The following is a 57671-nucleotide window of genomic DNA, read 5'->3' as shown; positions in this document are numbered from 1 at the left end:
CAGATGGACCGCGGCTCGAGCACCATCGACATCACCTCGGTGATCAGCGGTGGCGAAATCGGTGGTCTGCTGACCTATCGCAAGGAAGTCCTCGACCCGTCGCTCAACGAGCTGGGCCGAGTGGCCCTGGTGGTCGCCGATCAGATCAACCGCCAGCAAGCCCAGGGCATCGACAAGAACGGTGACTTCGGCGCGGCGATTTTCAACAACATCAACAGTGCCGCACTGATCAGTCAGCGCAGCATTGCCAAAGATGGCAACAGCGCCGGTTCCGGCAACCTCGATGTGACGATCAAGGACACCGGCAAGCTGACCACCAGCGATTACCAGGTCACGTTCACCAGTGCCACTGACTACACCGTCAAGCGTTCCGACGGCACCGACATGGGCGCGTTCAGCACCACGACCAACCCACCGCCAGTGATCGACGGTTTCACCCTCGCGCTCAACGGCGGTGCGTTGAGCGCCGGTGACTCGTTCAAGGTCACGCCGACCCGCAACGCGGCCGCGAGCATTCAGACGGTGCTGACCGATCCGAAGAAAATCGCTGCGGCCGGTCCGCTGACCGGCGTGGCCAGCGCCAACGGCCTGGGCACTTACACCCAGCCGACGCTCAGCGACAAGATCGACATTTACAACCCGACCGCCCAGGCCGACATGCAGGCGGCGCTGAAGAATTCGACGCCGGTCAAACTGGTATTCGGCGCGACCAGCGGCGGCAGCCAGTCGTACAACCTGGTGGACGCCAAAGGCGCGACCATCGGCACCGGCACCATCGTTCCGGGCCAGTCGAACACCCTGAATCTGAAAGTCGGCATCGTCGACGCCAGCGGCAACCCGGTGATGGATACGACCGTCACGCCGAACGTGCAGAAAACCTTCACCGTGCAGACCACCGTGGGCGGCACGCCGAAATCCGGCGAGACCTTCACCATGAACCTGACCGGTGCGGCGTCTTCGGACAACCGTAACGCGCAAGCGCTGGTCGGTCTGCAAACCGCACAAAGCGTCGACACCGGTTCGGCGAGCAAGGGCATCAGCCTGACTGACGCCTACAACAAATTGGTGACCAACGTCGGTACCAAGACCGCCCAGGGCAAGTCCGACAGCGCTGCGACCAGCGCGATTCTGGACAACGCCAAGGGCGCGCGCGATTCGTTGTCCGGGGTCAACCTGGATGAAGAAACCGGCAACCTGGTCAAATACCAGCAGTACTACACAGCGTCTTCGCAGATCATCAAAGCTGCGCAGGAAACTTTCGCCACGCTGATCAACAGCCTTTAAGGAGTCGTAATTCATGCGCATTTCCACCGCTCAGTATTACGGAACGCAAGCTTCGGACTATCAGCGTAACTTCAACAAGGCCGTTGCCACCGCCAGCGAGGCGAGCAGCCTGCAGCGCATCAACACCGCGGCGGATGATCCGATCGGCGCCGGGCGCTTGCTGCAACTGGGCCAGCAGGCCGCGATGCTTGATCAGTACAAGACCAACGTCAACACCACCAAAAGTGCCTTGACCGTGCAGGAGTCGACTCTGGAGTCGATCACCACGGCGCTGTCGCGTGCGAAAGAGCTGGCGCTGGCCGCCAATAACGGCACGATCACCGACAAGGATCGCCAGGCGTACGCCTCGGAACTGGGCGAGATCCAGCAACAAGTGCTCGGCCTGATGAATGCCAAGGATGCCGACGGCAACTACCTGTTCTCTGGTTCGAAGACCGACACCGCACCGTATTCGCAAAATACTGACGGCACCTATACGTATAACGGTGACCAGACCACCATTAATCTGGGCATCGGCGATGGCCTGACGGTAGGCACCAACACCACCGGTTGGGACGCCTTCCAGCAGACCATCAATACCGCCCGCACCGGCGTCAAGATGACCGCTCCGGCAGTGGATGACGGTCGCGTGGTACTGTCCAACGGCACGGTTGGGAGTGAAGCAAGCTACAACGCCAAGTTCACCAGTGGTCAGCCATACACCGTCAGTTTCATCAGCAGCACGCAGATGCAAATCACCGACGCTCTGGGTAACGACGTGACCGCTGAAGCCAGCAAGAACGGCGTGATCAGCAATACCAGCGGTTCCAACCAGAGCTTCAGCTTCCGTGGCGTAGACATGAAGCTGAACATCAACCTCAAAGAGGGTGACACCAATCCGGACGCAGTCATTGCCGGGCACAGCTTTCAGCTGGCGGTGAGCCCCGACACGTTTACCACCACGCGCAGCCCGGGCAACGCTTCTACTGCAGTGATTACCGGGTCGACCATTACCGATCAGGCGGCCTATACCGCTGCGTTCCCGCAGGGTGGGGCAGTTCTCAAGTTCACCAGTGCCACTGATTTCGATCTGTACGCAGCGCCGGTAACGGCCGACAGCAAACCCGTGTCTTCCGGCACAGTGGTTGGCGGTAACGCGACAGCCGCCGGCGTAACGTTTGCGTTGGGTAACACACCGGCTACCGGTGATCAGTTTTCGATTCAGCCGAATAATCACCAGACCCAGAATATTCTCGACACCCTTGGGCAGATGATCGGCGCGCTGAAAACGCCGATAGACGGCGACCCGGTGGCCAAGCAGAAGCTGCAGGGCGCCATGGAGGCGGGCCTCGGCAACATCGACGCCGCTACCAACCAGATCGGTACGGCGGTCACTCTGATCGGTGCGCGGGGACAGGCGCTGGATATGCAAAGCGTCACCAATGACAGCCTGAGTACTGCCAACACCACGACGCAAGGCTCGATCCGCGATTCCGATCCGGCTGAAGTCATGACCCGCCTGACCTTGCAACAGACCATGCTGCAAGCCGCGCAACTGGCGTTCAGCAAAATCAGTCAGTTGGGCCTGTTTAACAAGATCTGACAGTGACCGGGTGTGTAAGCACCCGGTACTTCGGCTCTTGAGTGTCTTATTTGTCTTTTTTCGCGGTTGAGAACTCGCTGTTCCGGTCGGGTTCGCGCCGCCTGCGAGTCCGCCGTGAATTCTCTTCCCCTTGTCAGTCTTGCCATTCCTGCTTTCAATCCACGCTTTTTTGAGCGGGCACTGCGCAGCGCCGTCAGTCAGGGTTATGGCAATCTTGAAATCATCGTCTGCGATGACAGTCGTGGCGATGAAATCGAGGCGATCGTTGCGTCGCTAACCGAGCAGAGCGGCGTTCCAGTGCGTTACGTGCGCAATCCGCACACGTTGGGGATGGTCGGCAATCTTCACGCCTGTCTGGATCAGGCGCAGGGCGAGTTCATCAAGTTTCTGTGTGACGACGATCAGCTGTTTACCAGCTGCATCGAGCGCCAGGCCGACGTGCTCGCGCATCGTGACGAAGTCAATCTGGTGCTGGCCCAGCGGCTGTTCTGGGACGCCGATGACATGGTCCTGCCATCCCGACTGGAGAACACGCCGCTGTCGCCGATCAGTGGGCTGTTCAAGGGTGACGACCTGTTGGCACTCTTCGAGTCGTTTCCGGCCAACATTCTTGGTGGCTTCAGTAATGCCCTGTTTCGCCGCGCTGATGTGGCCGAGCTATTGCCAGCGCTGACGCAGCCAGGCCACTGCTTTGTGGCGAGTCTCGATTTTGCCCTGTTCGCTTGCTTGCTGCGGCGCGGCAACGCAGTGGTCTCCAATCATGTCTTGAGCGTCGAGCGCCTGTACCCCGATCGTCTCAGTGCCCAGCAAGCCATGAAAGACGCGCTGGAGATCGAACGGCAATGGCTTTTGCAAATGCTCAAGGCGCGCAGCGGCGAATCCGCGCCTGCGCCGGGATGGGTGCGTTACGTTCCCATGCCCAAAGCCGATGATTCACCGCGAGTCTGGGAAGAGTTGCCGTTGAGCCGAACGCTCGGCACCAAGCAGAGCGCTCAGAAATGGAAAGTAGGGGGTGACAGCCAGAGTTTTGCCGAGCTTTATGCGCAATGGCTGGAGTGCCGCACGCTGAGTGACGTGCAGCGCCGATTGCTGCCCGACACCTTGGCCGAGTGGCCTTCCACACCGCGTTTTGTGCCCGTTGTGATTGATGAGCAAGGCAGTCCGGCGGCTCTGGAGCGAACCCTGGGAAGTCTTGCTACGCAGATCTATGCACCGGAGCTGACGCTGGTGCTGTCGTGCGATTGCACTGAACCGGTCTTGAATGAGCGAGTGTTCCATTTGCCGTTGCAGGAAGATTATCTGCAACAGATCAATCAGCTGCTGCCACAGTTGCAAGGTGCCGACTGGTTCTACCTGCTGCGTGCCGGTGATCGTCTGGTTGCCCCGGCCCTGCTGATGATGGCCGAGCGCATCGCCTTCAATAAAGACTTCAACTGTTTCTACACCGATGAAGGCAGCATACGTGCAGGTGAGTCAGCGGAGCCGGCGTTCAAACCCGACTTTAACCTCGACCTGATGCGTACCTTTCCTTATGTCGGCCGCGCGCTGGCGTTTCGTCGCGACGCTTTTCTTGCACTGGGTGGTTTCGACTCAACCTTCACTGAACTGGCGCCTCACGACATGCTTTGGCGGATGGTCGAGGACCAGGGCACTCAGGTGGTGGGCCATTTGGCCGAGATCGCCGTCGAGTCGTCATTTGATCTGAGCCAGTGGCTGTCGCTCCCTGCGGTGAGGCAACACAACGCGCGATTGCTCTCGGCGCATCTTGATCGCCTGGGGATTGACCATGACCTGCGTCGCGGCAGTGTTGAGTTGCTCAATCGGGTTGATTACCGTCATGAGCATCGGCCGTTGGTCTCGATCGTTATTTCTACGCGCGACCAGATCGCTGCCCTGCAACGGTGTGTCGAAAGCCTGTTGGAAAAAACCGCGTACAGCGAGTACGAACTGTTGTTAGTCGACAACGCCAGCGAGACTGCTGAGGCGCGCGCCTGGCTGGACGGTATGGCGCAACTGGGCAGCGAGCGGGTGCGGGTGCTGTCGTATCCGCAGATGGGTAACCTCGCCGCATTGCGCAACTTTGCCGTTGGCCAGGCAAAGGGCGACTACGTGCTGTTGCTCAACCCTTACACCGTGATCACTCAGGGTGACTGGCTGGACGAGTTGCTCAATCACGCCCAGCGTCCGGAAGTCGGTATCGTCGGGGCGAAACTCTTCAACCCCGACGGCTATGTCATGCACGCTGGGCTGGTGCTCGGTTTGCAAGGTGCGGCGGGCCTGCCGTTTTACGGGCAGGCCATGCAGTCATCTGGCTATATGTACCGCTTGCAGGCGGTACAGAATCTGAGCGCCGTCGGCAGCGATTGCCTGATGGTCCGCAAGTCGTTGTTCGATGCGGTCGACGGTCTGGATGAGCAGAGTCTGCCGCGTACGTTGCATGAGGTGGATCTGGCCCTGCGCATTGCCCGGCAGGGCTATCTCGTGGTCTGGACGCCTTACGCGGCGCTGGCGATAGGCGCACAGCCAGTCGAGACGGTCAATAACGAAGAAACCACTTCCCATAGCCAGCAGGAAGAATCGTTCTACAAGCGCTGGTTGCCGGTCATTGCGCGTGATCCTGCGTACAATTCCAATCTGGCGTTGTACAAGCATACGGGGTCCAGTTTCACTCTCGAGCCGGGCCTGCGCAGTGGCTGGAGTCCGTTCAGCCACAGCACCTTGCCAAAGATTCTTGGATTACCGATCAACGCATCGGCCATCGGTCACTATCGTGTCACGCAACCGCTGATCGAACTCGAAGCGGCGGGCAGAGTGCAGGGACAGATTCGCTACAGCGTGAATCTGCCGCCGATCGTCGAAATCGAGCGACTGGCGCCGGATGTGATCATCCTGCAGGGACGCTACACCGAAGCGCCGGTCAACGAAATTCCGCTGCTGCGCAACTATTTCAACGCCCGGCGCATTTATGAACTGGATGACTATGTCATCGATGTCCCTCATCGCAATGCGCATATCCGCAACATGCCGGACAAGCATGAGATGGAGCGGATCGTTCGCCGCGGCATCGGCATGTGCGACCGCGTCGTGGTGTCCACTCAGCCGTTGGCCAATGCATTGTCCAGCATGCATCACGACATCCGGGTAGTGCCCAACATGTTGGCGCAGGAGTTCTGGAGCAACCTGCGCAGCCAGCGCCGTACTTCGAAGAAACCGCGCGTTGGCTGGGGTGGCGGCACCAGCCACCATGGTGACCTGGCGGTGATTGCAGAGGTCGTGCGTGAGCTGGCTGACGAGGTTGACTGGGTGTTTTTCGGCATGTGCCCGGATGACCTGCGTCCGTACATGCACGAGTTCCATGGCGTGATCGCTCTTGACGCATACCCGGCAAAACTCGCCAGTCTCAATCTGGACCTGGCGTTGGCGCCGCTGGAATTCCACATTTTCAACGACTGCAAAAGCAATTTGCGTCTGCTGGAATATGGCGCCTGCGGTTACCCGGTGATCTGCACCGATACCGAAGCCTATCGCGGCTACCTGCCGTGCACTCGGGTCAAGACCAATACCACCGATGAGTGGCTGCAAGCGATCCGTATGCACCTCGCTGACCCGGACGCCAGTTATCGCATGGGGGATGAGCTGCGTGAGGTGGTGCTGCGCGATTACGTCCTGCGCGGCGATAACCTGCGGCATTGGGAATATGGCTGGTTGGCGGATTGATTTGAATGCAATCGTGACCACTCGAACAGGCGCCTTTGACAAAAGCCGCCTGTTTTTTTGTAGCTTGTTCTGTGCGCTCCTCTCGAACGAAATTTTTGGCCACGGCTAAAGCTGTAATCATTTGCTGTCGATATTGACCTGATCGTCTGTTTTCAACGTTCGCTGCGATGACCTGTGATCACCACACGAACCTGTACCGATTCACAACAAGGCAAGGAAGAAACAATGGCGGTCATAAACGGAACAAACAGCGCGGATACGCTGGTGGGTACGAGTGGTGATGATGAGATCAATGGCTTGGGCGGCAATGATCTGATAATGGGCGGAGCCGGTGCAGACAAGATCGATGGGGGGGCAAATATAGATACTGTTGATTACTCGGCGTCTGCCGCGGGAATCAACGTCGACATTCGTTACAACACCCCGGGTCGTGCAGGTATCGGCGGCGATTCCGAAGGCGATACGCTGATCAACATCGAGAAGGTGATCGGCTCTGCCTTCAACGACACCTTCAGCATCGATACCCTGACGGCGACCTTCGAAGGCGGTGCCGGGGACGACGTTTACATCATCAACGGCCTCGGCGGCACGGTCATCGAGCTGGCCGGTGGCGGCAATGATGAAGTGCGCACCAACTATTATTCGCAGTCGTTGGGTGCCAACGTCGAACGCCTGACTTACACCGGTACCACAGCGTTTACCGGCTACGGCAATGCGATCGACAACATCATCACCGGCGGCATCGGTAATGACACGCTGTTCGGTGGCGGCGGTGCCGACCAGTTCTTCGGCGGTGCGGGTGTCGATACGGTGGGCTATACCGACAGTACGGTCGGCGTCACCGTCAATCTGAAAACCGGCGTCCATACGGGGATTGCCACCGGTGACACCTTTACCGACATCGAAGGTATTCGTGGTTCCAACTTCAACGACACCTTCGTCGCCGATGGCCGTGCCATCGCTTTCGATGGCTCTGTCGGGAACATGGATACGGTGGATTACTCAACCTCAGCTGCCGGGATCAACGTCGACATTCGCTACAACACCCCGGGTCGTGCAGGCATCGGCGGCGACTCTGAAGGCGATACGCTGATCAACATCGAGAAGGTGATCGGCTCTGCCTTCAACGACACCTTCAGCATCGATACCCTGACGGCGACCTTCGAAGGCGGTGCCGGGGACGATGTTTACATCATCAACGGCCTCGGTGGCACGGTCATCGAGCAGGCCGGTGGCGGCAATGATGAAGTGCGCACCAACTATTATTCGCAGTCGTTGGGTGCCAACGTCGAACGCCTGACTTACACCGGTACCACAGCGTTTACCGGCTACGGCAATGCGATCGACAACATCATCACCGGCGGCATCGGTAATGATACGCTGTTCGGTGGCGGCGGTGCCGACCAGTTCTTCGGCGGTGCGGGCGTCGACACGGTGGGCTACACCGACAGCACGGTCGGCGTCACCGTCAATTTGAAAACCGGCGTCCACACGGGGATTGCCACCGGTGACACCTTTACCGACATCGAAGGTATTCGTGGTTCCAACTTCAACGACACCTTCGTCGCCGATGGCCGTGCCATTGCCTTCGATGGTTCTGTCGGGAACATGGATACGGTGGATTACTCAACCTCGGCTGCCGGGATCAACGTCGAGATTCGCTACAACACCCCAGGCCGCGCAGGCGTGGGTGGCGACTCCGAAGGCGATACGCTGATCAACATCGAGAAGGTCATCGGCTCCGCTTTCAATGACACGTTTACCATCGATCTGATGACTGCCACCTTCGAAGGTGGCGCGGGTGACGACGTGTACTTCCTCAATGGGGTTGGCGGCACGGTGGTCGAGCAGGCCGGAGGGGGCAATGACGAGGTGCGGACCACCTACGGTCAGCTCAGCCTGAACGCCAACGTCGAGCGCCTCACCTATACCGGCACCGGTGCGTTCATCGGATACGGCAATGCGATCGACAACGTCATCACCGGCGGCAACGGCAACGACACGCTGTTCGGTGGCGGCGGTGCCGACCAGTTCTTCGGCGGTGCGGGCGTCGATACGGTGGGCTACACCGACAGCACGGTCGCAGTGACTGTTAACCTGAAGACCGGCGTCCACACAGGCATCGCTACTGGTGACACCTTCAACGACATCGAGGGCATTCGCGGCTCCAACTACAACGACACCTTCGTCGCCGATGGCCGTGCCATCGCTTTCGATGGCTCTGTCGGGAACATGGATACGGTGGATTACTCCACCTCGGCCGCCGGGATCAACGTCGAGATTCGCTACAACACCCCAGGCCGCGCAGGCGTGGGTGGCGACTCCGAAGGCGATACCCTGATCAACATCGAGAAGGTCATCGGCTCCGCTTTCAATGATACGTTCACCATCGATCTGATGACTGCCACCTTCGAAGGCGGTGCGGGTGACGATGTGTACTTCCTAAATGGCGCCGGCGGCACGGTGGTCGAGCAGGCCGGCGGGGGCATTGACGAGGTGCGGACCACTTACGGTCAGATTGCACTGAGTGCCAACGTCGAACGTCTGACCTACGCCGGTACCGGTGCGTTCACCGGATACGGCAACGCCATCGACAACATCATCACGGGTGGGGCGGGTAATGACGTGTTTTTCGGCGGTGGTGGCGCCGATCAGTTTATCGGCGGCGCCGGGATCGACACCGTGGGCTATGCGGACAGCACGGTAGCGGTCAATATCAATCTCAAGACCGGCGTGCATTCGGGGATCGCGGCGGGGGACACCTACGTCAGCATCGAGGGCCTGCGTGGCACCGGATTCAACGATACTTTCATTGCATCCGGTGCGGCCATGGCGTTCGATGGCCTGCTGGGCCAGGACATGGTCAGCTACGAGCAGTCCGAAAGCGCTGTAACCATTGATCTGAAAACCAACGCCAACAGCGGTGACGCGACAGGGGATACCTTCACCGGTATCGAAATCTATCAAGGCAGCAGTTTTGACGACACCTTGTCCGGCTCCGCGAGCACCGATATTTTCATTGGTGGCAGTGGCGCTGACCGGATCGACGGGCGAGAAGGGTATGACAGTGCCTGGTACATCACCAGTGCCTCAGGGGTGAACATCAATCTGACGACCAACATCAATCTGGGTGGAGATGCTCAAGGTGATGTCTTGCTCAATATTGAGCGAGTAGTCGGCAGCCACTTCGATGACAGCATTACAGCCGGCGCCACCGGAAACCTTCTGGAGGGTGGACTGGGCAACGATGTGCTCTACGGCGGTAACGCCGGTGACACTTTGTACGGCGGGCTGGTTTCCCCGGTGGGTCCGTTCAGCCTGACCGGCATTTCCCCAGGCCCGCAAGCAGACGTGATGTATGGCGGCTATGGCGATGACTACATCTACAGTGCTGCGGACGACACCGGCACCCTCGCCTTTGGCGAGGCGGGCAGGGATACGATCACCGTTGCCTCAGGCAAGGCAGATGGTGGTGAAGGCAACGACACGCTCACGGGTACAGGCAATAATTTTGTACTGCTGGGTGGGGGGGGCGATGACTCACTGACACTTGGGATAAAGAATGCTTATCCTTGGCAAATGGGGTCTGGTGGCTTTGCCAATGGTGGCGCCGGTGACGATACCTACATCGTCAACACCACACTGGCAGTGACCATCCGTGATGATGGGCTAAGCCTCAATGACACGCTGATACTGAACAATGTTCGATCGGCCGAGACATTGCAGCTGGCGCGAGTCGGTGATGACCTTTACCTCAATGATGGTTATTTCGCGCCGTCCGATCCAACCGCCCAAGGTGTTCGCCTGCAAGACTGGTTCGCGGGTGGCAACACCATCGAGCACTTCAAAGCGGCCAACGGTGATGTGCTGCCGCTCAATGGCGATGGTTTTGCCATGTTTGGCTGACGAACCTGCCTTAAGTCACTCGAGCCATTTTGAGCGGTAACGAGGGAGCCTGATCAAATTGGATCAGGCTCCTTTTTTTATGGCGGGCCTTCGCTGCCGCGGCCAATGCTGGTTCGGCAGGCCAAGCGAGCTGGCGCGTTTCCTGCAAGTCCCCCTCAAATCGCCATAAAACGAGCGCATGCGGTCTTTTCGCCTGCGCCTGAAGTGGCAGAAGGTTTAGCCAGAAGGCCCGCAACGCTCAACAAAGCCATGCGCAGCCCGGTGAAGAACAAGAGGGGAGACGATGAAGGCAGTAATTTTGGCGGGTGGCCTCGGCACGCGCATCAGCGAAGAGTCGCACCTCAAGCCCAAGCCGATGATCGAGATTGGCGGCAAGCCAATTCTCTGGCACATCATGAAGCAGTATTCCGCCCATGGAATCCACGACTTCGTCATTTGCCTGGGCTACAAGGGCTACGCGATCAAGGACTTCTTCGCCAACTACTTCCTGCACACCTCCGACGTCACTTTCAACATGCGTGAAAACCGCATGGACGTACACCAGAACTACAGCGAGCCGTGGAGCGTCACCCTCATCGACACGGGTGAGGAGACCATGACCGGTGGCCGTCTGTTGCGCGCCGGCCGTTATCTGCAGGATGAAGAGGCGTTCTGCTTCACCTACGGCGATGGCGTTTCCGATTTGAACATCCGTGAACTGGTCGATTATCACAAGGCCCATGGTCGCCTGGCCACCGTTACTGCCGTGCAGCCGCCGGGGCGTTACGGCGCGCTGGAGCGCCACGGCGATCAGGTTCTGGGTTTCACCGAAAAACCTCGCGGGGATGGTGGCTGGATCAATGGCGGCTTCTTCGTACTGTCGCCACAAGTGCTGCCGTACATCGCAGGTGACGAAACCACCTGGGAGGCCGAACCGTTGGCGCGCCTGGCTCGAGACGAACAGCTGAAGGCCTTTGAGCACGATGGCTTCTGGCAGCCCATGGACACCCTGCGTGACAAGAATCATCTCGAAGCGCTGTGGCAGAGCGGGGAGGCCCCATGGAAGCAATGGGCCTGAGTGCGGATTTCTGGCGCGGCAAACGCGTTCTCGTCACCGGACACACCGGTTTCAAAGGCAGCTGGCTGACCCTGTGGCTGCAAAGCCTCGGCGCGCAAGTCAGCGGCTTTTCGCTGGACCCGTCGACCGAACCGAGCCTGTTCCAACTGGCGCGGGTCAGTGAGGGCATCAACGATCAGCGCGGTGACTTGCGCGATCTCGGCGCCTTGCTGGAAATCATTGCCGACACCGAGCCGGAAATCGTCCTGCATCTGGCCGCTCAGCCGTTGGTGCGCGAGGGCTATCGCGATCCACTCGGCACGTATTCCAGCAATGTCATGGGCACGCTGAACCTGCTCGAAGCGATTCGTCAGATCGGTGGCGTGCGCGCCTGCGTGCTGGTGACCACCGACAAGGTCTACGCCAATAAGGAATGGCTGTGGCCGTATCGCGAAGACGAAGCCCTCGGTGGTCACGACCCCTACAGCAGTAGCAAGGCCTGTTGCGAGCTGTTGGCGCAGTCCTATGCCGCGTCGTTTTTCCCGGCGGACAAGCATGCCGAGCACGGTCTGGCCTTGGCTACCGCACGCGCTGGCAACGTGCTGGGCGGCGGTGATTTTGCCCCGGAGCGCCTGATTCCCGACGTGCTCAAAGCCTGGAGCGCGGACGAGCCGGTGACCCTGCGTTACCCGCAAGCCGTGCGCCCATGGCAGCACGCCCTTGAACCGCTGGCGGGTTACCTGCAATTGGCCGCTGGCCTTTATGAGCAAGGTCCTGAGTACGCCGGTGCGTGGAATTTCGGCCCCGGTGAAGCGGACATGTGCAGCGTCGGCGAAGTCGTCGAATTGCTCGCCAGCCGCTGGCCGCAGGCACCTGGTTTGCGTATCGAAAAAAGCGAACTGCATGAAGCCGGCCTGCTGCGCCTGGACAGCAGCCGCGCCCGCCAGTTGCTTGGCTGGCAAGCGCGCTGGACCTTGCAGCAATGCCTGGCCCAGACCCTCGACTGGCATCTGGCATGGCAGAACGGCGATGACATGCGCGCCGTCACCCTGGGGCAACTGAACCTGTACCGAGGCGCGCTGTGAGCGAGTTCTCTCTGAAGGCGTTGCCACTGGCCGGGCTGTTCAGCGTCCAGCACAAACGTTTTGAAGACCAGCGCGGACATTTCGCCCGGTTGTTCTGCGAGGGCAGTCTGAGCGCGTTCGGCAGCGAATTTCATATCCGCCAGATCAACCATTCCTGTACGCGCGAAAAGGGCAGTGTGCGTGGGCTGCATTATCAGAATGCCAACGCCCCGGAAGCCAAACTGATCACTTGCCTGCGCGGTGAAGTCTGGGATGTCGCGGTGGATCTGCGTCCTGACTCGGAAACCTTTTTGCACTGGCACGCCGAGCACTTGAAGGCGGGCGATGGCCGCAGTCTGTTGATACCGGCGGGGTTCGCCCATGGTTTCCAGACCCTCAGCGAAGACGCCGAACTGCTTTACCTGCACAGCGCCGATTACGCGCCGGAGCATGAAGGCGGTCTGTCGGTAAACGATCCGCGGCTGGCGATTGCCTGGCCGTTGCCTGTCAATAATTTGTCAGCGCGAGATTCCAGCCATCCCGCGCTCGATCAACACTTCGCTGGAGTGCGTCTATGAACTGCCGTGGGTGCGCTGCACCGCTGAGCCTGCCGCTGATCGACCTCGGCACCTCGCCACCGTCCAACGCCTATGTACATGCTGATCGGCTGGAGCAGGCCGAGCAATGGGTGCCGCTGAAGGTTGCCGTGTGTCAGCAATGCTGGCTCGTGCAGACCGAGGATTACACCCGCGCCGACAGTCTGTTCGACGCCGAATACGCCTATTTCAGTTCGTTCTCCAGCACCTGGCTGGCCCATGCCGAGCGCTATGTCGCCGAGATGGTCGAACGCTTCGGTCTCCATGCCGACAGCCGCGTAGTCGAAGTCGCCGCCAACGACGGCTACTTGCTGCAATACGTCGCCGCGCGCGGCATCGCTTGCCTGGGCGTCGAGCCAACCCGCAGCACCGCGCAGGCGGCACGCGAGAAGGGCCTGGAGACTCGTGAGCTGTTCTTCGGTCGCGAGACCGCCGCGCAGCTGCAAAGCGAAGGCTGGGGCGCCGACCTGATGGCGGCCAACAACGTGCTTGCGCATGTGCCGGATATCAACGATTTCCTTGGCGGTTTTGCCACGCTGCTCAAGCCGAGCGGCGTCGCCACGTTCGAATTTCCGCAACTGCTGACGCTGATGGCCGGCGCGCAGTTCGACACGCTGTATCACGAACACTATTCCTACCTGTCGCTGACCGCCGTGCAGACCTTGTGCGAGCGCAATGGCCTGGAAGTATTCGACGTCAGCCAGTTGAGCACCCACGGCGGCTCGCTGCGGGTGTTCGTGCAGCGCAAGGACGGCGAACGCCGAGCGGTGCAACCGGCCGTTGAGCAACAGTTGCAAGCCGAACTCGATGCCGGGGTGAAGACCGCCGAGTACTACGCAACCCTCGCGCCCGCCGCTGAACGCATCAAACATGCACTGCTGCGCTTTCTGTTGCAGGCCAAGGCCGAGGGCAAACGGGTGGTCGGTTACGGCGCGGCGGCCAAGGGTAATACCTTGCTCAACTACGCCGGGGTCAAGCCGGACTTGCTGGAGTGGGTGGCCGATGCCAATCCTCACAAACAGGGCAAATTTTTGCCGGGCAGCCGCATCCCGATCGTGGCGCCGGCGCAGATCGATATCGACAAGCCGGACTACGTGCTGGTGCTGCCGTGGAACCTGCTGCACGAAGTCAGTCAGCAACTGGCGCAAGTGCGTCAGTGGGACGGACGCTTTGTAATCGCCGTGCCTGAGTTGAAAGTGCTGTGAAGGTTTTGGTCACGGGCGCCACGGGGTTCGTCGGTCGGCATCTGGTTTCCGCGTTGCTGGCACGCGGCTGCGAAGTGCGCGCGGTGGCGCGCAATGCGCAAACCGCGCAAGGCATGCCGTGGATCAACGACGTCGAGTTCATTGCCGCGGATATTCATGCTGCTGACCTCGATGTCCGCGCGTTGACCGCTGGCATTGATGCCCTGGCGCATCTGGCCTGGCCGGGTTTGCCGAACTATCGGGCGCTGTTCCATTTCGAGCACAACCTGATGGCCGATTATCGCTTTATCAAAAGCGCGGTCGAGGCCGGCGTAAAGCAGGTGCTGGTCACCGGCACCTGCTTCGAGTACGGCATGCAGAGCGGCCCGCTCAGTGAAACAACCGAGCCACGCCCGAGTAATCCGTACGGTCTGGCGAAACATACGCTGCACCTGTTTCTGCAGAGTCTGCAGCAGGAACGGCCGTTCACCCTGCAATGGGCGCGGTTGTTCTATCTGCACGGCGAAGGGCAGAACCCCAACAGCCTGCTCGCGGCACTGGACCGGGCGATCGATGCCGGTGATGCGTCGTTCAACATGTCGGCCGGTGAGCAGTTGCGCGATTTTCTGCCAATTGAAAACGCGGCGGAATACCTCGCCACGATACTGCAGGTACGCGATTTCAACGGCGTTATCAACTGCGCCAGTGGCCAGCCAGTGTCGGTGCGTGTGCTGGTCGAACAGCGCTTGCGCGAGCGTGGCGCAACTCTGGATCTGAACCTCGGCCATTACCCTTATCCAACCCATGAACCCATGGCGTTCTGGGCTGTGGTCGAGCGCTTACAACAATTACTCGAGGCGCAGCGCAGCAACTGATGCGCCTGCCGCGAAGGCCTTTTGGCCACGTGCAAACCCAATGAATTTTCAGTGAGACGAACAATGAGCGATAACCTGATCCAAGCCTTCGAAGCAGAGTGCCAGGCTGAAGTGGTTGCCCAGGGCCAGAACCACGAACTCAAGGCGCTGGCCCAGCAGTTCTATAACGAGTCGGCCAAGCACAAGTACACCTATCACTTTTCGTGGATGGGTCGCCCGATCATTCAATTGCCGCAAGACATGATGGCGATGCAGGAACTGATCTGGCGGATCAAGCCGGACCTGGTGATCGAGTGCGGTATCGCCCACGGTGGTTCGATCATTTACTACGCCTCGCTGCTGGAACTGCAGGGCCATGGCGAAGTACTCGGTATCGATCGCGATATCCGTGCGCACAACCGTGAAGCCATCGAAAGCCATCCGATGATCAAGCGCATCAGCATGATCGAAGGTTCCAGTCTCGACCCGGCGGTGGTCGAGCAGGTCCGTCTGGCGGCGGCTGGCAAGAAAGTCATCGTCGTGCTCGACTCCAATCACACCCACGAACACGTCCTGCAAGAGCTGCGTCTCTACTCACCACTGGTGTCGGTGGACAGCTATTGCGTGGTCATGGACACCGTCGTTGAGGACATGCCGGCCGATGCCTTCCCGGATCGTCCATGGGGCCCGGGTGACAATCCGAAAACTGCGGTGTGGGCCTTCCTCAAGGAAAACGCTGATTTCGAAATCGATCAGCAGATGCAGGACAAGTTGCTGATCACCGTTGCTTCTGACGGTTATCTGCGTCGGGTTCGTTGACAGTTTTTTATCACAGCGTTTTCGCAAGGTTTGATCGCTGCAGGAGAAGTTATGCAAGGCAATTACGGTTCTGAAAACACGCTGCCATTGAGCGAGTTGCTGACGGTGGTATTGATCACCCACAACCGCCCGGCTTTTTTGCGCCGAGCGCTGCAGTACTACAGCAGCCTGCCTTGCAAAGTGCTGGTGCTGGATTCTTCCCCCGAGCGCCCGGAAGGCGATTTTTCGGCAGTCGATTATCAGCACCTGCCGCAGTTTGCCTATTGGGGCATGCAAGCCAAACTGACCTATGGCGTTGCACAATTGACTACGCCGTACATGGTCTTTGCCGCCGACGATGATTTCATCCTGCATGAATCGCTGGCCGAATCGGTGAATTTCCTTGAAGCGAACCGCGACTACGGACTGTGCCACGGCTACTGTCTGATGTACCTGGCGCTGGCGGGCAGCGTCAGCTATTACCGTCGCGACAAGAAAATAAGCGAAGACTACGCATCGGAGCGTGCCGAGGACCGCGTCCTGGATTTCATGCACCAGTACGTACCGCCGTTTTATGGTGTTTGCCGCACTTCGATCATTCAAGACTGGTACCGCGCGTTGCCAGCGGGCACCAGCTTCGAATGGCAGGAAATCGGCCACACCTATTATCTGCTGGCGAATGCCAAGGCGCGGATTCTGCCGATCCCTTATGTCGTGCGCGAAATCAATATCGGCTTCTCCGACCACAATACCGAGGTCTACCACGCGCTTTCGTACACCGACGCCAAGTCAGTGGCCGAGCGGGAAGCATTCGCCGAATTCCTCGCCTCCTTGCCGACCGCTATCACCGATCTTGATCAGGCGCAGCGCAAGGCGTTCGCGCTGGAAAGCTTCGCGGCGATGACCGACAGCCTGGTTTCCGGGAGAGCGTTGACGACCGAACTGATTTTCGAGTCGACCTGGAATAACCTGACCAAGTCGCCAGAGCGTAAATTCGGTCCACGGCAATACGTCGAAATGCCGTTTTACAACCAGCGGTTCTTCGATCTGCTGACGCAGTTCGAGTTTCTTCTCCACGCTATGCCGGCCGGTCGTATCCAGTTGGAAAAACTTGAAGGGGTGTGGACCCGGCAGGAATATCTGCTGCAGTCGCGCAATAACGACACCCCGGAAAGTGTCACCGACCGACTGTGGCAAGCCCACGACCGCAACGCGTTCAACCGTCGCGTAGTCAAACGTCTGGCCGAGCAACTGCAAGACGTTGGCGAAGATACTCCAGCGCAGGAAATGCTTGAGTGGAGCGCGCGGCTTGACGCTGTGTCGAAGGTCGATCATTACCCGATTTTCCGCAAGATGCGCTCTGGCCGTTTGCTCGACTGGCTGGCGGCGCGCAAGCCGGACGCTGAACAAGCAGGGTCGATTGCCGCGCATCTGGCGGCAAACAACGGCGGGCCGCAGTTCGGGATTTTCCTGCTTGATCTGGATGACAGTGTCGAAAAACTGCAAATAACCCTCGACAGCCTCGTTGAAGGCCACAGCAAAGCATTCAAGATCGTGGTCTTCACCACTGGCGAGCCGCAGACCGCGACCACCGCGCAGAACACCTTGCACTTCGTTCGGGTGACGCCTGGCAATCTGGTCGACAAGCTCAACCAGAGCGCGGCGCAGTCACCTTGCGACTGGGTGCTGCTGGCGAGCGCGGGGGATGAATTCACATCGGCCGGCCTGGCGCGAGCGGGTCTGGAACTGATGTCGGCTACCGATATCCGCGCGGTGGCAACCGATGAAATCCAGCGTACGGCAGAGGGTGCGCTGGTCGACGTGTTCCGTCCCGGTTTCAATCTTGATCTGCTGCAAAGCGTGCCATCCCTGATGGCGCGCCACTGGTTGATCCGTCGTCAAGTGCTGCTCGACGCCGGCGGCTATCAGGCTGATTTCAGCAAGGCACTGGAATTCGATCTGTTACTGCGCATCATTGAGCAAGGAGGCCTCGACGGTCTCGCGCATCTCGACGAGCCACTGCTGATCACCGAGCAGGCGCCTCTGGAAGAAAACGCCCATGAACGCCTGGCATTGCTGCGCCATCTGGGCAATCGCGGCTACAAGGCCAAGGTCACTTCGGCAACACCGGGCACCTGGCAGATCGATTATCGCCACACCGAGCAGCCACTGGTTTCGATCATCGTACCGGTCATCGATGATTTGCCGGCGCTGCGTCGCTGCCTGGAAGGCGTGCTTTTGCGGACCCGTTACAGCCGCTATGAAGTGCTGCTGGCAGCCAACGCCAATCAGTCGGCAGCCGTCAATGACTGGCTGGGCACGCTGCGCCATGCCAAGGTCAACGTGTTGCGTGCCGATCAGCCGTTGAGCGAGATCGCGTTGTACAACGCCGCCAGCGAGCAGGCCCAGGGCGATTATCTGGTGTTGCTGGCCGCTGACAGTGAAGTGGTCAACCCGAACTGGATCGATTCGCTGCTCAATCACGCCCAGCGTCCGGAAGTCGGGGTCGTCGGTGCCAAGCTGGTCGACCGCGACGGCAAGGTCTCGCACGCCGGTTTGATTCTGGGTCTGAACGATGGTGTGGGCTCACCCTTCGTCGGCGAGAAACACAAGGCCGAGGGTTACATGCAGCGTCTGGTGGCCGAGCAAAATTATTCGGCTGTCTCCAGGGTCTGCATGATGGTGCGCAAAGAGCTCTATAGCGCCTTGGACGGGCTGGATGAAGCGACTTTTGCTGAAGGTTTCGCTGATGTCGACCTGTGCCTCAAGGCCGGTCAGGCGGGTTACCTCACCGTGTGGACGCCATCCGTGCAGGTGTTGCATACCGGCGAACAGCCAACAGCCGCCGAAGCGCTGCAAGCGTTGCGTGAAAAATGGCCCGAGGCATTCGCGCAGGATCCGGCCTACAACGCCAACCTGGCCCTGACCGGCAAAGGTTTTACCCTGGGCGAAAGTGCCCCGATCAACTGGGCACAGTTGCTCGCTTAACTTCGCCGGACAGGAACCACAACATGTTCAACGGTAAATCGATCTTCATTTCCGGCGGCACCGGCTCGTTCGGGCGCAACTTCATCCGTCGCTTGCTGGAGCAATACCAGCCCAAGCGCGTGGTGGTGTTTTCCCGTGACGAGCTGAAACAGTACGAGATGCAGCAGACCTTCAACGCGCCCTGCATGCGCTATTTCATCGGCGACGTGCGTGACGCTGATCGCTTGCGTCAGGCCATGCGCGGTATCGACTACGTGGTGCATGCCGCGGCGCTCAAACAAGTGCCGGCGGCGGAGTACAACCCGACCGAATGCATTCGCACCAACGTCAACGGCGCGGAAAACATCATCGCCGCCGCCATCGACAATGGCGTGAAGAAAGTCGTCGCGTTGTCCACCGACAAAGCAGCCAGCCCGATCAATCTGTACGGCGCGACCAAGTTGCTCTCGGACAAACTGTTCGTCGCCGCCAACAACATTGCCGGCGAGCAGCAAACCCGTTTTGCCGTGGTGCGTTACGGCAATGTCGCCGGCTCGCGCGGCTCGGTCGTGCCATTCTTCAGCAAGTTGATCGCCGATGGCGCGCAGGAGCTGCCGATCACCGACGAGCGCATGACCCGGTTCTGGATCACCCTCGACCACGGTGTGCAATTTGTTCTCGACAGCTTCGCGCGGATGCACGGCGGCGAAGTGTTCGTGCCGAAGATTCCTTCGATCCGCATTGTCGATCTGGCGCGCGGCATGGCCGAGCATCTGCCGCACAAGAACGTCGGCATCCGTCCCGGCGAAAAGCTGCATGAGCTGATGGTGCCGCTGGACGATGCGCGCATGACCCTGGAGTTCGAAGATCACTACACGATTCAGCCGTCGATTCGCTTCACCAGCGTCGATGTCGATTTTGCCGTCGACAAACTCGGCGAGCGCGGGCGCGCGGTGAGTGAGGATTTCGAATACCGCTCCGATACCAACCCGCAGTTCCTTTCGGTAGGGCAGATCGCCGATCTGCACGCGAAGCTCTCGGTATGATCCCCTACGGTCGGCAAAGCGTCGATCAGGCGGACATCGATGCGGTGCTCGAAGTGCTGCAATCGGACTGGCTGACCCAAGGGCCGACCATCGAACGCTTCGAACAGGCCATGGCTGAGCGCTGTCAGGCCGATTTCGCCGTGGCGGTGTGCAACGCCACCGCGGCGCTGCACATCGCTTGTCTGGCTGCGGGGCTGGGGCCGGGCGACCGTTTGTGGACGACGCCGAACACTTTTCTCGCCTCGGCCAACTGCGGGCGCTATTGCGGCGCCGAGGTCGATTTCGTCGATATCGATCCGCTGACCTGGAACCTCGACGCGGTGGTTCTTGCGACGAAGCTGGAACAGGCCGAGCGCGACGGCACGTTGCCGAAAGTGCTGGTTGCAGTGGCATTCTCCGGGCAGAGCTGTGACATGCGGCGCATCGCCGAACTGGCTGAGCGCTATAACTTCACCGTGATCGAGGATGCCTCGCACGCCGTCGGCGCCAGCTATGCCGGGCGCCCGGTCGGGTGCGGCGAATTCGCTGCGATGACGGTGTTCAGCTTCCATCCGGTGAAAATTATCACCAGCGCCGAAGGCGGCATGGTCCTGACCAATCGCCCGCACCTGGCCGAGCGCCTGCAACGCCTGCGCAGCCACGGCATGACCCGCGATGCGCAGCAGATGACCGAGCCCAGTCACGGGCCGTGGTACTACCAGCAGATCGAACTGGGCTTCAACTATCGGATCACTGACCTGCAAGCGGCGCTGGGCCTGTCACAGTTGGACAAACTGGACGGATTCATCGCCCGGCGCCGTGAGCTGGCGGCACGCTATGATCGCTTGCTGGCGTATTTGCCGGTGACGTTGCCGAGTGCTCAGCCGGAAGCTGAGTCGGCGTGGCACCTGTATGTGGTGCGCCTGCAAACCGAGCGCATCAGCCTCAGTCATCGTCAGGTCTTCGAAGGTTTGCGCGCCGCCGGTGTCGGGGTGAATCTGCACTACATTCCCGTGCACTTGCAGCCTTACTATCGCGACCTGGGTTTTGCCGAGGGTGATTTCCCCGAGGCTGAACGCTATTACGCTCAAGCCATCAGCTTGCCGCTGTATCCCTTGCTGACTGATGAGCAGCAGGATCATGTAGTCGAGCAACTGCGGCGACTGACCGAAGAATGACCGCTGCGGCGGTGGACGAGACTGTGCAATGCGCGATCTGAGCGAGCAGGAAAGATTCTGGCAGGGTGAGTTCGGCAACCAGTACGTTGAGCGCAACGTCGGCCAGGCGCTGGTGGCGGGCAATTTCGGCTTTTTCGCCAAAGCGCTGTGCCGTGCGGGGCGTGTCGACAGTCTGCTGGAGCTGGGCACCAACGCCGGCAACAATTTGCAGGCGCTGCATCAGTTATTGCCGCGCTGCGAACTGTTCGGGGTGGAGATCAACGAAACCGCGTGTGCACAGGCGCAGGCGCTGGACATTGCGCAGATCTGGCACGGTTCGTTGTTCGATTTTCCTGCCGAGCGTCGCTACGACCTGACTCTGAGCAAAGGCGTGCTGATCCATCTGGCCCCTGAGCTGTTGCCGCGCGCCTATGCGCAGTTGTACGAGCTGAGCCAGCGCTACATCCTGATCGCCGAGTATTACAATCCGGCGCCGGTGGAAATCACCTACCGCGGCAACAGCGGCAAGCTGTTCAAGCGTGATTTCGCCGGGGAAATGCTCGACCGCTATGCTGACCTGCAACTGGTCGACTATGGCTTCGTCTATCACCGCGATCCGCAGTTTCCGGCGGACGACATCACTTGGTTTCTGTTGGAAAAACGCCCTTGAGCAACGTCGCAATCATCCCCGCCCGAGGCGGGAGCAAGCGCATCCCGCGCAAGAATCTCTTGCCGTTCGATGGCGTGCCGATGATTGTCCGCTCGATCCGCACGGCGCTCGATTCAGGTTTGTTCGAGCAGGTCGTGGTCAGCACCGACGATGCCGAGATTGCCGACGTCGCGAGGGCGCACGGTGCGCAGGTACCGTTCATGCGCCCGGCCGATCTGGCCGATGATTTCACCGGCACGGCGGCGGTCATCGCGCATGCGCTGGAGCAGTTGCCGTCCTTCGATTACGCTTGTTGTATCTACGCCACCGCGCCGTTATTGCAGGCACGCTATCTGCGTCAGGGTTTCGAGCTGCTGGAGCAGCATCCTGATCGATCATTTGCCTTCTCCGTTTGCGATTTCGCTTTTCCGGTCCAGCGTGCGCTGACCGTAGACGGGGAGGGTGCCTTGACGGCGTTGTATCCCGAGTTTCGCAATACTCGCTCACAGGATCTGCCCGAGGCGTATCAGGATGCCGGTCAGTTCTACTGGGGGCGCAGCGCGGCGTGGTTGCGCGGTGATGTGCTGTATTCGCCAGCCAGCCTGCCGGTGATCCTGCCGCGCTACCTGGTTCAGGACATCGACACGCCCGAGGACTTCAAACGCGCCGAATACCTGTACGCGGCGCTCAAGGCCGGCGGAGAGCTGACATGAGAGTGCTGATTCGCGCCGACGCTTCGCCGACCATTGGCAGCGGCCACATCGCTCGCTGCCTGACTTTGGCGCGGGTACTGAAACAGCAGGGCAGTCACGTCGCGTTTGCCTGTCGGCGGTTGCCGGGGCATCGGCTGGATGCCCTGAGTGCCGAGGGGTTTGAGACCTTCGCGCTGCCCGAGCGTTATCGCGATGAAGACCCGCTGCAGGCCATCGAATCGATGTTGCCGTGGCAGTTCGACATCGACGCGCTGGGCCAATTGCTGGATGGGCAGGCGGAGTTCGACTGGATCATCGTCGACCATTACGGCCTTGACCATCACTGGCAAACCGCGGCGCGGCGCTGGGCGCATCGCATCGCGGCGGTGGACGATCTGGCGACCCGGCGCTACAGCGTCGATCTGTTACTCAATCAGAATCTCTCGGGTCTGAGCGAAAACTACGCGCCGCTGCTGCCGGCGGGATGCCGCACCTTGCTCGGCCCGCGCTATGCGATGTTGCGCGAGGAATTCGACTGCGCGGCGATCGAAATCAAGCCCACGGCGCGTCGGGTATTGGTCAACTTTGGCGGCTTCGATGCGGCGATGCAGACCCATCATGCGATGCTCGCTCTGGCCGATTTCAACGAACTGCAAGTGGACTTCGTTGCCGGCGCCGACAACCCTGCGTGGGCCCAGATGCAGGCGTTGGCCGAGACGCGGCCGAACTGGCGCTTGCACAGTTTTGTCAGCGATTTTTATCAGCGCATGACCGAAGCCGATCTGTTCATCGGCGCGGGCGGCGGTACCAGTTGGGAGCGTGCGGCGCTTGGGTTACCGACGATTTGTATCGCGGTGTCGAACAACCAGCAGGCCAACGGCGAAGTCATGGCCGCTGCGGGCGCGCATGTGTTTCTCGGCGCCCGTGAGCAAGTCAGCATTGAGCAATTGCGCGATGCGGTGGGGTTCGTCGCCAACAATTTCTATTTGCGCCAGAGCCTGGCCGAACGCTCGCGGCAACTGGTCGATGGCCGTGGCGCCGAGCGCGTTGCGGCAGCATTGGCCGGGGCGGTGCTGAAGCTGCGCCCGGCAACGCTCGACGACGCGCAGTTGCTGTTCGACGGGCGCAATGCCGAAGCGGTGCGGCGCGTGTCGCTGGACTCCAGCGTGATCGACTGGCCGCAGCATCTGGACTGGCTGTCGGCGAGTCTGCGCAATCCGCAGCGGCTGCTGTTGATTGCCGAGGCCGACGACGGTGCCGTCGGTATGGTGCGTTATGACCTGCGCGGGTGCGACGCGGAAGTGTCGCTGTATCTGCTTGAGGGGCGCATCGGTCTGGGCTGGGGCAGGGCGCTGCTGGCGCGCGGCGAAGCGTTCGTCACGATGCACTGGGCGCAACTGCAAGCCATCAACGCTCGGGTTTTGCCGGGCAACATCCCGTCGTTGAATCTGTTTCGTGACGCAGGCTTCAGCCAGGAGGCCTGCGCGTTCACCCGTGTTCTGAAGGAACCTTCGCATGACTAGCTTCAAGATTGGCAATCGCTCGATCGGTGCCGATGCGCCGCCGTTCATCATTGCCGAGATGAGCGGCAACCATAACCAGTCGCTGGAGGTCGCCCTGCAAATCGTCGAGGCTGCTGCCAGGGCCGGGGCGCATGCCTTGAAGCTGCAAACCTACACCGCCGAGACCATGACGCTGGATCTGTCCGAAGGCGAATTTTTCATCAAGGATCCGGGCAGTCTCTGGGCCGGTACCTCGCTGTACGAGCTGTACGAAAAAGCCCATACGCCGTGGGAATGGCACGCGCCGATTTTTGCTCGGGCCAAAGAATTGGGAATGCTCGCGTTCTCGACGCCGTTTGACGACAGCGCGGTGGATTTTCTCGAAAGCCTCGATGTGCCGGCTTACAAGATCGCCAGTTTTGAAAACACCGACCTGCCGCTGATTCGTAGGGTGGCGGCCACTGGCAAGCCGCTGATCATTTCCACTGGCATGGCCAGCATCGCCGAACTGGATGAAAGCGTGCGGGCCGCTCGCGAAGCCGGCTGCAAGGATCTGGTGCTGCTCAAGTGCACCAGCACCTATCCGGCGACCCCGCTCAACAGCAACGTGCGCACGATCCCGCATCTGCGGGAACTGTTCGGTTGTCAGGTCGGGCTGTCCGATCACTCGATGGGCGTCGGTGTTTCCGTGGCGGCGGTGGCGCTGGGCGCGACGGTGGTTGAAAAACATTTCACCCTCGACCGTTCAGCCGGTGGCGTCGACGCCAGTTTTTCCCTGGAGCCGGCAGAAATGGCCAGCCTGGTGGTGGAAACCGAGCGCGCCTGGCAAGCCATGGGCCAGGTGCATTACGGCGTCACCGAGGCCGAGCGCAAGTCGCTGGTGTATCGGCGTTCGCTGTATGTCACCGCCGACATGGCCGCCGGTGACACCTTCAGTCGCGACAATCTGCGCGCGATTCGCCCGGGTCTCGGTCTGCCGCCCAAGCACACCGACGCCGTCCTCGGCCGCCGCGCCCGCGCGCCGATCAAGCGTGGCACGCCGCTGGATTGGTCGCTGCTCGAATAAGCCGATCTGCACCGATTCGGCTAAATAGCGTGACCTGCGAGTCATAACGCGCATCTTCACTGTATTGTATTGATCGGGGAGATGGCGCCTGGCCCGTATTGCGGTTCCAGTGATAGCCCTTAGCGCTCCCCGTGGCTGCCCGTTGTGGCGGCCATTTGCTGTTTGTCGGCGCCCCTCGAAATCCTTGCGAGCGGTGGTCTTGGGCTGTTTTTTATTGGGAAGCCGTAATGATTGGCATAAAAAGCATTGCGAGCTACGTTCCTGTAGCCGGCGTGGACAATTACGCACAAGGTGCAAAATTCGAGAAGGATGAAGAATTCATCCTTGGCAAGATCGGCTCGGCGTTCCTGCCGCGCAAAGATGCTGAACAGGAAACCTCCGACCTGTGCGTGGAAGCGGCCAATGCGCTGTTTGCCAGCAACCCGGAACTGAAGCGCGAATCGATCGACGCGCTGATCGTCGTCACCCAGAACGGCGACGAAGAAGGCCTGCCGCACACCGCGGCGATCGTGCAGGACAAACTGGGCCTGCCAACCAACGTAGCCGCGTTCGATATTTCCCTGGGTTGCTCGGGTTATGTCTACGGCATCTACGCGATCAAGGGCTTCATGGAAGCCGCCGGCCTGAAAAACGGCCTGCTGATCACCGCCGACCCGTATTCGAAAATCGTCGACCCGGAAGATCGCAACACCACGATGCTGTTCGGCGATGCGGCCACCGCAACGTGGATGGGCGAAGACCCGACTTGGGCGCTGGGCAAGGCCAAGTTCGGCACGGACGGTTCCGGCGCACCGCACTTGAAGGTCACCGACGGCGTGTTCTTCATGAACGGCCGACAGGTGTTCAACTTTGCCCTGCTCAAGGTCCCGGCGCATCTGCACGAACTGCTCGATGATTCCGGCCTCAAGTCCGATGACATCGATGCGTTTTGCATTCACCAGGGCAGCGCGGCGATCGTCGATGCCGTGGCGCGCCGTTTCGAAGGCGAGCCGGAGAAGTTCATCAAGGACATGGTCGAGACCGGCAACACTGTTTCCTCGAGCATCCCGTTGCTGCTGGAAAAACACGCGCTCGATTCGCAATGGCAGCGGGTCGCGCTGAGCGGCTTCGGTGTCGGTCTGTCGTGGGGTTCGGCGATCATCTATCGTCCCTGATCGACACAAAAACAGCGGATACAAAAATAGCGTTCAAGGTTAACCTTGAACGCTATTTTTTTGCCTGATACGGAGCGCGAGGCGCCATGAGCGAGTTTTTCCAAGCCAATGCCCAGGTCTTGCAGCGGCGCTGGCCGGCGCTGTTCGCGCGCTTGCAGGCCGAGGACAGCGCAGGCGTTGCCGCTGAACTGGTACACGGGCTCGGCTCGACGCTGAGCGTCAATGGCGTGCAACTGACCAGTCGCCATGACCGCCTGCATGAGGCGGGGGTACAAGCGGCGAGCCTGCCGGAAAAGCCGCAACTGCATGTCTATGGCACCGGGTTGGGCGATTTGCCCGGTGTGCTGCTCGAGCGTGCCGATCTTGAGCGCTTGTACGTGCATATCCTCAATGGCGCACTGTTCGCACTGGTGCTGCAACTACTCGATCAGCGCCAATGGCTGGACGATCCGCGCGTCGAGTTGTTTTACGCCGATGGGCATGCTGACTTCTTCACGCCGTTTTTCGCCCTGCCTGCCGAGTTGCTGCTGGCCGATGACAGCAATGCGAAGATTCGCGATCGGCTGGTCAATGAAATTCACCTGACGTTCAACAACCGTGAGTTCGATCCGCAGTCAGCGCAGATTCAGCAGCGCTTGCAGGAGTGCTTGCCGGTGTTGCTCGGTGATGCTGATGTGGCGCAACTGTTCGGCGCCTGCGCCGGGCGGGAAATCTATGTGATTGCCACCGGGCCGAGTCTGGAGCAGCACTTCGCAAGTCTGGCGGCGATCCGCCAACGTGCCGAGCGGCCTCTGTTCATTTGTGTCGATACCGCTTATCGCCCGCTGCGCGAACACGGGATCGCGCCTGATCTGGTGGTGAGCATCGATCAGCGCATCGGCTTCCGCCATCTGCCTTTCGAGCAATCCGATGGCATCCCGCTGGTGTATTTGCCGATGAGCGATCCGACGGTATTGCAGGCATGGAAGGGCAAACGCTACGGCGGCTACTCCGCGAGCCCGATCTATGCGGACTTGCGTGAGCAATATCCGCGCGGTCAGTTGCACGTCGGCGGCAGCGTGATTCATCCGGCGGTGGATCTGGCGGTGAAGATGGGCGCTGCGACGATCACCCTGTTTGGCGCTGACTTCGCTTTCCCGATGAACAAGACTCACGCCGGCTGGGATGACGGCGATCTAGGGCCGCCGGTGAATCAGGCGCGGCATTGGGTGCGCGACGGCCACGGGCAGCGGGTCAGTACGCAGCTGAACTTTCGCGGATATCTGTGTGTGCTGGAGCGCTACATTGCTGCGCATCCACAGGTCGAGTTCCTCAACAGCAGTCGATCCGGTGCGCTGATCGCCGGAACCGCTTTCAATCAGGAGTTCGTGCAATGCATGCCCTGAGCCACTGCATGAAACAGTGCCGCGACACTGCAGCGCTGTTTCGCTTGGGCCGTGATGTCGAGGCCGCGCTGAGCATGGTCGATGTCTTCGAAAACGCTCAGCGGTGCCTGGCGTCTGCCTCTGTAGATACACAGCAACAGTGGGCGCAAGTGTTGACGCAGATGTTCGAATGTCAGGAGCGTCAGGACTGGCTGGCCCTGGCCGATTATATGGAGTACGAACTGGTCGAACTGCTGGAAAGTGCTGCGGCCTGAACAGGCCGATGGCGCTGGCCCGCCGCTTTGCGCGGCAGGCGGTTTTATGGCGTCAGTTTTTCGCGGTGGGACGACGGCTAAGTCTTTGTTTTCTCGGGGGTGGCGTGGTGATGGCAAATTTTTTTCAAAAAGCCCTCAAGCAACCTGCAATCCCGACGATAACTATTACGAAGGTTCTCTAGGCCATACCCGGCGGTTGCCAGGGCCGGAAGCCGCAGTACCCAACCAACGAGGAATTCGTCATGGCTTTAACAGTAAACACCAACACCACATCGTTGAACGTTCAGAAAAACCTGAACCGCGCTTCCGACGCTCTGTCGACTTCGATGCAACGCCTGTCTTCCGGCCTGAAAATCAACAGCGCTAAAGACGACGCTGCCGGCCTGCAGATCTCCACTCGTATGCAATCGCAGATCCGCGGTGGCAACCAGGCTATCCAGAACGCCAACGACGGTATCTCCGTTGCTCAGACCGCTGAAGGCGCTCTGCAAGCTACCACCGACATCTTGCAGCGTATGCGTGAACTGGCTGTTAAAGCACGTACCGGCACCAACGGCACTGCTGACCAGAAAGCAACCAACCTTGAATTCGCCGACATGTCCGACGAAATCAGCCGTATCGCAGCTTCGACCAACCTGAACGGCAAAAACCTGCTGGACGGTTCGGCTGGTACTGTGACTCTGCAAGTTGGCGCAAACACCGGTACTGCCAACCACATCGACCTGGTACTGAGCTCCAAGTTCGACGCCGTCAGCCTGTCCGTAGACAAAGCTACCCTGGCTCTGACCGGTACTGACGCTGCTACTGCTGGCACCAACATTGACGCTGCTATCACTGCAATCGACGCTGCTATCGCTGCGATCGGTGATACCCGTGCCAGCCTGGGTGCTTCGCAAAACCGTCTGACCAGCACCATCTCCAACCTGCAGAACATCGTTGAGAACACCACCGCTGCCCAGGGTCGTGTACAAGACACCGACTTCGCCGCTGAAACTGCTAACCTGACCAAGCAGCAAACTCTGCAGCAAGCTTCCACTTCGGTTCTGGCTCAAGCCAACCAACTGCCTTCCGCTGTACTGAAGCTGCTTCAGTAATTCGGAATGAGTTCAAGCGGGGGAGTGCGCTGGTCGTGCTCTCTCGCTTTTTTACGTTAGGAGGTGATGAGCATGGACATGAGCGTCAAGCTTAACCTGTCTTATCCGGCTCCCAAGCCAGTCACGCCGGTTGTTGAAAAACCATCGGAAACGCCCGAGGTGGCCAAGGCGCAAGCGCCGGTCGCTGCCAAGAGTCGGGATTCGGACGACACCAAGTTGAAATTGGCAGTGCAGGAGATCGAGAAGTTCGTTCAATCGATCAAACGCAATCTGGAATTCTCTATCGATGAGCATTCCGGCAAGGTCATCGTCAAGGTGATTGCAAGCGAGACGGGTGAGATCGTGCGACAGATTCCCTCCGCAGAAGCCCTCAAGCTGGCCGACAGCCTCGCCAATGCAAGCCACGTGCTGTTCGACGCCAAAGTCTGATAGCTGGCATGAATAGTGTTTGTTCGTTCTCAGGACGCCTGTAACGGTCAAAAGAATGGCAACAATCTGAAGGGAGATGCACATGGCAAGTCCAATTCTACCGGGTTCCGGACTGGGTTCCGGCCTGGACATCGGTGCGATCGTCACTGCCCTGGTCAATGCCGACAAGGCGCCGAAGCAGACGCAGATCGACACCGCGACCAAAGCCAACACGCTGAAGATTTCCGGTATCGGGTCGTTGAAAAGCGCACTGACCGCGTTCCAGACGGCGATGAGCAATCTGGGCAGCAAAACCAATCCGGCCTTCGCCGGTTTTACCGCTTCGGCGAACAATACGACCCTGACCGCGACCTCCGACAGCACTGCTGTTTCGGGCAGCTACAGCGTTGTTGTCAGTCAGTTGGCTACGGGTTCAAAAGTCGCCAGCGCTTCATTCGCCGGCGGTGCCGCCAGTGCCATTCCGAGTGGTACCCTGAAAATCAGTCAGAATGGCACTGATTACAACGTCGATATCCCGGCGAACTCCACCTTGCAGACTACGCGTGATGCGATCAACAAGGCCCAGGGCGCCAATGGTATTTCCGCCAACATCGTGACCGACAGCACGGGTGCTTCGCGCCTGGTTATCAGTTCGAGCAAGACGGGCGAAGGTTCCGACCTTACCGTCAGCGGCATTGCCGGTCTTGAAATCGACGGCACCAAACCAATGGGCACAAATCCGGCGGCAGGTGCTTCGGGAGCCGTCAACGGTGTTGCGCAAAACGCCAAGCTGACCATCGACGGGCTTCAGGTCAGCAGCAAAAGCAATACAGTGACCGGTGCGATCAGCGGTCTGACCTTGAATCTGACTACTGTCAGTCCTCTTACGGGTGATGTTCCGACGCCGACCATTGTCGGTGTAGACGCCAACACCAAGGGCCTGCAGACATCGATTCAAGCATTTGTCGACGCATTCAACACGCTCAAGAACACCATCGACACCCTGTCCAAGGCCACGCCGGACGAAGATGGCAAGCTGACCGTGCAGGCGGCGTTCACTGGCGACGCCATGCCGCGTGCACTGCTTGCCAATGTGCGAGCGGAACTGACCGCGCCAGGCGCTGGTGGTCCTTTGGCGGTGCTGTCGCAATTGGGCGTCATGACCGACCGCAACACCGGTAATCTGACATTCGATAGCAACGCCTTCAGCAAAACCATGGCTCAGCCAGGCATGACCGGCCAGGTGCAGCAATTGTTCACAGGCACCGACGACACCAATGGTCTGCTGGCGCGTATGAGCAAGGCGGTGGATCCGTACCTCAAGCCTCCGGCGGATGACAAGCTGGGCTCCGGACTGCTTGACCAGCGCATGGCCATTCTGACCAAGAACACGCGTAGCCTGACCAATCAGCAATTGGCGCTGGACCTGCGAGTCGCCAACCTGACCAAGACGTTGACGGCCAAGTACAACGCCATGGACTTGCTGGTCGGCCAGATGAAGGCGACTGCCAGCAACATTACCTCGTTCTTCAGCACGCTGAACGCTCAGCAATCCGCGAAGTAACGGGCCGACACGACAAAAACCCGGCTACGCTTTATCGGCGTGTGCCGGGTTTTTGTCTTTTGATCTAAAGTTCTGCGGTTCGTTGGCGATACACTGCTTATACGAGTCATTGTTGCAATGAGGTAGAACATGAACCCAATGTTAGCCCTTCGGCAGTACCAGAAAGTCGGCGCGCATGCACAAACGTCTGAAGCAAGCCCACATCGTCTGGTCCAAATGTTGATGGAAGGTGGTCTGGAGCGTATTGCTCAGGCCAAAGGCGCCATTGAGCGCAAGGACGTTGCAGCCAAGTGCACGGCGATCAGCAAGGCCGTCGGCATCATTGGCGGCTTGTGCGAGGGGCTTGATCTGGAAAACAGTGCCGATTCGGTAGGCGAGCTCAACCAGCTGTACATCTACATGATGAAGCGACTGGCTGAAGCCAACGTCAAGAGCGATCCCAGGATCCTCGACGAGGTGGCCGGCCTGTTGACCACGGTTAAAGAAGGCTGGGACGCCATCGCGCCTGTGCCTGCTCCGCAGTTCTGAAGGAGAGCGTCATGAGTCTTGTATTGCAGCGAATTGCCGATACCCGTGAAGCGCTGGTCGGTGCGTTGGCCGAGCGAAACTGGGAAGCCATCGGCGAGCTGGATCTGGCTTGCCGGTCCTGCATGGAAGATGTCATGGCGGAGGCAGCCACGGATGAAGTTGCGTTGCGCGACAACCTTGAGGAGCTGCTGCATGTCTACAAGGAGCTTCTTGAGGTGGCCATGGGGGAGCGGCAGGCAATAGCCAATGAGATGTCGCAGATCACCCAAGCGCAAAAAGCGGCAAAGGTTTACCATCTGTTTGGTTAATTAACCGTCAGTTAATCCAGACATGTGCGCCATAAATTTGACTGTGCACGGTTTTTTGACTTAACTAGTGGCTATTATCAGATTTAGGGCGTCTACAGGCACATGGTGTCCTGCAAGCGTCTCGCTTGCCCCATTTTTCGGGCATTGAGTTGACTAGGGAAGTTGCTATTGCATGTGGCGTGAAACCAAAATTCTGCTGATCGATGACGATAGCGTCCGCCGCCGCGACCTGGCGGTGATTCTGAATTTTCTTGGCGAAGAAAATTTACCCTGCGGCAGCCATGACTGGCAGCAGGCAGTCGGCTCTTTGTCGTCTAGTCGTGAGGTCATTTGCGTACTGATCGGGACCGTTAATGCTCCTGGTGCGCTTTTGGGCTTGTTAAAGACACTCTCAACCTGGGATGAGTTCCTTCCGGTTTTGTTGATGGGCGATAATTCTTCCGTTGACTTGCCTGAAGACCAGCGACGCCGGGTGCTTTCCACCCTCGAAATGCCGCCCAGCTACAGCAAATTGCTCGATTCGCTGCACCGTGCCCAGGTCTATCGCGAGATGTATGACCAGGCCCGCGAGCGCGGTCGTCATCGTGAACCCAATCTGTTCCGCAGCCTCGTCGGCACCAGCCGGGCGATTCAGCATGTGCGTCAGATGATGCAGCAGGTCGCCGACACCGACGCCAGCGTGCTGATTCTTGGCGAATCCGGCACCGGCAAGGAAGTGGTCGCGCGCAACCTGCATTACCATTCCAAGCGCCGTGACGCGCCGTTTGTGCCAGTCAATTGCGGCGCGATCCCGGCAGAGCTGCTGGAAAGCGAACTGTTCGGCCACGAAAAGGGCGCCTTCACCGGGGCGATCACCAGCCGTGCCGGGCGTTTCGAACTGGCCAATGGCGGTACGCTGTTCCTCGACGAAATCGGCGACATGCCGCTGCCGATGCAGGTCAAACTGCTGCGTGTGCTGCAGGAACGCACCTTCGAGCGCGTGGGCAGCAACAAGACCCAAAGTGTCGACGTGCGCATCATTGCGGCGACGCACAAGAATCTCGAAACCATGATCGAGATCGGCTCGTTCCGCGAAGACCTTTACTACCGCCTGAACGTGTTCCCGATCGAGATGGCGCCGCTGCGTGAGCGCGTCGAAGACATCCCGTTGCTGATGAACGAACTGATCTCGCGCATGGAGCATGAAAAGCGCGGTTCGATCCGTTTCAACTCGGCGGCGATCATGTCGCTGTGTCGTCACGGCTGGCCGGGCAACGTTCGCGAACTGGCCAACCTCGTCGAGCGCATGGCGATCATGCACCCGTACGGGGTGATCGGCGTGGTCGAGTTGCCGAAGAAATTCCGCTACGTCGACGACGAAGACGAGCAGATGGTCGACAGCCTGCGCAGCGATCTGGAAGAACGCGTGGCTATCAACGGTCACACGCCGGATTTCAGCGCCAACGCATTGCTGCCGCCCGAAGGCCTGGACCTCAAGGACTACCTCGGTGGTCTGGAGCAGGGTCTGATCCAGCAGGCGCTGGACGATGCCAACGGCATCGTGGCGCGGGCGGCGGAACGCCTGCGTATCCGTCGTACCACTCTGGTCGAGAAGATGCGCAAGTACGGCATGAGCCGGGCGGGAGGAGACGAACAGGCGGATGATTGACGCCTGTTTTCCAAGTGCTTCATCTATAAGCGCTTTTTTTTAGGCACGGGTATTGCTACAGCCCTCGCAACGTTCCGTTTCACTGACGGTCAGCCAAGCGAGAGAGCACAATGCCCCAAGCCGCCCAGATCTCTTCTGCCTCAAATATCGTGGGGCAACCCTCGTCCGTAGAGCAGGCAAGCCGTCAGGGACTTGAGCAGGCGTTCGAGCTGTTCAACCAGATGTCCAGCCAGTTGACCGACTCCTACAGCATGCTCGAAGCGCGGGTGACCGAACTCAAGGGCGAGCTGGCCGTGGTCAGCGCCCAGCGCATGCAGGAGCTGGCGGAAAAGGAGCGCTTGGCCAACCGTCTGCAAAACCTTCTCGATCTGTTGCCCGGTGGCGTCATCGTCATCGACGGCCACGGCATTGTCTGCGAAGCCAATCCGGCTGCTATCGAATTGCTCGGCTTGCCGCTGGAAGGCGAGTTGTGGCGCCAGGTGATTGCCCGCTGCTTCGCCCCGCGTGAAGATGACGGCCACGAAATCTCGCTGAAAAACGGTCGACGCTTGTCGATTGCTACTCGTTCGCTGGATGCCGAGCCGGGGCAATTGGTCCTGCTCAACGATTTGACGCAAACCCGTCATTTACAGGATCAACTGGCACGCCACGAGCGCCTGTCATCACTCGGACGCATGGTCGCTTCGCTGGCCCATCAAATCCGTACGCCGCTGTCCGCCGCGCTGCTGTATGCCAGTCATTTGACTGAGCAGGAGCTGCCGGTCGCCACGCAGCAGCGTTTCGCTGGACGTCTGAAAGAGCGCCTGCATGAGCTGGAGCACCAAGTGCGTGACATGCTGGTGTTCGCGCGCGGCGAGTTACCGCTGACCGATCGCCTCACCCCCAACGCGTTGATGCAGGCACTGCAGGCCGCGGCGCTGACCCATGTACAGGACTTGCCGATCCGCTGGCAATGCGACAGCCATGCCGGCGAACTGCTGTGCAATCGCGACACGCTGGTCGGGGCGCTGTTGAATCTGATCGAAAACGCGATTCAGGCCAGTGCTGGCGCAGTCCGTTTGAAAGTCCATTGCTACACCCGCGACAACGCCTTGCGCCTGTGCATCAGCGACAGCGGCAGCGGCATCGAGCCGGCCGTACTGGCGCGCCTTGGCGAACCGTTTTTCACCACTAAAGTCACCGGCACCGGCCTCGGCCTGACCGTCGTCAAGGCGGTGGCGCGGGCGCATCAAGGAGAATTGCGGCTGCGCTCGCGGGTCGGCCGCGGCACCTGCGCGCAGGTGATCCTGCCATTGTTTACTGCTGCACAAGGAGTTGAGTGACTGCCATGGGCATCAAGGTGTTGCTGGTCGAAGATGACCGTTCGTTGCGCGAAGCGCTGGCCGATACGCTGTTGCTGGCCGGGCACGATTACCGTGCGGTCGGTTGCGCCGAAGACGCGTTGACGGCCGTGGCGCACGAAGCCTTCAGCCTGGTGGTCAGTGACGTCAACATGCCGGGGATGGACGGCCATCAACTGCTCGCACTGTTGCGCGCACGCCAGCCGCAATTGCCGGTGTTGCTGATGACTGCCCACGGTGCGGTCGAACGTGCCGTCGACGCGATGCGTCAGGGTGCGGCGGATTATCTGGTCAAGCCGTTCGAACCCAGGGCGCTGCTCGATCTGGTAGCGCGGCATGCGTTGGGCAATATCAATGCCGGCGAAGTCGAGGGGCCGATAGCCGTCGAGCCGGCCAGCGCGCAATTGCTCGATCTCGCCGCACGCGTGGCGCGCAGCGATTCCACGGTATTGATCTCTGGCGAGTCCGGCACCGGCAAAGAAGTGCTGGCGCGCTACATTCACCAGCAGTCGCACCGCGCCAATCAGCCGTTCATTGCGATCAACTGCGCAGCGATCCCCGACAACATGCTCGAAGCGACGTTGTTCGGTCACGAGAAGGGTTCGTTTACCGGCGCCATCGCCGCTCAGCCCGGCAAGTTCGAGCAGGCTGACGGTGGCACCATTCTGCTTGACGAAATTTCGGAAATGCCTCTAGGTCTGCAAGCCAAGTTGCTGCGTGTCTTGCAGGAACGTGAAGTCGAGCGCGTCGGCGCACGCAAGCCGATCACCCTGGATATTCGCGTGGTCGCTACCACCAACCGTGATCTGGCGGGCGAAGTGGCGGCGGGGCGCTTCCGTGAGGATCTGTTTTACCGCCTGTCGGTTTTCCCCCTGGCCTGGCGTCCACTTCGCGAGCGCACTGCCGATATCCTGCCGCTGGCGGAAAGGTTGCTGGCCAAACACGTCAATAAAATGAAGCATGCGGCGGCGAAGCTTTCGCCCGAGGCACAAGCGTGCCTGACGGCCTACCCGTGGCCGGGCAATGTGCGTGAGCTGGATAACGCCATTCAGCGGGCGCTGATCCTGCAGCAAGGCGGGTTGATTCAGCCGCATGATTTCTGCCTCGCCGGCGCGCTACCGGTGGCTGCTTCGCCCGTCGCGGCTCCGGCGATTCGAGAGCTTGAAGTCGAAGCGGATTCGTCCGGTGCGCTGGGCGATGACCTGCGCCGCCGGGAGTTTCAGATGATCATCGACACCCTGCGGGCCGAGCGCGGCCGACGCAAGGAAGCAGCGGAAAAACTCGGCATCAGCCCGCGTACCCTGCGCTACAAGCTGGCGCAGATGCGCGATGCCGGCATGGACGTCGAAGGCTATCTGTTCGCCACCTGAATCACCGCACAACAATCAACATGTTTTTCTCAAAGGGGTGCCCGTTAGCTGGCACCCTTGTTGCTAATACCTGTGTACCCGCCGAGTGAAGTGTCAAAAAATTGCGGGCCGCCCAAGAGAGTAGACCATGAGCCAAGGTATTGAATTTAATCGGTTGATGATGGACATGCAGGCCATGAAAGTGGATGCCATGTCTGCGCGCAAATCGACCGCCGCTGTTCCTGAACTGGCGGGCAGCAGCTTTTCCGACATGCTCGGTCAAGCGATCAATAAAGTCAGCGATACCCAGCAGGCGTCGACTCAACTGGCCAACGCATTCGAGGTCGGCAAGAGCGGCGTCGATCTGACCGACGTGATGGTCGCGTCGCAGAAAGCCAGCGTGTCGTTCCAGGCTCTGACCCAGGTGCGCAACAAACTGGTTCAGGCGTATCAAGACATCATGCAGATGCCGGTATAAGGGCGAGATTGAGTCATGGCAGAAGCAGTCGCTGATAACGTTCCGGCCAAGGCCACCCCGATCGACGGCAAACCGCCGCTGTTCGGCCTGTCCTTTCTGGAAAACCTTTCCCAGATGACCGTGCTGCGTCAGGTCGGCCTGTTGGTCGGTCTGGCCGCGAGCGTGGCGATTGGCTTTGCCGTGGTGCTGTGGTCGCAGCAGCCGGATTACCGTCCACTGTACGGCAGTCTCGCCGGCCTGGACGCCAAGCAGGTCATGGAAACCCTGGCCGCCGCTGACATCCCTTACAACGTAGAACCCAATTCCGGCGCCTTGCTGGTCAAGGCCGACGACCTGTCCCGTGCGCGGATGAAACTCGCAGCCGCTGGTGTCACTCCCAGCGACGGCAATATCGGTTTCGAAATCCTCGACAAGGAACAGGGTCTGGGCACCAGCCAGTTCATGGAAGCGACCCGTTATCGTCGCGGCCTCGAAGGTGAACTGGCGCGCACCATTTCCAGCCTGAACAACGTCAAGGGCGCCCGCGTGCACCTGGCGATTCCGAAAAGTTCGGTATTCGTGCGTGACGAGCGCAAGCCGAGCGCTTCGGTACTGGTCGAACTGTACAGCGGTCGTTCGCTGGAGCCGGGTCAGGTCGTAGCGATCATCAATCTGGTGGCGACGTCCGTTCCCGAGCTGAGCAAATCGCAGATCACTGTCGTCGATCAGAAGGGCAACCTGCTCTCTGATCAGGCGGAAAACTCCGAAATGACCATGGCCGGCAAGCAGTTCGATTACAGCCGCCGCATGGAAAGCATGCTCACCCAGCGCGTGCACAACATTCTGCAACCGGTACTGGGCAACGATCGCTACAAGGCTGAAGTCTCCGCCGACATCGATTTCAGTGCCGTCGAGTCGACCGCCGAGCAGTTCAACCCGGATCAACCGGCGTTGCGCAGCGAGCAGTCGGTCAACGAACAACGCACCGCCAGCAATGGCCCGCAAGGTGTTCCGGGTGCCCTGAGCAACCAGCCGCCGTCGCCAGCCTCGGCACCGCAAACCACCGGCGGCGCTGCTGCCCCGGCGGGGATGATCCAGCCAGGTCAGCCACTGGTCGATGCCAACGGTCAGCAGATCATGGACCCGGCCACCGGCCAGCCGATGCTCGCGCCGTATCCGGCAGACAAGCGTCAACAATCCACCAAGAACTTCGAGCTCGACCGTTCGATCAGCCACACCAAGCAGCAACAGGGCCGTCTCAATCGCCTGTCGGTGTCGGTGGTGGTCGACGATCAGGTCAAGGTCAACGCGGCCAACGGCGAAACCAGCCGTGCGCCGTGGACCGCCGACGAATTGGCGCGCTTCACCCGTCTGGTGCAGGACGCCGTCGGTTTCGACGCCAGCCGTGGCGACAGCGTCAGCGTGATCAACATGCCGTTCTCCGCCGAGCGCGGCGAAGTGATTGCCGATATTCCGTTCTACTCCCAGCCATGGTTCTGGGACATCGTCAAACAAGTGCTGGGTGTGTTGTTCATCCTGGTGCTGGTGTTTGGTGTGCTGCGTCCGGTGCTCAACAACATCACCGGTGGTGGCAAAGGCAAGGAGCTGGCCGGTCTGGGCAGCGACGTGGAACTCGGTGGCATGGGCGGCCTGGACGGCGAACTGGCCAACGACCGCGTAAGCCTCGGTGGTCCGCAGAGCATTCTGTTGCCGAGCCCGAGCGAGGGTTATGACGCGCAACTGAATGCAATCAAGAGTCTGGTAGCTGAAGACCCGGGGCGCGTGGCTCAGGTCGTGAAAGAGTGGATTAACGCAGATGAGTGATAACCGAGCCGCCACCCTCAAACTGACCAAGGTCGACAAAGCCGCGATTCTGCTGCTGTCCCTCGGTTCGACCGATGCTGCGCAGGTGCTGCGCCACATGGGCCCGAAAGAAGTGCAGCGGGTCGGCGTGGCCATGGCGCAGATGGGCAACGTCCATCGCGAGCAGGTCGAGCAGGTCATGAGCGAGTTCGTCGACATCGTCGGCGACCAGACCAGCCTCGGCGTCGGCTCCGACGATTACGTGCGCAAAATGCTCACCCAGGCGCTGGGCGAAGACAAGGCCAACGGCCTGATCGACCGCATCCTGCTCGGTGGCAACACCAGTGGCCTGGACAGCCTGAAATGGATGGAGCCGCGCGCGGTCGCCGACGTCATCCGTTACGAACACCCGCAGATCCAGGCGATCGTGGTCGCGTACCTCGACCCGGATCAGGCCGGTGAAGTGCTCGGCAACTTCGACCACAAGGTGCGTCTGGACATCATCCTGCGCGTCTCGTCGTTGAACACCGTGCAGCCGGCGGCGTTGAAAGAGCTGAACCAGATTCTCGAGAAGCAGTTCTCCGGCAACTCGAATGCCTCGCGCACCACTCTGGGTGGCATCAAGCGTGCGGCCGACATCATGAACTTCCTCGACAGCTCGATCGAAGGCCAGCTCATGGACTCGATCCGCGAAGTCGACGAAGACCTGTCCGGTCAGATCGAAGACCTCATGTTCGTGTTCAACAACCTGGCGGACGTCGACGACCGCGGAATTCAGGCGCTGCTGCGCGAAGTGTCGTCCGATGTGCTGGTGCTGGCCCTCAAGGGTTCGGACGAAGGCGTCAAGGAAAAGATCTTCAAGAACATGTCCAAGCGTGCCGCCGAACTGTTGCGCGACGACCTCGAAGCCAAAGGCCCGGTGCGCGTCAGCGACGTCGAAACCGCGCAGAAGGAAATCCTCACCATTGCCCGCCGCATGGCCGAGGCCGGCGAGATCGTGCTCGGTGGCAAGGGCGGCGAGGAAATGATCTAAGCCCATGGACAAGCCTGACGAGTCTGTGACGGATCTGATCCGCGCCCGCGATGTTCGTGGTTTCGAATCCTGGGCGCTGCCCAGCTTCGACCCGCCAAAACCGGAACCTGAGCCCGAGCCGGAACCTGAACCGCCGGAAATGGAAGAAGTGCCGCTGGAAGAAGTCCAGCCACTGACCCTGGAAGAACTCGAAAGCATCCGTCAGGAGGCTTACAACGAGGGCTTCGCCATTGGCGAGAAGGAAGGTTTTCACAGCGCCACGCTGAAGGTGCGTCAAGAAGCCGAAGTGGCGCTGGCGGCGAAACTCGCCAGCCTCGAGCAACTGATGGCGCACCTGTTCGAGCCGATCGCCGAGCAGGACACGCAGATTGAAAAATCGCTGGTCGACCTCGTCCAGCACATCACTAAACAAGTGATCAAGCGTGAGCTGGCGATCGATTCGAGCCAGATCGAACACGTCATGCGCGACGCCCTCAAGCTGTTGCCGCTGGGCGTCGACAACGTGCGCCTGTACGTCAATCCGCAGGATTTCGAACAGGCTAAGGGCCTGCGTGAGCGCCACGAAGAAACCTGGCGCATCGTCGAAGACGAAGCGCTGATGCCGGGCGGTTGTCGGGTTGAAACCGCGCACAGCCGCATCGATGCGAGCATCGAGACCCGCGTCGCGCAGGTCATGGACAAGCTGTTCGACCAGTTGCACGAGCAGGCTTTGCATCCGGCCGAGGCCGACCTGAGTCTGGACATCCCCGACGACATCAAGCCGACGGCTGCTGCTGAAGAGCCGCTTGCGGACCACCCCGATGCGCCTTGAACGCACCAGCTTCGCCAAGCGCCTGAGCACCTACGCCGAGGCCACCGAAATGGCCGGCGCGCCGATTCTCGAAGGGCGTCTGCTGCGCATGGTCGGCCTCACGCTCGAAGCCGAAGGCTTGCGCGCGGCCATGGGCACTCGCTGCCTGGTGATCAACGACGACAGCTATCACCCCTCGCAGGTCGAAGCGGAAGTCATGGGCTTTTCCGGCAGCAAAGTCTTTCTGATGCCGGTCGGCAGCGTCGCCGGGATTGCGCCGGGCGCCCGCGTGGTGCCGCTGGCCGAGACCGGTCGTTTGCCGATGGGCATGAGCATGCTCGGTCGTGTGCTCGATGGCGCCGGTCGCGCGCTGGACGGCAAGGGCGGCATGAAAGCCGAAGACTGGGTGCCGATGGATGGCCCGACGATCAACCCGCTCAACCGTGACCCGATCAGCGAGCCACTGGACGTCGGTATTCGCTGCATCAACGGTTTGTTGACGGTCGGCCGCGGCCAGCGTCTGGGCTTGTTCGCCGGTACCGGTGTGGGTAAATCGGTGTTGCTGGGCATGATGACGCGCTTCACCGAAGCCGACATTATCGTCGTCGGCCTGATCGGCGAGCGGGGTCGCGAAGTTAAAGAATTCATCGAGCACAGCCTCGGTGAAGAAGGCCTCAAGCGTTCCGTAGTGGTCGCCTCGCCGGCGGACGATGCGCCGCTGATGCGTCTGCGCGCGGCGATGTATTGCACGCGCATCGCCGAGTATTTCCGCGACAAGGGCAAGAATGTCCTGTTGCTGATGGACTCGCTGACTCGTTTCGCCCAGGCCCAGCGGGAAATCGCCCTGGCCATCGGCGAGCCGCCAGCGACCAAGGGTTACCCGCCGTCGGTGTTCGCCAAACTGCCGAAACTGGTCGAACGTGCCGGTAACGCGGAGAAGGGCGGCGGCTCGATCACCGCGTTCTATACCGTGCTCTCCGAGGGCGACGACCAGCAGGACCCGATTGCCGACTCGGCGCGAGGCGTGCTCGACGGGCACATCGTGCTGTCCCGGCGCCTGGCTGAGGAAGGGCATTATCCGGCCATCGATATCGAAGCGTCGATCAGCCGGGTGATGCCGGCGGTGGTCTCGCCGGAACACATGCAGCGTGCGCAGTATTTCAAACAGTTGTGGTCGCGCTATCAGCAGAGCCGCGACCTGATCAGCGTCGGCGCCTACGTCGCCGGCGGCGATCGCGAGACCGATCTGGCGATTTCCCTGCAAGCGCAACTGGTTCGCTATCAGCGTCAGGGCCTCAACGACAAGATCACCATGGGCGAAAGCCAGGCTTACCTCGAGACCTTGTTCGCCCCAGCGGCGGGCGGGTAAGCGGTCATGGCCGTCAGCCGCGCCGCACGCCTGGCACCGGTGGTGGAAATGGCCGAGAAGGCCGAGAAAACCGCCGTGCAACGCATGGCTTATTTCCAGGGGCAGGTGACAGTCGCCGAGAGCAAGCTCGCCGACCTCAATGCCTTTCGTCTGGATTACTCGCAGCAGTGGATCGTGCGCGGCAGCACCGGCGTGTCCGGTCAATGGCTGCTCGGGTTTCAGGGCTTTCTGGCGCAACTCGACACCGCCGTCGACCAGCAGCGCCAGAGTCTGGTCTGGCACCAGAACAACCTCGAGAAGGCGCGCAATGAGTGGCAACAGGCGTTCGCTCGCGTCGAGGGTTTGCGCAAACTGGTGCAGCGTTACCGCGACGAGGCGCAGCGTCTGGAAGACAAGCGCGAACAGAAGCTGCTCGATGAATTGTCCCAGCGCCTGCCGCGGCGTGATGCCTTCTAGACCTCAGCCAAATCCCCTCTGGGAGCGAGCCTGCTCGCGAAAAGCATTCTGTCAGTTGACGACATAGTTGACTGACACCCCGCTTTCGCGAGCAGGCTCGCTCCCACATCTGTTCCACATATGATCAACCGTTGCGCCTTGCCCCATCCCTAACCAGGTGCTAAACCTTGTACAGGTTCGTCAATGACAAGGAAGCCAGTCAATGTCAGTCGTTACAGAAGTATCCCCCGATGGTCAGAAACTCACGATCGCGATCAAGGGGCGGTTCGATTTCGGTCGCCATCAGGAATTTCGCGAGTCGTATGAAAAACTCAATGCGAAACCCGGGTCCATCGTCGTCGACCTGAAAGAAGCGACCTACCTCGACAGCTCGGCGCTGGGCATGCTGCTCCTGCTGCGCGATCACGCCGGCGGCGACGAGGCGGATATCCGCGTGGTCAACAGCAGCTCCGACGTGAAGAAAATCCTCGCGATCTCCAACTTCGACAAACTGTTCGACATCAGTTGACAGCCATGCAGGCGCAAGAGCCGCTGACCGTGCTGATCGCCGAAGACAGCGCCGCCGATCGCTTGTTGCTGTCGACCATCGTCCGTCGTCAGGGCCACCAGGTGCTGACGGCGGCGAACGGCGCCGAGGCGGTCGAAACCTTCAAACTGCAGCATCCCGACCTGGTCCTGATGGACGCGCTGATGCCGGTGATGGACGGCTTCGAAGCTGCGCGGCAGATCAAGGCGCTGGCGGGCGAGACGCTGGTGCCGATCATCTTCCTCACCTCGCTGACCGAAAGCGAAGCCTTGGTACGCTGCCTGGAGGCGGGCGGCGACGATTTTCTGGCGAAGCCGTACAACCAGGTGATCCTCGCCGCCAAAATCAAGGCGATGGATCGCTTGCGCCGTTTGCAGGCAACGGTTTTGCAGCAGCGTGACCTGATCGCCCGGCATCACGATTACCTGCTCAACGAGCAGCGCGTCGCCAAAGCAGTGTTCGACAAGGTCGCGCATTCCGGTTGCCTGAATGCGCCGAACATTCGCTATCTACAATCGCCCTACGCGCTGTTCAACGGTGACCTGTTGCTGGCGGCGTACACGCCGGCCGGTGACATGCACGTCATGCTCGGTGACTTCACTGGCCACGGCTTGCCGGCCGCCGTCGGGGCGATGCCGCTGGCCGAAGTGTTTTACGGGATGACCGCCAAAGGCTACGGCCTGGCGGAAACCCTGCGTGAGATGAACGCCAAGCTCAAGCGCATCCTGCCGGTGGACATGTTCTGCTGCGCCACTTTGCTCTGTCTGAGTTTCCAGAGCCGTTCGGTGGAGGTGTGGAATGGCGGCATGCCGGACGGTTATCTGCACCGCATGGCCACGGGCGAGCGGGTACCGTTGCCGTCGGCGCATTTGCCGCTGGGGATTCTCAGCGCCGAGGCCTTCGATGACCGCACTGACGTGTATCCGATGGCCATCGATGACCGGGTGTTCCTGCTGTCGGACGGGGTCATCGATACCGGTGATGGCAATGACCAGTTGTTCGGCGTCGAGCGCTTGCAGCAGGTGTTTGCCGCCAATCGCCAGGCGGATCGCTTGTTCGAGGACATCGAGCAGGCACTGCGCGATTTCGGCGGCGAGGCGCGTGACGACGTCAGCATGGTCGAGGTCAGCCTGCTCGCATCCGCGCCGGCGCAGACGCTGGCGCCGGTGTATTCCGACAGCGGCCAGTCGAGCCCGCTGGACTGGTCGGTGAGTTTCGAATTTCGTGGCGCCACGCTCAAGCGCTTCAACCCCTTGCCCTATCTGTTGCAACTGCTGCTGGAGGTACACGGGCTGCGCGCGCAGAGTGGCGCGCTGTACAGCGTGCTGGCCGAGTTGTATTCCAACGCGCTGGAGCATGGCGTGCTCGGCCTGGACTCCAGCCTCAAGCGCGATGCAGCGGGCTTTGCTCTTTATTACCAGCAGCGCAATGAACGCCTCGAAGCGCTGCAGGACGGTTTTGTTCGTGTGCATCTGCAGGTGCAGCCGCAGCCGCGCGGCGCGGGTGGCGGTCTGCTGATTCGGGTCGAGGACAGCGGCAAGGGTTTCGATGTGGCCGGGGTCATGCAGCGGCCACTGGAAGGCCTCCGTTTGTCGGGGCGCGGTGTTGGCCTGGTGCGCCAATTGGGGCGTAACGCTCGCTGGACGGACGAAGGTCGTAGTGCCAGCGTGGAGTTTTTCTGGGAGATTCAGGCATAATTCGCGCATTCTTGATCAAGGAGTGAGCAAGTGACTGACATACAGGTAGATTACGATGCGCTGAGCGTATTGCGTGAGGTGATGGAGGAGGGTTATCCAGAGCTTCTGGATACTTTTCTGACGGATTCCGAAAGTCGCCTGGCGGAACTGCGCAATGCAGCGGACGCCAAGGCCTTGTCGGACATTGCTCATAGCTTCAAGGGCAGCGCCAGCAATATGGGCGCGGTCCGCCTCGCCGCGTTATGCCAGGATCTGGAGTCGAGCGCCAAAGACCAGACCCCGGAAGCACGGGCGCAACTGGTCGCTCGCATCGCCGGTGAGTTCGCCGACGTGCGTCCTGTTTACGAAGACGAAAAGCATCACGCCCATACCCACTGATCCGGCCGTCCGGCGCTTTTCCGAAGCGCCGGCGATATCTGGCCCGGCACTTGCAGATAACTCCGCAACTGTACCTACGATCCCAGTGCAGCGGAGACCGTTTCATGCCTGCGACCCCCAACATCCTCATTCAGAACGCCGCTCAGGCCAAGGCGCAAGCTGCCTCGGCCAAAACGCCGGCAATGGCCGCAGACACCGCTGATAAAGCCTCCAGCTTCGCCAAAGTGTTCGCCGATCAGGGCTCGAACAAGCCCGTCGCCAGCGCTGACAATTCGCCCAAACCGGCGCGCGACAAGGTCGCCGATAACAGCGGCAAGAAAGACATCGGCAAGGATCAGTCTGCCGCTGCGCAGCCGGCGGTTGCCGATAGCGGCAATGACTTGCCTGCCGATAAAACCGCAGCCACCGATGACACTGCCGCTAATAGCGACGCCAGCGCGGACACCCCACAGACGCCGGTCGCTGAAACTACACCGGTTGATCCTGCGCTGGATCCGGCATTGGTTACCGCTGCGCAACCGCTGATCGCCGCGCCTGTCGTGCAGGCGCCAGCCGTCGTCGCCACTGCCCAGCCAGAAGTCGAGACGCCTGCGCTGGCGGCTTTGCCGGGCATGGTCAAAGATCCGGCGGCTACCCCCGCCAGCGATTTCGATCCGTCCGCCGACCCGCTCGATTCGCTGCCCGCCGTGCGCATGGCGATGGAGCAGGGCGGGCATATTTCCGCCGCCAGCCAGGCACAACCGAAAGCCTCGCCGGCCCAGGCTCAGGCCGACGGTGAATTGACTGCGGCACAGAACTTCGCTGCCGGCATGGCCAGCATGCTCGATGTGCAAGCCGACAAGGACAGCACCAGCCAGGGCGGCGAGAAAGCGTTCAGCGGCTTGATCGACGACGGCCTCAAGGACCTCACATCAGCGACCAGCGATACCCGCGTCGATGACTTCGCCAACCGCCTGGCGGCGCTGACTCAGGCCGCCACGCCGAAGACGGCCAATGCAGTGCCGGTGAATCAGCCGATCGCCATGCACCAGAGCGGCTGGACTGAAGAAGTGGTCAACCGCGTCATGTATCTGTCGAGCGCCAACTTGAAAGCGGCGGACATTCAGTTGCAGCCTGCCGAACTGGGGCGTCTGGATATTCGCGTGAACATGGTCCCGGACCAGCAGACGCAAGTCACGTTCATGAGTGCGCACCCAAGCGTACGTGAAGCGCTGGACAGCCAGATGCACCGTCTGCGCGACATGTTCAACCAGCAGGGCATGGGCCAGGTCGACGTCAACGTCGCCGACCAGAACCGTAGCTGGCAAGGCCAGCAAGGCCAGGAGCAGGCGCAGCAGGGCCAGAGCGGGCGCACCAGCGCAGCCGGCGGTCGCCTCGATTCGGTGGACGAAGAATTGGCGCCGGCCAGCGTGGCTGAAGTAGCAGCGCAGACCACCAGCGTGATCGGCAGCAGCGCGGTCGACTATTACGCCTGATCGCTTCAGATCAAAAGCCCCTCACCCTAGCCCTCTCCCAGAGGGAGAGGGGACTGATCGGGGGATGCTCAGGATGTGCGCCGCCCTGATCGTTTTGCGCTGAATCCAGTTGAGGCGCGCCCCTTGTCATCCGACTCGTAATCGACTCGGTCCTTTAGGTCGATGCAAAACGAAAACCCGACTCAATCTGCTCCCTCTCCCTCGGGGAGAGGGCTGGGGTGAGGGTGGCTTTTGACTTTGGCGTTGTCTGCGCGACCTCCGACACTTCTGGCATAACACTTGCTCTTGCCTAGCCGTGCAACTGTAAAACCCCCGATTAGTGACGGATTATTGGCATGGCGAAGAGCGAAGCAGCAGCGGTAAAAGACCCGGCAACCAAAGGCAAACTCAAGCTGATCATTGTGATCGTGCTGGCCTTGCTGTTGGCCATCGGTGCGTCCGTAGGGGCGACCTGGTTCTTCATGCACAGCGCCCAGAGCAAGCCTGCCGAGGCCGCCGAAGCTGCGCCGGTCGGCAAGCAGGCGGCGATCTTCGAGCCGATGGCGCCGGCCTTCGTTGCCAACTACAACCAGAACGGACGTCAGCGCTACATGCAGGTGAGCATCACCATGCTCGCGCGAAACCAGGCCGATCTGGACGCGCTCAAAGTGCACATGCCGGTGATCCGCAACAACCTGGTGATGCTCTTCTCCGGTCAGGACTTCGCGACCCTGGCGACCCCGGTCGGCCAAGAGATGTTGCGCCAGAAGGCCACCGCCAGCGTTCAGGAAGTGGCGCAGAAAGAGCTGGGCAAAGTGGTCATCGAACAGTTGCTCTTCACTAATTTCGTACTGCAGTAGGAACACGACATGGCCGTGCAGGATCTGCTGTCCCAGGATGAAATCGACGCGCTGTTGCATGGCGTCGACGATGGTCTGGTACAGACCGATAACGCTGCCGAACCCGGCAGTGTCAAAAGTTACGACCTGACCAGCCAGGATCGCATCGTCCGTGGACGCATGCCGACCCTGGAAATGATCAACGAGCGTTTCGCCCGCTACACCCGCATCAGCATGTTCAACATGCTGCGCCGCTCCGCGGACGTTGCCGTCGGTGGCGTGCAGGTGATGAAGTTCGGCGAATACGTGCACTCGCTGTACGTGCCGACCAGCCTCAACCTGGTCAAGATCAAACCGCTGCGCGGCACCGCGCTGTTCATCCTCGACGCCAAACTGGTGTTCAAACTGGTGGACAACTTCTTCGGCGGCGACGGCCGTCACGCGAAGATCGAAGGGCGTGAATTCACCCCGACCGAACTGCGCGTGGTGCGCATGGTGCTGGAGCAGGCCTTCGTCGATCTGAAAGAAGCCTGGCAGGCGATCATGGAAGTCAACTTCGAGTACATCAACTCGGAAGTGAACCCGGCCATGGCCAACATCGTCGGCCCGAGCGAAGCCATTGTGGTCTCCACCTTCCACATCGAACTCGATGGCGGTGGCGGCGATCTGCACGTGACCATGCCGTACTCGATGATCGAGCCGGTGCGCGAAATGCTCGACGCCGGTTTCCAGTCCGACCTCGACGATCAGGACGAGCGCTGGGTCAACGCCCTGCGCCAGGACGTGCTTGATGTCGACGTGCCGATCGGCGCCACCGTGGCCCGCCGCCAGTTGAAACTGCGCGACATCCTGCACATGCAGCCGGGCGATGTGATCCCGGTCGAGATGCCGGAAGACATGATCATGCGCGCCAACGGCGTGCCGGCCTTCAAGGTCAAGATGGGCTCGCACAAAGGCAACCTCGCGTTGCAAGTGATCGAGCCGATCGAGCGTCGCTGAGGCGACGTTTTCAACCCCCGCATTTAACCGAATTGTTGCCCGCCGAGGACACATGATGAACGACGATATGAACGCGCAGGACGATCAGGCACTGGCCGATGAATGGGCTGCGGCCCTTGAAGAAACCGGTGACGCCGGCCAGGCTGACATTGATGCACTGCTGGCCGCCGACGCCGGCACTTCCAGCTCCAACCGTCTGCCGATGGAAGAATTCGGCAGCGTGCCAAAAAACAACGACCCGGTGACCCTCGACGGCCCGAACCTGGACGTGATTCTCGACATCCCGGTGTCGATCTCGATGGAAGTCGGCAGCACCGACATCAACATCCGCAACCTGCTGCAACTCAACCAGGGTTCGGTGATCGAGCTTGATCGTCTGGCCGGCGAGCCGCTGGACGTGCTGGTCAACGGCACCCTGATCGCCCATGGCGAAGTGGTAGTGGTCAACGAGAAGTTCGGCATCCGCCTGACCGACGTGATCAGCCCAAGCGAACGCATCAAGAAGCTGCGCTGAGTGAAAAGGTTTCTCTGGGCTTTGCTGGCTTTGCCACTGAGCGTGCTGGCCGCCGAGCCGGGCGCAACCGCTGCTGCGCCTGCCGCCACCGCGCCGATGGTCAACAGCGGCGTGGCCGGGCAATTGACGCAACTGGTGTTCGGTCTGCTGCTGGTGCTGGGTCTGATCTTCTTCCTCGCCTGGCTGTTGCGCCGTGTGCAGCAGGCAGGTCCGGCGGGCAAGGGCCAGGTGATCGAATTGATCGGTTCGCGCGCGCTCGGCCCGCGTGACCGCTTGATGCTGGTGCAGGTCGGCAACGAGCAGATTCTGCTCGGCCTCAGCCCCGGCAGCATCACCGCGCTGCACGTGCTCAAAGAGCGGGTCGAAGTGCCTACTGCCAGCGAAAAAGCCACACCGGAATTTGCCCAGCATCTGCTGAAGATTCTCGGCAAGGATCAGAAGGATACGAAGTAATGGCTGCGCTCCGCATCGTCTTGACGCTGGCCCTGATGCTGGCCGCGCCGTTGGCATTGGCTGCCGATCCGTTGTCGATTCCGGCGATCACCCTCGGCACCAATGCCGACGGCGCGCAGGAATACTCGGTCAGCCTGCAGATCCTGCTGATCATGACCGCCCTGAGTTTCATTCCGGCGGCCGTGATCCTGATGACCAGTTTCACCCGGATCATCATTGTCTTCTCGATCCTGCGTCAGGCCCTCGGCCTGCAACAGACGCCGTCGAACCAGATTCTCACCGGCATGGCGCTGTTTCTGACGCTGTTCATCATGGCCCCGGTCTTCGACCGGGTGAACAAGGACGCGCTGCAACCGTATCTGGCCGAAACCCTCACCGCGCAGCAAGCGGTGGAAAAGGCCCAGGTGCCGATCAAGGACTTCATGCTCGCGCAGACCCGCACCAGCGATCTGGAGCTGTTCATGCGCTTGTCCAAGCGCACCGACATCGCCAGCCCGGATCAGGCACCGCTGACCATTCTGGTGCCGGCGTTCGTCACATCCGAGCTTAAAACCGCGTTCCAGATCGGCTTCATGATCTTCATCCCGTTCCTGATCATCGACCTCGTCGTCGCGAGCGTGCTGATGGCCATGGGTATGATGATGCTGTCGCCGCTGATCATTTCGCTGCCGTTCAAGATCATGCTGTTCGTGCTAGTCGATGGCTGGGCGCTGATCATTGGCACCCTCGCCAGCAGTTTTGGAGGTGTCTCGCCATGACGCCGGAAGTTGCGGTCGATATCTTTCGTGAAGCGCTGTGGCTGACCACACTGATGGTCGCCATTCTGGTGGTGCCGAGCCTGTTGGTGGGCTTGCTGGTGGCGATGTTTCAGGCCGCGACGCAGATCAACGAACAGACCTTGAGCTTTCTGCCGCGTCTGCTGGTGATGCTGGTGACGCTGATCATCGGCGGTCCGTGGATCGTGCAGACGTTCATGGAATACATCATCCAGCTGTACAAAAACATTCCGATGGTCATCGGCTAAGCCATGCAATCGCTGCTTCAGCTGACCGACACCCAGATCAGTACCTGGGTGGCGTCGTTCATGTTGCCGCTGTTTCGCGTCGCCTCAATGCTGATGGTCATGCCGATCTTTGGCACCACCCTGATTCCGCGACGCGTGCGCCTGTATTTTGCCGTAGCGATTACCGTGGTGATTACCCCGGCGCTGCCACCAATGCCGGCCGTCAGTCCGCTGGATCTCAGCGGCCTGCTGCTGATTGCCGAGCAGATTCTGGTCGGCGCGGTGCTCGGGTTTTCCCTGCAACTGTTTTTCCAGGCGTTTGCCGTGGCCGGGCAGATTGTCGCGATCCAGATGGGCATGGGCTTCGCCTCGATGGTCGACCCGGCCAACGGCGTTTCGGTGGCGGTGATCGGGCAGTTTTTCACCATGCTGGTGACCTTGCTGTTCCTGTCGATGAACGGCCATCTGGTGGTCTTCGAAGTCCTCACCGAAAGCTTCACCACGCTGCCGGTCGGCGGCGGTCTGATGACCGCGCACTACTGGGAACTGGCCGGCAAGCTCGGTTGGGTACTCGGCGCCGCATTGCTGCTGGTGCTGCCGGCGGTGACTGCGCTGCTGGTGGTGAACATCGCCTTCGGCGTGATGACCCGCGCCGCGCCGCAACTGAACATCTTTTCGATCGGTTTTCCGCTGACCCTGGTGCTCGGCCTGTTCATTGTCTGGGTCGGGCTGGCGGATATTCTCAACCAGTATCAACCGCTGGCCAGCGAGGCCTTGCAGTTGTTACGCGAACTGGCACGGGCGCGCTGAGTCATGGCAGAGAGCGAAAGCGGTCAGGACAAAACAGAAGACCCCACGGAGAAACGCAAAAAGGATTCCCGTGAGAAGGGTGAGATCGCCCGCTCCAAAGAGCTCAACACCCTCGCCGTGATGATGGCCGGCGCCGGCGCGCTGCTGGTGTTCGGCGGCATGCTGGCCGAAGACTTGATGGAGCTGATGCGCCTGAACTTCACTTTGTCCCGTGAAGTGATCATGGATCAGGGGTCCATGGGCGCATTTTTGTTGAAGTCGGGTCAGATGGCGTTAGTGGCCATTCAGCCGTTCATGATTACCCTGTTGCTGGCGGCGCTGATCGGCCCCATCTCTCTCGGTGGCTGGCTGTTCGCGGCGGGCTCGATGGCCCCAAAATTCAGCCGGATGAACCCGGCGGCCGGCCTGAAACGAATGTTCTCGTTCAAGGCCGTGGTCGAACTGCTCAAGGCGCTGGCCAAGTTTCTGATCACCCTCGGCGTGGCGCTGCTGGTGCTGTCGGCCGACGTCGACGACCTGTTGCGCATCGCCCATGAGCCGTTGGATCAAGCGATCATTCACAGCGTGTTGCTGGTCGGCTGGAGCACCCTGTGGCTGGCCTGCGGCTTGATCATCATCGCCGCCGTCGATGTGCCGGTGCAACTGTGGGAAGCGCACAAGAAACTGCTGATGACCAAGCAGGAAGTGCGCGACGAACACAAGGATCAGGAAGGCCGCCCGGAAGTCAAACAGCGCATCCGCCAGACCCAGCGCGAAATGTCCCAGCGCCGCATGATGGCCGCGATCCCCGACGCCGACGTGGTCATCACCAACCCGACCCACTACGCCGTCGCGCTCAAATACGACTCGGAGAAGGGCGGCGCACCGGTGCTGCTGGCCAAGGGCAGCGACTTCCTCGCCCTGAAAATCCGCGAAATCGCCGTCGCCAACAACGTCATGCTCCTCGAGTCGCCGGGCTTGGCGCGCTCGATCTACTACTCCACCGAGCTGGATCAGGAGATTCCTGGCGGGCTGTATCTGGCGGTGGCGCAGGTGTTGGCCTACGTCTACCAGATCCGCCAGTACCGCGCCGGCAAGGGCAAACGCCCGGATCCGCTCAAGGACGATTTGCCGATTCCGCCGGATTTGCGTCGCGATTCCTGAGAGTTGCCGTCTGTCTGAAATGCGTCTGTACCTGTCAACTCTGACAGTAGACGCCGCTCTCTGGTCGCGTTGCTATGCACATGGGAATGATCCCGTGCACAGAGATCGTGATCATGGCAGAGCGAATCTATAGAAAACTCGAAGGAATGACGCTGAAGTTTGTTTCCGGGATGTTGGAAAGGAACATCAAGGAGGAGTCTATCCGTTACACGGTGAAATTCGATCTGGATCTCGATTTCACGCACTTCGTGCAAATGGCTAACGTTTATATTCCGGGTTACCTGAACAATCCGGTCAATGCGATCAGGCCTGAGCTGGATGGGCTGGCTTATCACTACTCTTACAATTACCTGTTCGATGCCGCAGGAAATATTCACGACAAGCTTGCTTTGTTTCAGCTATTCGCGTCTCCAGGCTATTACATGGATCAATGGGGCACAGGGCTTGATTTGAAGGTCCGTTATGGCAAACCGGCGTTCGAGGTCGTCGGGCAAAAATTACGCGTGGAAGCAACACAGGATTTCAAACTGCTGCACCATACCAGGATTATCGAAATCGCTGATCTACCAATCATTAAGTTTAATTGGGCGCTGAACCTGCTACAAAGCGACCTTGTGATGTTTTATATAACCGCGCCTGCTACGAAAGTCGTTCTCATGTACATGGATGAAGACTCAGTCGAGATCGAAGGTGAGTCGATGTTCCGCGGCACGCAGTACCTCGATCGCAACGGTCTTGATTTCGGCAATATCACGGCGAAGCAGATCCTCACGGCGAAATAATCTGCGCTAACCATGAAAGATGTCGTATGCGATCAAAAATGCACCCCAATGATCATTCCCACGCTCCGCGTGGGAATGCAGCCCGGGACGCTCTGCGTTCCATCCAGAGCCGAGCGCAGAGTATTCTTTGAAGCGTTCCGTTGCTGTGTATAGCAAAGTCCTCAAGCAAAGTAATAAATGAAAAACCGCTGTACCGTTTCAACCGGGCGGCGGTTTTTGATACCTGAACACATGTATTGGCTGTCCGGCCGCTTTCGCGAGCAGGCTCGCTCCCACAGGTTCAGCGTCTAAACATCGACACCAATCCCCCGTGGGAGCGGGCTTGCCCGCGAAGACGTCAGCCGCCACAGCGCTTAACCCAAGGCTTGTCAAAAATCCCTGCTACTGCGGCAACTTGCGAGATCCCCAGCAGCGTTCTGCGCTGCGACGCCGGTATGAGATTGGCAAAGTCATTGGCGAAGGTTCTGGCGCCGGCAAGTGCTCAGGTAGATAAATCCGTCCCCCTTTCTGGTCCCCTTATCTCCAGGTTACTGCGCAGCCACTGGTCTGAGATCTCCCTTTACTGTCAACTCTGACAGGTGCGCCCGCGCTTGTTTTGCAGTTTGATACAAGGTGGCGCCGCGAACCTGGCGCGGTCAGTCGAGCGAGTGCAAGGGAGCAAGGCAATGAAAGGTATCTTCAGCAGTTACGATGAAAAAACCGGAAGGGGCACTATCACACCCAAGCCCTCGGGCCGATGTATTTCCTTTGCCGAAGCCACAGGTTTTTTCTCACTGCAAAAGAATACCGATTCAGCATTCCATTGGCCGATGCCCGTCAGGCGAACATCACAGTGGGCGGCGAGGTCGAGTTTGAATTGCCCCGGAACAAAAATGGAAAAGTAAAAAATCTCCGCTATTGACCACTCGATCGCAAAGCCGCTGAAACGAAAAAACCGCCGCCCCGATTCAACGGGGCAGCGGTTTTTTTATGGCTGAAGACATGTGCGGGCTGTGAGGCCACTCCCACAGGTTCGGCGTGTAAACACAGGGCATGTGGTCAACACCGATCCCCTGTGGGAGCGAGCCTGCTCGCGAAGACGTCAGCAGCCGCAACGCTTCACTCAGGGCGTGTTACTGCGGCAACTCCAGATTATCCAGCGCCCGACTCACCGCCAGCTCGCCGAGCATGATCAGTTGCGCGATGCCCAGCAGCGTTCTGCGCTGTGACGCGGGGATGAGGTTGGCGAAGTCATTGGCGATGGTTCTGGCCGAGGCGAGGGTTTCGCAGGCGTTGGCCAGCAGTTCTTCGTTTTTGAAGTCGGCGGTCACGGCGTACATCGTGCGTTTTTTACGCGGCGGTGGCGGAGAGCCGGGCGGGCAGAGGTAGTGATCGAGGGCGCGGTCGGCGGCGTCGTGGAGTTTGTTGGAGTCGAGGGATTCGTAGGGGGAGGTGGGGTCGGTTTCGGGCGGGTTTGGCGTTGGTTTAGTCATGGTCGAGCTCCTTTGTGGTGGAGCCGCCAAATCCAGTCGCTAAACAGGATAGGTGGCGGCTGTACGCAGGTTAGCGAACCGGTCAAAGGCACCCGGTAGACCCGAAGGTCTCCCGCATACAGCCACCATAACGAAGTTGCAGACATACCGATCCGCAACGAAGCCTGGGACGCTGATGCACCTTTAATCTGATCCGGGTCGCTAAACCCGATCGCTGATTCGTCAGCGACCGGACCACAATAGAACCCGACTCCAAAGCGCACAAGCCGGCGGATTCTGGCTTGACTGTAGGCAATGGCGCAAGGTTTTGTAGCCTTGATACCGTGTCTGCAGGTGTCTTTTAAACACCTTCGTTTAAATCCAGGAATTGCGCCGGATTTGAAAGGCCCTTCGCGAGCAGGCTAACTCCCACAGGGGGCGTGTTTATCCCTTCCTGTTTCATTCTCCGCCAAAAGTTGGAAGTCTTCTTGCGAGAGCGCCGTGCGACCACTCGGAGCGTCTGGAATTTGCTTTAAAGGAGCGTAAATAGATCCGTCCCCTTTATTGTCCTTCCTCTCGTTTGATGCGCTAAATGGATAGGGTGATTTTGATGTTGTCAATGTCTAAGTAGTCTCGCAGACCTCCGCTGCCAGGGACTATTTGGGTAGCTATTATGAGGGAGGAAAACTTTAAGTTGTTTGTTAGTTTTATTGGGACTTTCGTTAGATCGGCTACAGAGTGTATTAGTATTCCTGCAGCGTTGTAAAAGGTGATGCCGTTGTTGGTCTGACTGTTTAGTACATTGCAGTCGATTTCTGTCGCGGTTTTTCCATTTAAGTCTATTTTTATAGTGTCTCGGATTTTTAGACATTGACTTCCCCAATCCGCAGTAAGTGGATGTCCTATTCCGGTATAATCCCCAGAAACGCTATCCTCACGCATGTTGGTGATTGTCATTGTTCCGATGTTGATACTTTGTCCTACGTTCAGTTTGTGGCTTGCAACGTTGGAAAAGTCTTCTTCAATAAACAAGGTTTGATTGTGAAGGGTGTAATCCGTCGTTGGTAACTTCGTAGAGTATTCTTCAGTGGGATTTGAGCCAAAGAATATTTTTGGTACTAACTCTAGTGTGCTTTCATGCGGCAGGTTTTCTAAGTCGGAACGCAGCAGAGTCCTGCGTACTCCAGTGTTTTGTTCTTCGGCAGTTATGAGGTCTCCCCGTGCAAGGGATATAACAATAGGCTGCGTAAGGGTTTTGTTTAGGACTACATCGAGCCAGAGGTGATGGCCCTCAATGATCAACGGGCTAGGCGCTATTGAAACGGTACAGTTCCCCTGAAAATCTCTAAGATTAAGTACGTGGCTTTCGCCATTGGCTTCGTCAATTCTAAATGCAGGCAATCGAGAATCTCCGTCCGTAATCTTCAGCACGCTCACTTTGACAGAAGCTGATCTACCAACCTGACTTGCATTGCGATTGAGGTTCCAGCGCAGGGTAGTTTCCTTGTCATGCCGCGCCGCGAGAAACGCCTGGCTCAACACAACGTTCACCTGTTGATCGACGAAATCCTCTAAAGGAAACTGCGGCTCGCCCGCCGGCGCGTTGACCTCCACCAGTCGCGCGCGGTCGCCTAGCAATGCCTCGGGAAATCTGATGCGCACGGTCACCCCATTCGGGTACGCCAACACATCAATCGGCTCTACGACGTCCACTAGTGCTGGCGGTAATAGCTTGATCGGGGCCGCTCCAGTAACCGTGGCGTTGGCCGCGTTGGAAATCCCCACCAGATCGCCGTCGGGTTCGCGCAGTTCGTAAGTCACCGTGACGACGCTGCTGGCGAAAATCTGGTCGTTGGGTATTTCAAGCACGCACGGGATTTTTTGCCCGAACTCCTGTTCGACCTTGCCGCTGACGACCACCACCACGTCGGCCGGTTGCCCCGTGTTTTTTGCGGTGTAAGTCGCAATCACATCGTGGCCCACCACAAAGCGGGCATCCGAGGTCAACACGACCACTGACAAATCTTCGCCCGCCAGTTTTACCAGGTCGATGATGCCTGGGTTGTCGTTTTCGTCGCTTGGCACTTCTCGTAAAATCGGCATGGGCAGCAAACGACCATCCAGATCCTCATCCACCGTCTGCACCGGCGACCACGGCGCATCGGTGTCCGGGCCGTTGCCGAGCTGGTCGGTGACGGTGAAGAGAAAATTCAGTTTTTTATCCAGCCTTTTTGCCTTGTCCAGAAAGTCGCGGGTGATCGTGAAGCAGATGGTGATCGGCACTTCCGAGCCGGGGTTCGGCGGCGTGGGTGCCTGATTCGGGTTCACTCTGGGCTTGGGCTCGAGCAGTTCGCCGTTGCATTTGAGGGTGATGAGGTCGTACGCCCGGCAGTACGGATACGCCACACAGATTTCGGCGCTGACGAATCCGGGGCCGACGCCGTTCTTGATGGTGTCAGGCAGTATCAGTTTCAGTTCTGAGTGGCCCCCGGGGTCGGTCAGTTTGTCTTTCAAGCCGGGCCGGATACGGTTGTAGAGTATTTCCAGCGGGGGCTCGGAGGTGCCGACGTTGTTGCTGCCGCGTGTGATGGTGTAGTAGAGCTTGTTGATCCGGTCCGGATGCAGCCGGCCCTTGGGAATGCGCAATGTGGTACGCGCGTTGACATCGATAATGGTTTCGCTGTCCAGCGCCGCTGATTCGCCCTCAAGCCAAAGCTCCATGACGTCATCGGGATCCAGGGTGCCCGACAACGGTGGGTCGACGAGGACGACTGCGCCTTCACCGTCGTTAATCAGGTCGTAAGCTACAAGGGATACGCCTATGTCAGCGCCTACTACTGGCTTGGTCTCGCCGTTGATCTTCGGCGAGCTCAGGACGAGAACAGTGTTGTCCGGTGGGGTTGAGGTCGACATGACTGTGGCTCCTGCACGATGAAAGGGGCAGGTGTCATCAGAGCGCTTAATGGTGGATTGCGCACCTGTCAGATCTGACAGGTGTCGATGGTTTTCCGACGAATGGTCGGGATGAACGGTGGGAAATGGGGCCCGCCAACCGGTCGATTGAGCGGCGGTTCGTTATGCGTGGCGAAGATGTGTCGTTTGGTCGTCAGCTTTCGCAAGCAGGCTCGCTCCCACGGGTTCGGCGTGTGTGGACAGGTTTTTTGATCGTTCCCATGCGCAGTCAAGAAATGCCTCAACGGACACTCCGCGTTCGGCTTTGGAGGGGACGCGGAGCGTCCCGGGCTGCATTCCCACGCAGGAGCGTGGGAACGATCATCGGTGGCGCTACTGCGGCAACTCCAGATTATCCAGCGCCCGACTCACCGCCAGCTCGCCGAGCATGATCAGTTGCGCGATGCCCAGCAGCGTTCTGCGCTGTGACGCGGGGATGAGGTTGGCGAAGTCATTGGCGATGGTTCTGGCCGAGGCGAGGGTTTCGCAGGCGTTGGCCAGCAGTTCTTCGTTTTTGAAGTCGGCGGTCACGGCGTACATCGTGCGTTTTTTACGCGGCGGTGGCGGAGAGCCGGGCGGGCAGAGGTAGTGATCGAGGGCGCGGTCGGCGGCGTCGTGGAGTTTGTTGGAGTCGAGGGATTCGTAGGGGGA

General features: G+C 59.8%; 50 protein-coding genes (1 of these 50 running past the window's edge). 47 read left to right on the top strand and 3 right to left on the bottom strand.

Annotated features, from left to right (window positions below; genetic code table 11):
• From flgK to ACGSLL_RS25710, 47 genes are all read left to right on the top strand, one after another.
• Positions 1 to 1284: the 3' portion of a flagellar hook-associated protein FlgK gene (flgK, locus tag ACGSLL_RS25940; RefSeq protein WP_394508420.1), read on the top strand. It extends 762 nt beyond the left edge of the window; 1284 of the gene's 2046 nt are visible here — the last part of the coding sequence; the start codon falls outside the window, past its left edge; it ends in the stop codon at positions 1282 to 1284.
• A 13-nt stretch (positions 1285 to 1297) separates the two neighbouring features.
• Positions 1298 to 2866, top strand: a complete 1569-nt coding sequence (locus ACGSLL_RS25935) for a flagellar hook-associated protein 3 (RefSeq protein WP_394508419.1) — start codon at positions 1298 to 1300, stop codon at positions 2864 to 2866.
• 114 nt (positions 2867 to 2980) lie between these two features.
• Positions 2981 to 6583, top strand: a complete 3603-nt coding sequence (locus ACGSLL_RS25930; RefSeq protein WP_394508418.1) for a glycosyltransferase — start codon at positions 2981 to 2983, stop codon at positions 6581 to 6583.
• A 225-nt stretch (positions 6584 to 6808) separates the two neighbouring features.
• The gene (locus ACGSLL_RS25925; protein ID WP_394508417.1) at positions 6809 to 10489 is read left to right on the top strand and encodes a beta strand repeat-containing protein; all 3681 of its coding nucleotides are present in this window, start codon (positions 6809 to 6811) and stop codon (positions 10487 to 10489) included.
• Between the two features lie 283 nt (positions 10490 to 10772).
• Positions 10773 to 11546, top strand: coding sequence for a glucose-1-phosphate cytidylyltransferase (rfbF, locus tag ACGSLL_RS25920; RefSeq protein ID WP_394508416.1), 774 nt, complete (start codon positions 10773 to 10775; stop codon positions 11544 to 11546).
• Complete coding sequence (gene rfbG, locus ACGSLL_RS25915) at positions 11528 to 12610, top strand: CDP-glucose 4,6-dehydratase (protein ID WP_394508415.1); 1083 nt, start codon at positions 11528 to 11530, stop codon at positions 12608 to 12610. The genes rfbF and rfbG overlap by 19 nt, the downstream gene beginning before the upstream one ends.
• Positions 12607 to 13167, top strand: a complete 561-nt coding sequence (gene rfbC / locus ACGSLL_RS25910; RefSeq protein ID WP_095122729.1) for a dTDP-4-dehydrorhamnose 3,5-epimerase — start codon at positions 12607 to 12609, stop codon at positions 13165 to 13167. Before rfbG ends, rfbC begins: the two co-directional genes overlap by 4 nt.
• Entirely contained in the window at positions 13164 to 14390 is a 1227-nt protein-coding gene (locus tag ACGSLL_RS25905; protein ID WP_394508414.1) for a methyltransferase domain-containing protein, read from the top strand. Before rfbC ends, ACGSLL_RS25905 begins: the two co-directional genes overlap by 4 nt.
• Positions 14387 to 15244: an NAD-dependent epimerase/dehydratase family protein gene (locus ACGSLL_RS25900; RefSeq protein WP_394508413.1), complete on the top strand. Its 858-nt coding sequence runs from the start codon at positions 14387 to 14389 to the stop codon at positions 15242 to 15244. The genes ACGSLL_RS25905 and ACGSLL_RS25900 overlap by 4 nt, the downstream gene beginning before the upstream one ends.
• 63 nt (positions 15245 to 15307) lie before the next feature.
• The gene (locus tag ACGSLL_RS25895) at positions 15308 to 16042 is read left to right on the top strand and encodes a cephalosporin hydroxylase family protein (protein WP_394508412.1); all 735 of its coding nucleotides are present in this window, start codon (positions 15308 to 15310) and stop codon (positions 16040 to 16042) included.
• 51 nt (positions 16043 to 16093) lie between these two features.
• Positions 16094 to 19009 carry a glycosyltransferase family 2 protein gene (locus tag ACGSLL_RS25890; protein ID WP_394508411.1) on the top strand — a complete coding sequence of 972 codons (2916 nt, stop codon included), beginning with the start codon at positions 16094 to 16096 and terminating at the stop codon, positions 19007 to 19009.
• A gap of 23 nt (positions 19010 to 19032) precedes the next feature.
• The gene (gene pseB, locus ACGSLL_RS25885; RefSeq protein WP_394508410.1) at positions 19033 to 20034 is read left to right on the top strand and encodes a UDP-N-acetylglucosamine 4,6-dehydratase (inverting); all 1002 of its coding nucleotides are present in this window, start codon (positions 19033 to 19035) and stop codon (positions 20032 to 20034) included.
• Positions 20031 to 21191: a UDP-4-amino-4,6-dideoxy-N-acetyl-beta-L-altrosamine transaminase gene (pseC, locus tag ACGSLL_RS25880; RefSeq protein WP_394508409.1), complete on the top strand. Its 1161-nt coding sequence runs from the start codon at positions 20031 to 20033 to the stop codon at positions 21189 to 21191. Before pseB ends, pseC begins: the two co-directional genes overlap by 4 nt.
• 28 nt (positions 21192 to 21219) lie before the next feature.
• A complete protein-coding gene (locus ACGSLL_RS25875) occupies positions 21220 to 21840 on the top strand; it encodes a pseudaminic acid biosynthesis-associated methylase (protein WP_394508408.1) in 621 nt (206 codons plus the stop codon).
• The gene (gene pseF / locus ACGSLL_RS25870) at positions 21837 to 22532 is read left to right on the top strand and encodes a pseudaminic acid cytidylyltransferase (RefSeq protein ID WP_394508407.1); all 696 of its coding nucleotides are present in this window, start codon (positions 21837 to 21839) and stop codon (positions 22530 to 22532) included. Before ACGSLL_RS25875 ends, pseF begins: the two co-directional genes overlap by 4 nt.
• The gene (gene pseG, locus ACGSLL_RS25865) at positions 22529 to 24034 is read left to right on the top strand and encodes a UDP-2,4-diacetamido-2,4,6-trideoxy-beta-L-altropyranose hydrolase (protein ID WP_394508406.1); all 1506 of its coding nucleotides are present in this window, start codon (positions 22529 to 22531) and stop codon (positions 24032 to 24034) included. The genes pseF and pseG overlap by 4 nt, the downstream gene beginning before the upstream one ends.
• The gene (gene pseI, locus ACGSLL_RS25860; protein ID WP_394508405.1) at positions 24027 to 25079 is read left to right on the top strand and encodes a pseudaminic acid synthase; all 1053 of its coding nucleotides are present in this window, start codon (positions 24027 to 24029) and stop codon (positions 25077 to 25079) included. The genes pseG and pseI overlap by 8 nt, the downstream gene beginning before the upstream one ends.
• Positions 25080 to 25306: 227 nt before the next feature.
• Positions 25307 to 26233, top strand: a complete 927-nt coding sequence (locus tag ACGSLL_RS25855) for a ketoacyl-ACP synthase III (RefSeq protein WP_093103492.1) — start codon at positions 25307 to 25309, stop codon at positions 26231 to 26233.
• A gap of 86 nt (positions 26234 to 26319) precedes the next feature.
• The gene (locus ACGSLL_RS25850; RefSeq protein ID WP_394508404.1) at positions 26320 to 27618 is read left to right on the top strand and encodes a motility associated factor glycosyltransferase family protein; all 1299 of its coding nucleotides are present in this window, start codon (positions 26320 to 26322) and stop codon (positions 27616 to 27618) included.
• Positions 27606 to 27872, top strand: a complete 267-nt coding sequence (locus ACGSLL_RS25845) for a hypothetical protein (protein WP_394508403.1) — start codon at positions 27606 to 27608, stop codon at positions 27870 to 27872. The genes ACGSLL_RS25850 and ACGSLL_RS25845 overlap by 13 nt, the downstream gene beginning before the upstream one ends.
• Before the next feature lie 242 nt (positions 27873 to 28114).
• On the top strand, positions 28115 to 28966 hold the full coding sequence (locus ACGSLL_RS25840) for a flagellin domain-containing protein (protein WP_071171432.1): 852 nt from the start codon (positions 28115 to 28117) through the stop codon (positions 28964 to 28966).
• Between the two features lie 72 nt (positions 28967 to 29038).
• On the top strand, positions 29039 to 29395 hold the full coding sequence (locus ACGSLL_RS25835; RefSeq protein ID WP_394508402.1) for a flagellar protein FlaG: 357 nt from the start codon (positions 29039 to 29041) through the stop codon (positions 29393 to 29395).
• A gap of 82 nt (positions 29396 to 29477) precedes the next feature.
• Positions 29478 to 30938 (top strand): flagellar filament capping protein FliD, encoded by a 1461-nt coding sequence (gene fliD / locus ACGSLL_RS25830; RefSeq protein ID WP_394508401.1) that lies wholly within the window; start codon positions 29478 to 29480, stop codon positions 30936 to 30938.
• A 129-nt stretch (positions 30939 to 31067) separates the two neighbouring features.
• Positions 31068 to 31466: a flagellar export chaperone FliS gene (fliS, locus tag ACGSLL_RS25825; RefSeq protein WP_394508400.1), complete on the top strand. Its 399-nt coding sequence runs from the start codon at positions 31068 to 31070 to the stop codon at positions 31464 to 31466.
• A gap of 11 nt (positions 31467 to 31477) precedes the next feature.
• Positions 31478 to 31774 carry a flagellar protein FliT gene (fliT, locus tag ACGSLL_RS25820; RefSeq protein ID WP_394508399.1) on the top strand — a complete coding sequence of 99 codons (297 nt, stop codon included), beginning with the start codon at positions 31478 to 31480 and terminating at the stop codon, positions 31772 to 31774.
• A gap of 172 nt (positions 31775 to 31946) precedes the next feature.
• On the top strand, positions 31947 to 33422 hold the full coding sequence (locus tag ACGSLL_RS25815; protein ID WP_090282351.1) for a sigma-54 dependent transcriptional regulator: 1476 nt from the start codon (positions 31947 to 31949) through the stop codon (positions 33420 to 33422).
• A 110-nt stretch (positions 33423 to 33532) separates the two neighbouring features.
• A complete protein-coding gene (locus ACGSLL_RS25810) occupies positions 33533 to 34744 on the top strand; it encodes a sensor histidine kinase (RefSeq protein WP_394508398.1) in 1212 nt (403 codons plus the stop codon).
• Between the two features lie 5 nt (positions 34745 to 34749).
• Positions 34750 to 36132, top strand: a complete 1383-nt coding sequence (locus ACGSLL_RS25805; protein ID WP_394508446.1) for a sigma-54-dependent transcriptional regulator — start codon at positions 34750 to 34752, stop codon at positions 36130 to 36132.
• Between the two features lie 127 nt (positions 36133 to 36259).
• Entirely contained in the window at positions 36260 to 36589 is a 330-nt protein-coding gene (fliE, locus tag ACGSLL_RS25800) for a flagellar hook-basal body complex protein FliE (protein WP_090282354.1), read from the top strand.
• 15 nt (positions 36590 to 36604) lie between these two features.
• Complete coding sequence (fliF, locus tag ACGSLL_RS25795) at positions 36605 to 38392, top strand: flagellar basal-body MS-ring/collar protein FliF (RefSeq protein ID WP_090282355.1); 1788 nt, start codon at positions 36605 to 36607, stop codon at positions 38390 to 38392.
• A complete protein-coding gene (gene fliG, locus ACGSLL_RS25790; protein ID WP_016984305.1) occupies positions 38385 to 39404 on the top strand; it encodes a flagellar motor switch protein FliG in 1020 nt (339 codons plus the stop codon). Before fliF ends, fliG begins: the two co-directional genes overlap by 8 nt.
• A gap of 4 nt (positions 39405 to 39408) precedes the next feature.
• Positions 39409 to 40215 carry a flagellar assembly protein FliH gene (gene fliH, locus ACGSLL_RS25785; RefSeq protein WP_394508397.1) on the top strand — a complete coding sequence of 269 codons (807 nt, stop codon included), beginning with the start codon at positions 39409 to 39411 and terminating at the stop codon, positions 40213 to 40215.
• Entirely contained in the window at positions 40205 to 41563 is a 1359-nt protein-coding gene (fliI, locus tag ACGSLL_RS25780) for a flagellar protein export ATPase FliI (RefSeq protein ID WP_394508396.1), read from the top strand. Before fliH ends, fliI begins: the two co-directional genes overlap by 11 nt.
• A gap of 6 nt (positions 41564 to 41569) precedes the next feature.
• A complete protein-coding gene (gene fliJ, locus ACGSLL_RS25775; protein WP_208938237.1) occupies positions 41570 to 42019 on the top strand; it encodes a flagellar export protein FliJ in 450 nt (149 codons plus the stop codon).
• Positions 42020 to 42221: 202 nt separating this feature from the next.
• Positions 42222 to 42527 (top strand): STAS domain-containing protein, encoded by a 306-nt coding sequence (locus ACGSLL_RS25770; RefSeq protein ID WP_394508395.1) that lies wholly within the window; start codon positions 42222 to 42224, stop codon positions 42525 to 42527.
• A 5-nt stretch (positions 42528 to 42532) separates the two neighbouring features.
• Positions 42533 to 44242, top strand: a complete 1710-nt coding sequence (locus tag ACGSLL_RS25765; RefSeq protein ID WP_394508394.1) for an ATP-binding SpoIIE family protein phosphatase — start codon at positions 42533 to 42535, stop codon at positions 44240 to 44242.
• Between the two features lie 30 nt (positions 44243 to 44272).
• Positions 44273 to 44620 (top strand): Hpt domain-containing protein, encoded by a 348-nt coding sequence (locus ACGSLL_RS25760; RefSeq protein WP_394508393.1) that lies wholly within the window; start codon positions 44273 to 44275, stop codon positions 44618 to 44620.
• A gap of 104 nt (positions 44621 to 44724) precedes the next feature.
• Positions 44725 to 46095 (top strand): flagellar hook-length control protein FliK, encoded by a 1371-nt coding sequence (locus tag ACGSLL_RS25755; protein ID WP_394508392.1) that lies wholly within the window; start codon positions 44725 to 44727, stop codon positions 46093 to 46095.
• Between the two features lie 335 nt (positions 46096 to 46430).
• Complete coding sequence (gene fliL / locus ACGSLL_RS25750) at positions 46431 to 46934, top strand: flagellar basal body-associated protein FliL (RefSeq protein ID WP_090282363.1); 504 nt, start codon at positions 46431 to 46433, stop codon at positions 46932 to 46934.
• Between the two features lie 9 nt (positions 46935 to 46943).
• On the top strand, positions 46944 to 47912 hold the full coding sequence (gene fliM, locus ACGSLL_RS25745) for a flagellar motor switch protein FliM (protein WP_003222890.1): 969 nt from the start codon (positions 46944 to 46946) through the stop codon (positions 47910 to 47912).
• 55 nt (positions 47913 to 47967) lie between these two features.
• Positions 47968 to 48426, top strand: a complete 459-nt coding sequence (gene fliN / locus ACGSLL_RS25740; RefSeq protein ID WP_016771070.1) for a flagellar motor switch protein FliN — start codon at positions 47968 to 47970, stop codon at positions 48424 to 48426.
• Positions 48427 to 48879, top strand: a complete 453-nt coding sequence (fliO, locus tag ACGSLL_RS25735) for a flagellar biosynthetic protein FliO (RefSeq protein WP_394508391.1) — start codon at positions 48427 to 48429, stop codon at positions 48877 to 48879.
• Complete coding sequence (gene fliP / locus ACGSLL_RS25730) at positions 48879 to 49637, top strand: flagellar type III secretion system pore protein FliP (protein ID WP_394508390.1); 759 nt, start codon at positions 48879 to 48881, stop codon at positions 49635 to 49637. The genes fliO and fliP overlap by 1 nt, the downstream gene beginning before the upstream one ends.
• A complete protein-coding gene (fliQ, locus tag ACGSLL_RS25725) occupies positions 49634 to 49903 on the top strand; it encodes a flagellar biosynthesis protein FliQ (RefSeq protein ID WP_038363854.1) in 270 nt (89 codons plus the stop codon). Before fliP ends, fliQ begins: the two co-directional genes overlap by 4 nt.
• Before the next feature lie 3 nt (positions 49904 to 49906).
• Positions 49907 to 50692, top strand: a complete 786-nt coding sequence (fliR, locus tag ACGSLL_RS25720) for a flagellar biosynthetic protein FliR (protein WP_394508389.1) — start codon at positions 49907 to 49909, stop codon at positions 50690 to 50692.
• A gap of 3 nt (positions 50693 to 50695) precedes the next feature.
• Entirely contained in the window at positions 50696 to 51835 is a 1140-nt protein-coding gene (gene flhB, locus ACGSLL_RS25715; protein WP_394508388.1) for a flagellar biosynthesis protein FlhB, read from the top strand.
• 113 nt (positions 51836 to 51948) lie between these two features.
• A complete protein-coding gene (locus tag ACGSLL_RS25710; RefSeq protein WP_394508387.1) occupies positions 51949 to 52617 on the top strand; it encodes a hypothetical protein in 669 nt (222 codons plus the stop codon).
• A 1112-nt stretch (positions 52618 to 53729) separates the two neighbouring features.
• Here the strand turns inward: ACGSLL_RS25710 and ACGSLL_RS25705 are convergent.
• The 3 genes from ACGSLL_RS25705 to ACGSLL_RS25695 all read right to left on the bottom strand — a co-directional run.
• Positions 53730 to 54089 carry a DUF6124 family protein gene (locus ACGSLL_RS25705; RefSeq protein WP_208938227.1) on the bottom strand — a complete coding sequence of 120 codons (360 nt, stop codon included), beginning with the start codon at positions 54087 to 54089 and terminating at the stop codon, positions 53730 to 53732.
• 567 nt (positions 54090 to 54656) lie between these two features.
• On the bottom strand, positions 54657 to 56981 hold the full coding sequence (locus tag ACGSLL_RS25700; protein WP_394508386.1) for a hypothetical protein: 2325 nt from the start codon (positions 56979 to 56981) through the stop codon (positions 54657 to 54659).
• A 372-nt stretch (positions 56982 to 57353) separates the two neighbouring features.
• Positions 57354 to 57671, bottom strand: a 318-nt coding sequence (locus ACGSLL_RS25695; protein WP_394508385.1) for a DUF6124 family protein, incomplete at its 5' end; no start/stop codon positions are given.

It is taken from the genome of Pseudomonas retamae (assembly GCF_043496865.1).
Lineage (GTDB): Bacteria > Pseudomonadota > Gammaproteobacteria > Pseudomonadales > Pseudomonadaceae > Aquipseudomonas > Aquipseudomonas retamae.
The sequence above is the reverse complement of the archived record's forward strand: the minus strand, read 5'-3'. Positions and strand labels throughout refer to the sequence as shown.

What these genes read in the sequence shown, in the direction of transcription:
- ACGSLL_RS25935 (WP_394508419.1), top strand. Translation starts at nt 1,298, where the DNA reads ATGCGCATTTCCACCGCTCAGTATTACGGAACGCAAGCTTCGGACTAT.
- ACGSLL_RS25925 (WP_394508417.1), top strand. Translation starts at nt 6,809, where the DNA reads ATGGCGGTCATAAACGGAACAAACAGCGCGGATACGCTGGTGGGTACG.
- rfbF (WP_394508416.1), top strand. Translation starts at nt 10,773, where the DNA reads ATGAAGGCAGTAATTTTGGCGGGTGGCCTCGGCACGCGCATCAGCGAA.
- rfbG (WP_394508415.1), top strand. Translation starts at nt 11,528, where the DNA reads ATGGAAGCAATGGGCCTGAGTGCGGATTTCTGGCGCGGCAAACGCGTT.
- ACGSLL_RS25905 (WP_394508414.1), top strand. Translation starts at nt 13,164, where the DNA reads ATGAACTGCCGTGGGTGCGCTGCACCGCTGAGCCTGCCGCTGATCGAC.
- ACGSLL_RS25895 (WP_394508412.1), top strand. Translation starts at nt 15,308, where the DNA reads ATGAGCGATAACCTGATCCAAGCCTTCGAAGCAGAGTGCCAGGCTGAA.
- ACGSLL_RS25890 (WP_394508411.1), top strand. Translation starts at nt 16,094, where the DNA reads ATGCAAGGCAATTACGGTTCTGAAAACACGCTGCCATTGAGCGAGTTG.
- pseB (WP_394508410.1), top strand. Translation starts at nt 19,033, where the DNA reads ATGTTCAACGGTAAATCGATCTTCATTTCCGGCGGCACCGGCTCGTTC.
- pseC (WP_394508409.1), top strand. Translation starts at nt 20,031, where the DNA reads ATGATCCCCTACGGTCGGCAAAGCGTCGATCAGGCGGACATCGATGCG.
- ACGSLL_RS25875 (WP_394508408.1), top strand. Translation starts at nt 21,220, where the DNA reads ATGCGCGATCTGAGCGAGCAGGAAAGATTCTGGCAGGGTGAGTTCGGC.
- pseG (WP_394508406.1), top strand. Translation starts at nt 22,529, where the DNA reads ATGAGAGTGCTGATTCGCGCCGACGCTTCGCCGACCATTGGCAGCGGC.
- pseI (WP_394508405.1), top strand. Translation starts at nt 24,027, where the DNA reads ATGACTAGCTTCAAGATTGGCAATCGCTCGATCGGTGCCGATGCGCCG.
- ACGSLL_RS25855 (WP_093103492.1), top strand. Translation starts at nt 25,307, where the DNA reads ATGATTGGCATAAAAAGCATTGCGAGCTACGTTCCTGTAGCCGGCGTG.
- ACGSLL_RS25850 (WP_394508404.1), top strand. Translation starts at nt 26,320, where the DNA reads ATGAGCGAGTTTTTCCAAGCCAATGCCCAGGTCTTGCAGCGGCGCTGG.
- ACGSLL_RS25845 (WP_394508403.1), top strand. Translation starts at nt 27,606, where the DNA reads ATGCATGCCCTGAGCCACTGCATGAAACAGTGCCGCGACACTGCAGCG.
- ACGSLL_RS25840 (WP_071171432.1), top strand. Translation starts at nt 28,115, where the DNA reads ATGGCTTTAACAGTAAACACCAACACCACATCGTTGAACGTTCAGAAA.
- ACGSLL_RS25835 (WP_394508402.1), top strand. Translation starts at nt 29,039, where the DNA reads ATGGACATGAGCGTCAAGCTTAACCTGTCTTATCCGGCTCCCAAGCCA.
- fliD (WP_394508401.1), top strand. Translation starts at nt 29,478, where the DNA reads ATGGCAAGTCCAATTCTACCGGGTTCCGGACTGGGTTCCGGCCTGGAC.
- fliS (WP_394508400.1), top strand. Translation starts at nt 31,068, where the DNA reads ATGAACCCAATGTTAGCCCTTCGGCAGTACCAGAAAGTCGGCGCGCAT.
- fliT (WP_394508399.1), top strand. Translation starts at nt 31,478, where the DNA reads ATGAGTCTTGTATTGCAGCGAATTGCCGATACCCGTGAAGCGCTGGTC.
- ACGSLL_RS25815 (WP_090282351.1), top strand. Translation starts at nt 31,947, where the DNA reads ATGTGGCGTGAAACCAAAATTCTGCTGATCGATGACGATAGCGTCCGC.
- ACGSLL_RS25810 (WP_394508398.1), top strand. Translation starts at nt 33,533, where the DNA reads ATGCCCCAAGCCGCCCAGATCTCTTCTGCCTCAAATATCGTGGGGCAA.
- ACGSLL_RS25805 (WP_394508446.1), top strand. Translation starts at nt 34,750, where the DNA reads ATGGGCATCAAGGTGTTGCTGGTCGAAGATGACCGTTCGTTGCGCGAA.
- fliE (WP_090282354.1), top strand. Translation starts at nt 36,260, where the DNA reads ATGAGCCAAGGTATTGAATTTAATCGGTTGATGATGGACATGCAGGCC.
- fliF (WP_090282355.1), top strand. Translation starts at nt 36,605, where the DNA reads ATGGCAGAAGCAGTCGCTGATAACGTTCCGGCCAAGGCCACCCCGATC.
- fliG (WP_016984305.1), top strand. Translation starts at nt 38,385, where the DNA reads ATGAGTGATAACCGAGCCGCCACCCTCAAACTGACCAAGGTCGACAAA.
- fliH (WP_394508397.1), top strand. Translation starts at nt 39,409, where the DNA reads ATGGACAAGCCTGACGAGTCTGTGACGGATCTGATCCGCGCCCGCGAT.
- fliI (WP_394508396.1), top strand. Translation starts at nt 40,205, where the DNA reads ATGCGCCTTGAACGCACCAGCTTCGCCAAGCGCCTGAGCACCTACGCC.
- fliJ (WP_208938237.1), top strand. Translation starts at nt 41,570, where the DNA reads ATGGCCGTCAGCCGCGCCGCACGCCTGGCACCGGTGGTGGAAATGGCC.
- ACGSLL_RS25770 (WP_394508395.1), top strand. Translation starts at nt 42,222, where the DNA reads ATGTCAGTCGTTACAGAAGTATCCCCCGATGGTCAGAAACTCACGATC.
- ACGSLL_RS25765 (WP_394508394.1), top strand. Translation starts at nt 42,533, where the DNA reads ATGCAGGCGCAAGAGCCGCTGACCGTGCTGATCGCCGAAGACAGCGCC.
- ACGSLL_RS25755 (WP_394508392.1), top strand. Translation starts at nt 44,725, where the DNA reads ATGCCTGCGACCCCCAACATCCTCATTCAGAACGCCGCTCAGGCCAAG.
- fliL (WP_090282363.1), top strand. Translation starts at nt 46,431, where the DNA reads ATGGCGAAGAGCGAAGCAGCAGCGGTAAAAGACCCGGCAACCAAAGGC.
- fliM (WP_003222890.1), top strand. Translation starts at nt 46,944, where the DNA reads ATGGCCGTGCAGGATCTGCTGTCCCAGGATGAAATCGACGCGCTGTTG.
- fliN (WP_016771070.1), top strand. Translation starts at nt 47,968, where the DNA reads ATGAACGACGATATGAACGCGCAGGACGATCAGGCACTGGCCGATGAA.
- fliP (WP_394508390.1), top strand. Translation starts at nt 48,879, where the DNA reads ATGGCTGCGCTCCGCATCGTCTTGACGCTGGCCCTGATGCTGGCCGCG.
- fliQ (WP_038363854.1), top strand. Translation starts at nt 49,634, where the DNA reads ATGACGCCGGAAGTTGCGGTCGATATCTTTCGTGAAGCGCTGTGGCTG.
- fliR (WP_394508389.1), top strand. Translation starts at nt 49,907, where the DNA reads ATGCAATCGCTGCTTCAGCTGACCGACACCCAGATCAGTACCTGGGTG.
- flhB (WP_394508388.1), top strand. Translation starts at nt 50,696, where the DNA reads ATGGCAGAGAGCGAAAGCGGTCAGGACAAAACAGAAGACCCCACGGAG.
- ACGSLL_RS25710 (WP_394508387.1), top strand. Translation starts at nt 51,949, where the DNA reads ATGGCAGAGCGAATCTATAGAAAACTCGAAGGAATGACGCTGAAGTTT.
- ACGSLL_RS25705 (WP_208938227.1), bottom strand. Translation starts at nt 54,089, where the DNA reads ATGACTAAACCAACGCCAAACCCGCCCGAAACCGACCCCACCTCCCCC.
- ACGSLL_RS25700 (WP_394508386.1), bottom strand. Translation starts at nt 56,981, where the DNA reads ATGTCGACCTCAACCCCACCGGACAACACTGTTCTCGTCCTGAGCTCG.